The organism is uncultured Roseobacter sp., assembly GCF_947495275.1.
Lineage (GTDB): Bacteria > Pseudomonadota > Alphaproteobacteria > Rhodobacterales > Rhodobacteraceae > Roseobacter.
In genome coordinates, this window is the sequence record NZ_CANLYL010000020.1 from 1 (window position 1) to 44,737 (window position 44,737).

General features: G+C 54.9%; 38 protein-coding genes and 1 pseudogene. 28 read left to right on the plus strand and 11 right to left on the minus strand.

All coding sequences use genetic code 11. From position 1 onward, the window contains the following. Window positions 1-140: 140 nt before the first annotated feature. The gene (locus tag Q0802_RS22680; protein WP_298922200.1) at window positions 141-521 is read right to left on the minus strand and encodes a VOC family protein; all 381 of its coding nucleotides are present in this window, start codon (window positions 519-521) and stop codon (window positions 141-143) included. A gap of 39 nt (window positions 522-560) precedes the next feature. On the opposite strand from Q0802_RS22680, the gene Q0802_RS22685 reads away from it, so the two are divergent. Continuing rightward, window positions 561-1,112: a winged helix-turn-helix transcriptional regulator gene (locus Q0802_RS22685; protein WP_298922201.1), complete on the plus strand. Its 552-nt coding sequence runs from the start codon at window positions 561-563 to the stop codon at window positions 1,110-1,112. A gap of 508 nt (window positions 1,113-1,620) precedes the next feature. Here the strand turns inward: Q0802_RS22685 and Q0802_RS22690 are convergent. From Q0802_RS22690 to Q0802_RS22700, 3 genes are read right to left on the minus strand one after another with little or no spacing between them, the layout of a single operon-like run. Further along, window positions 1,621-3,126 carry a tripartite tricarboxylate transporter permease gene (locus Q0802_RS22690; protein ID WP_298922203.1) on the minus strand — a complete coding sequence of 502 codons (1,506 nt, stop codon included), beginning with the start codon at window positions 3,124-3,126 and terminating at the stop codon, window positions 1,621-1,623. 3 nt (window positions 3,127-3,129) lie between these two features. Continuing rightward, entirely contained in the window at window positions 3,130-3,612 is a 483-nt protein-coding gene (locus Q0802_RS22695) for a tripartite tricarboxylate transporter TctB family protein (protein WP_298922204.1), read from the minus strand. Then, on the minus strand, window positions 3,613-4,575 hold the full coding sequence (locus Q0802_RS22700) for a tripartite tricarboxylate transporter substrate binding protein (protein ID WP_298922205.1): 963 nt from the start codon (window positions 4,573-4,575) through the stop codon (window positions 3,613-3,615). A 124-nt stretch (window positions 4,576-4,699) separates the two neighbouring features. Between Q0802_RS22700 and Q0802_RS22705 the strand changes: the two genes are divergently transcribed. The 5 genes and pseudogenes from Q0802_RS22705 (at window position 4,700) to Q0802_RS22725 (ending at window position 11,433) form a co-directional block, all read left to right on the plus strand. Further along, on the plus strand, window positions 4,700-5,596 hold the full coding sequence (locus tag Q0802_RS22705; RefSeq protein WP_298922206.1) for a LysR family transcriptional regulator: 897 nt from the start codon (window positions 4,700-4,702) through the stop codon (window positions 5,594-5,596). A gap of 115 nt (window positions 5,597-5,711) precedes the next feature. Further along, the gene (locus Q0802_RS22710) at window positions 5,712-6,587 is read left to right on the plus strand and encodes an amidohydrolase family protein (RefSeq protein ID WP_298922207.1); all 876 of its coding nucleotides are present in this window, start codon (window positions 5,712-5,714) and stop codon (window positions 6,585-6,587) included. Continuing rightward, complete coding sequence (locus Q0802_RS22715) at window positions 6,584-9,382, plus strand: FAD-binding and (Fe-S)-binding domain-containing protein (protein ID WP_298922208.1); 2,799 nt, start codon at window positions 6,584-6,586, stop codon at window positions 9,380-9,382. Before Q0802_RS22710 ends, Q0802_RS22715 begins: the two co-directional genes overlap by 4 nt. A gap of 1 nt (window position 9,383) precedes the next feature. Next, a complete protein-coding gene (locus Q0802_RS22720; protein WP_298922209.1) occupies window positions 9,384-9,770 on the plus strand; it encodes a hypothetical protein in 387 nt (128 codons plus the stop codon). Window positions 9,771-10,081: 311 nt separating this feature from the next. Further along, window positions 10,082-11,433: pseudogene (locus tag Q0802_RS22725) on the plus strand (IS3 family transposase). A gap of 713 nt (window positions 11,434-12,146) precedes the next feature. Here the strand turns inward: Q0802_RS22725 and Q0802_RS22730 are convergent. Further along, window positions 12,147-13,349, minus strand: coding sequence for an FCD domain-containing protein (locus tag Q0802_RS22730; protein ID WP_298922210.1), 1,203 nt, complete (start codon window positions 13,347-13,349; stop codon window positions 12,147-12,149). A 218-nt stretch (window positions 13,350-13,567) separates the two neighbouring features. Here Q0802_RS22730 and Q0802_RS22735 point away from each other — a divergent pair, with 218 nt between their 5' ends. From Q0802_RS22735 to Q0802_RS22800, 14 genes are all read left to right on the plus strand, one after another. Continuing rightward, on the plus strand, window positions 13,568-14,434 hold the full coding sequence (locus tag Q0802_RS22735) for a fumarylacetoacetate hydrolase family protein (RefSeq protein ID WP_298922211.1): 867 nt from the start codon (window positions 13,568-13,570) through the stop codon (window positions 14,432-14,434). Beyond that, a complete protein-coding gene (locus Q0802_RS22740; protein ID WP_298922212.1) occupies window positions 14,431-15,192 on the plus strand; it encodes an alpha/beta hydrolase in 762 nt (253 codons plus the stop codon). The genes Q0802_RS22735 and Q0802_RS22740 overlap by 4 nt, the downstream gene beginning before the upstream one ends. Before the next feature lie 36 nt (window positions 15,193-15,228). Continuing rightward, window positions 15,229-16,551, plus strand: coding sequence for an amidohydrolase family protein (locus tag Q0802_RS22745; protein WP_298922213.1), 1,323 nt, complete (start codon window positions 15,229-15,231; stop codon window positions 16,549-16,551). After that, window positions 16,548-17,600 carry a branched-chain amino acid ABC transporter permease gene (locus Q0802_RS22750; RefSeq protein WP_298922214.1) on the plus strand — a complete coding sequence of 351 codons (1,053 nt, stop codon included), beginning with the start codon at window positions 16,548-16,550 and terminating at the stop codon, window positions 17,598-17,600. The genes Q0802_RS22745 and Q0802_RS22750 overlap by 4 nt, the downstream gene beginning before the upstream one ends. After that, on the plus strand, window positions 17,597-18,625 hold the full coding sequence (locus Q0802_RS22755) for a branched-chain amino acid ABC transporter permease (protein ID WP_298922215.1): 1,029 nt from the start codon (window positions 17,597-17,599) through the stop codon (window positions 18,623-18,625). The genes Q0802_RS22750 and Q0802_RS22755 overlap by 4 nt, the downstream gene beginning before the upstream one ends. A 53-nt stretch (window positions 18,626-18,678) precedes the next feature. Beyond that, window positions 18,679-19,920, plus strand: coding sequence for an ABC transporter substrate-binding protein (locus Q0802_RS22760; protein ID WP_298922216.1), 1,242 nt, complete (start codon window positions 18,679-18,681; stop codon window positions 19,918-19,920). A gap of 4 nt (window positions 19,921-19,924) precedes the next feature. Then, complete coding sequence (locus Q0802_RS22765; protein WP_298922217.1) at window positions 19,925-20,719, plus strand: ABC transporter ATP-binding protein; 795 nt, start codon at window positions 19,925-19,927, stop codon at window positions 20,717-20,719. Next, window positions 20,712-22,880, plus strand: coding sequence for an ABC transporter permease (locus tag Q0802_RS22770; RefSeq protein ID WP_298922218.1), 2,169 nt, complete (start codon window positions 20,712-20,714; stop codon window positions 22,878-22,880). Before Q0802_RS22765 ends, Q0802_RS22770 begins: the two co-directional genes overlap by 8 nt. After that, on the plus strand, window positions 22,880-23,716 hold the full coding sequence (locus tag Q0802_RS22775; protein WP_298922219.1) for a phosphoenolpyruvate hydrolase family protein: 837 nt from the start codon (window positions 22,880-22,882) through the stop codon (window positions 23,714-23,716). Before Q0802_RS22770 ends, Q0802_RS22775 begins: the two co-directional genes overlap by 1 nt. A gap of 15 nt (window positions 23,717-23,731) precedes the next feature. Next, window positions 23,732-25,927, plus strand: a complete 2,196-nt coding sequence (locus tag Q0802_RS22780; protein ID WP_298922220.1) for a flotillin family protein — start codon at window positions 23,732-23,734, stop codon at window positions 25,925-25,927. Window positions 25,928-25,929: 2 nt separating this feature from the next. Continuing rightward, window positions 25,930-26,370 (plus strand): SRPBCC family protein, encoded by a 441-nt coding sequence (locus tag Q0802_RS22785; protein WP_298922221.1) that lies wholly within the window; start codon window positions 25,930-25,932, stop codon window positions 26,368-26,370. 59 nt (window positions 26,371-26,429) lie between these two features. Continuing rightward, the gene (locus tag Q0802_RS22790; RefSeq protein ID WP_298922222.1) at window positions 26,430-26,888 is read left to right on the plus strand and encodes a nuclear transport factor 2 family protein; all 459 of its coding nucleotides are present in this window, start codon (window positions 26,430-26,432) and stop codon (window positions 26,886-26,888) included. Between the two features lie 18 nt (window positions 26,889-26,906). After that, the gene (locus tag Q0802_RS22795; RefSeq protein ID WP_298922224.1) at window positions 26,907-28,385 is read left to right on the plus strand and encodes a zinc-binding dehydrogenase; all 1,479 of its coding nucleotides are present in this window, start codon (window positions 26,907-26,909) and stop codon (window positions 28,383-28,385) included. 644 nt (window positions 28,386-29,029) lie between these two features. After that, window positions 29,030-29,596 carry a VPLPA-CTERM sorting domain-containing protein gene (locus Q0802_RS22800; protein WP_298922225.1) on the plus strand — a complete coding sequence of 189 codons (567 nt, stop codon included), beginning with the start codon at window positions 29,030-29,032 and terminating at the stop codon, window positions 29,594-29,596. Between the two features lie 186 nt (window positions 29,597-29,782). Here the strand turns inward: Q0802_RS22800 and Q0802_RS22805 are convergent, their stop codons facing one another. Beyond that, window positions 29,783-30,097 (minus strand): metalloregulator ArsR/SmtB family transcription factor, encoded by a 315-nt coding sequence (locus Q0802_RS22805; RefSeq protein WP_298922226.1) that lies wholly within the window; start codon window positions 30,095-30,097, stop codon window positions 29,783-29,785. Between the two features lie 66 nt (window positions 30,098-30,163). Between Q0802_RS22805 and Q0802_RS22810 the strand changes: the two genes are divergently transcribed. The 4 genes from Q0802_RS22810 to Q0802_RS22825 all read left to right on the plus strand — a co-directional run bounded on the left by Q0802_RS22810 (window position 30,164) and on the right by Q0802_RS22825 (window position 35,683). After that, the gene (locus Q0802_RS22810) at window positions 30,164-31,093 is read left to right on the plus strand and encodes a fatty acid desaturase (protein ID WP_298922227.1); all 930 of its coding nucleotides are present in this window, start codon (window positions 30,164-30,166) and stop codon (window positions 31,091-31,093) included. 595 nt (window positions 31,094-31,688) lie between these two features. Further along, complete coding sequence (locus Q0802_RS22815; protein ID WP_298922228.1) at window positions 31,689-32,426, plus strand: hypothetical protein; 738 nt, start codon at window positions 31,689-31,691, stop codon at window positions 32,424-32,426. Further along, window positions 32,423-34,528 (plus strand): trypsin-like peptidase domain-containing protein, encoded by a 2,106-nt coding sequence (locus tag Q0802_RS22820; protein ID WP_298922229.1) that lies wholly within the window; start codon window positions 32,423-32,425, stop codon window positions 34,526-34,528. Before Q0802_RS22815 ends, Q0802_RS22820 begins: the two co-directional genes overlap by 4 nt. Window positions 34,529-34,990: 462 nt before the next feature. Continuing rightward, entirely contained in the window at window positions 34,991-35,683 is a 693-nt protein-coding gene (locus tag Q0802_RS22825) for a hypothetical protein (RefSeq protein WP_298922230.1), read from the plus strand. Here the strand turns inward: Q0802_RS22825 and Q0802_RS22830 are convergent. Then, window positions 35,673-37,211 (minus strand): winged helix-turn-helix domain-containing protein, encoded by a 1,539-nt coding sequence (locus Q0802_RS22830; protein WP_298922231.1) that lies wholly within the window; start codon window positions 37,209-37,211, stop codon window positions 35,673-35,675. The two genes, Q0802_RS22825 and Q0802_RS22830, sit on opposite strands and share 11 nt — an antisense overlap. Before the next feature lie 148 nt (window positions 37,212-37,359). Between Q0802_RS22830 and Q0802_RS22835 the strand changes: the two genes are divergently transcribed. From Q0802_RS22835 to Q0802_RS22845, 3 genes are all read left to right on the plus strand, one after another. Then, a complete protein-coding gene (locus Q0802_RS22835) occupies window positions 37,360-38,298 on the plus strand; it encodes a homocysteine S-methyltransferase family protein (protein ID WP_298922232.1) in 939 nt (312 codons plus the stop codon). Window positions 38,299-38,395: 97 nt separating this feature from the next. Beyond that, window positions 38,396-39,064, plus strand: coding sequence for a hypothetical protein (locus Q0802_RS22840; protein WP_298922233.1), 669 nt, complete (start codon window positions 38,396-38,398; stop codon window positions 39,062-39,064). Window positions 39,065-39,142: 78 nt separating this feature from the next. Beyond that, window positions 39,143-39,751 carry a GNAT family N-acetyltransferase gene (locus tag Q0802_RS22845; RefSeq protein WP_298922234.1) on the plus strand — a complete coding sequence of 203 codons (609 nt, stop codon included), beginning with the start codon at window positions 39,143-39,145 and terminating at the stop codon, window positions 39,749-39,751. Window positions 39,752-39,922: 171 nt separating this feature from the next. Here the strand turns inward: Q0802_RS22845 and Q0802_RS22850 are convergent, their stop codons facing one another. Next, complete coding sequence (locus tag Q0802_RS22850) at window positions 39,923-40,273, minus strand: helix-turn-helix transcriptional regulator (RefSeq protein ID WP_298922235.1); 351 nt, start codon at window positions 40,271-40,273, stop codon at window positions 39,923-39,925. A gap of 263 nt (window positions 40,274-40,536) precedes the next feature. Between Q0802_RS22850 and Q0802_RS22855 the strand changes: the two genes are divergently transcribed. Continuing rightward, a complete protein-coding gene (locus Q0802_RS22855) occupies window positions 40,537-41,313 on the plus strand; it encodes a methyltransferase domain-containing protein (protein WP_298922236.1) in 777 nt (258 codons plus the stop codon). Between the two features lie 151 nt (window positions 41,314-41,464). Here Q0802_RS22855 and Q0802_RS22860 read toward each other — a convergent pair whose 3' ends face one another. The 3 genes from Q0802_RS22860 to Q0802_RS22870 form a co-directional block, all read right to left on the minus strand. Continuing rightward, window positions 41,465-42,424: a PDR/VanB family oxidoreductase gene (locus Q0802_RS22860; protein ID WP_298922237.1), complete on the minus strand. Its 960-nt coding sequence runs from the start codon at window positions 42,422-42,424 to the stop codon at window positions 41,465-41,467. 12 nt (window positions 42,425-42,436) lie between these two features. Then, complete coding sequence (locus Q0802_RS22865; protein WP_298922238.1) at window positions 42,437-43,276, minus strand: 3-methyl-2-oxobutanoate hydroxymethyltransferase; 840 nt, start codon at window positions 43,274-43,276, stop codon at window positions 42,437-42,439. 188 nt (window positions 43,277-43,464) lie between these two features. Further along, window positions 43,465-44,310 carry a sterol desaturase family protein gene (locus Q0802_RS22870; protein ID WP_298922239.1) on the minus strand — a complete coding sequence of 282 codons (846 nt, stop codon included), beginning with the start codon at window positions 44,308-44,310 and terminating at the stop codon, window positions 43,465-43,467. Window positions 44,311-44,737 lie beyond the last annotated feature (427 nt).

The window sequence follows — 44,737 nt, forward strand, 5'->3', positions numbered from 1 at the left end:
CAGTAGGCCGGATACATATGAGCGACTTCCGAGAACGTGCGAAGAAATCAATTGCGAACAGCAGCCGGTACATACATTTGGGCCGCCTATCCAATTGACGCACCGCATGGCGAATGGCGCGGCTAGCTGGGGCGCACGTATTATTCTGCTCCGCCGGTCAAGTCTTCGGCAAGCATCATCGCGTTGCCATCGGGATCATAGAAAGTCGCTGTCTTAACCATGCCTTCGACGACATCCGTTTCGCCATCGAATTTAACGTTGGCCTGTTCCAGTTTTTGCCTTGCCGTGTCTAGATCAGCAATGCCGAAGACGGGAACGCAGTTACCGGGAGCCGGCTTGGTATGCTCCCCCAATCCAATGGTCACCCCTGTTGTGTTAGTCTGAAGTTCCGACCAGCCCGCGTCATCTGCATGGTAGATTGTTTCAAATCCGATCATATCTTCATACCATTTAGCGCTTGCATGACGATCTTTGACTGAAAGCGAAATGGTTATGGTTTCTTCCAACGAAATTAGCGACATAGTCTTTCCTTGTGATTTAAAGTATACTAACTATACATTATGGACATTGAATTGTTTGTCAACACCACCTCAAGGGCTTGGGCTGTCCCCATTTTGGCGAAGCTACACGCGGGCATCGCCGGGCGACAAGCACCACTGTTGGCTGCCACCGGAGCGACAAGGACCGCTTTCGCGCAAAGCATGGATCACCTTATCTCAATAGGGCTATTGGAACGAAACCCGGGCTATGGGCACCCGCTGCGTCCAGAGTTTCGACTGACAGAGCTTGGTGCTTCTGCAGCGGCCATCGCCAACAAAATTCAACGTGTAACGGCTGATGAAGAACAGGATTTGCTTCGTCGCTCATGGACTTTGCCGGTCTTGACGGCAATCCACGAGCCCAGCCACTTCAATGACATCAAGCGAAACCTGCGAACGATTACGGATCGCGCCTTGTCACAGTCGCTGAAAACAATGGAAAGTAGACGATGGGTGCAGCGCAATGTTGACGAAGCTGCTCGCCCCCCAAGATCTATATACCGGGCCGTGAACACTGGCGGATTGATAAGCAGTGTCGCTGCCAGTGAAGTTAGTTTTGTCCGCAATCTGTAAATTCAGGCTGACTCCGATTTTGTAACTGCGGCGGATGGCAGGTTCAACGGACCGCAATGCAGCATCTGACGCCCCGATTGGATGTTGGCTAGTGGGCCGTCCCCACCAAAGATTACTGGTTTAGACGACCAGATGCTGCGAGGCCTCCGCGAGCCCATCCTGTAATTCCGATTTTCCCGCTGCAAGCGCACACAGCACAGATTTTGCCACGTGTGCATCATCTTGAGTAGGGCAATGCGGCTTAAAGAGCGGCCATTTGGGCCGGGCGCAGCGAGATTTCCTCAGGCTATGAACGAGAAGCGTACAAAGAGGCCTTTGGCAACTGTAGTCATGGCTTGCTCTGCATTTTCTCACATATGCAGAAAACAGAGCGCGACAATTCACAGCCCGTTTGAATGGTCACCCTGGGATCGACCAATATCGTACCCCAAGTACAGGCGACGCCATGGATCACATACTTGGTCGCACAATTGAATTCCCAGTTCACGCAGCCAAACCAAAGCAAGACTTACAATTCGTCTTGTTTTGCCTCACGCCGCAGCGACCGAATACGGAAGACCACAGCGCCAATGCCAAGCAACAGGATACCCAATGCAACAGGTCTCGTCACGAAGATCATAAGGCCATTGTCTGACAACAGAAGCGACTGACGAAAGGCTTCCTCAGCTCCCCCGGCCAGCACGAAGGAAATCACAAAGGCTGCAGGATTGAAATCGAGTTTTTTCATAAGCCAACCGGTAAATCCAGCGGTGACCATGACCCAGACATCAAACAGGCTTCCACGAGATGCATAGGCGGCTACGAAAGCTGTCAGGAAGACCAGAGGGTAAAGGACTCGGGTCGGAATCTTGATGATCAGTCGACCAACTGCAGCCGCACCAAAATACCCAATCAGACCATAACAGGCGATCCCAAGCAGACCTGCTGCAAAGAGGCTGTAGACGAGCTCTTTGGAGGTCACGAACAGGGTTGGCCCCACTTGAATACCGTGAATCAGGAATACGCCAACAAGGATCGCACCAATGGTGGAGCCCGGAATGCCCAGGGTCAAAAGTGGGGCCATAGATGGACCCGAGACAGCATTATTCGCGGCCTCAGGCGCAGCGATCCCTTCTAGTGCACCTTTGCCCCACTCGTCTGGGTGTTTCGCTCGGCGTTTGCCTTCTCCATAGGCCACAAAAGCGGCAATGGCCGATCCGAGGCCCGGCAGGATACCGATAAACGAGCCAATGAAAGATGAGCGGATCACATGCGGCACACAGGGGCGGTATTCGGCCCAACTTAGGCGGTTCCGGGCTCTTGCTTCTTCGCTGGAAGGCGCATCGTATTGTATCGTCTTAGCATTCTTGTTTTCCAGTTGCGAAAACACCTCCGCCAAAACAAAAATCCCGATCATAAGAGGAACTAATCCGATGCCACCCAAAAGGTCAAAACTACCGAAGGTAAAGCGTTCGTCAGCCGTAATAGGATCGGTTCCAATCATTTTGATCAATACCCCAAGCGCCGCGCTGGCAAGACCCTTAACCACGGATTTTCCAATTACAGAACCAATGACAACAAAGGCGGCAAAGTAGATTGCAAATAACTCAGGCGGCCCCAACATCAATGCAATCGCGGCAATCACGCCTACGCCGATAATAAGTAGAATTTCACCAATGTAGTCACCGATGACGGATGACACTGTCGCCACCCGCATCGCCTTGGACGACATTCCTTTTTGGGCCAGCGGATAGCCGTCAATCTGCGTCGCTGCCGAAGCCGCAGTGCCTGGAGTATTGAACAAGATGGCGGCGATGGAGCCACCATAGCGGCCGGATTTGCCGATCACATATAGGAATGCCAACGCTGAAAGCGGGTCCATGTAGAACGTCACTGGAAGCAACATTGCTATGGCAGCAGAAGCGGTCAGACCTGGAATTGCCCCCACAATCATGCCCACGACAGCGGCCAGTACGACCCAGCCAATCAAGGCAGGACTAGTAAGGACCGTCGCCAGCCCAGCAAAGATTTCCATAGCTTAACTTCCTTGCAAAATGTCTAGCAAATCGAACCATTCCCCAAAGGGCGGAAAAACCCCGAGGAGTTCAAAGAAAATGAGGTGATAGATCGCCGGGCAAAGGATGGCCGCAGCCATTAGCCCCGGCGGATTGCGAATGCCAAAGAGCAACATGGCCAACGGCGCAATCAAACCTGTCGCAATCAAATAACCAAGCTTGCTGACCAACCAAACATATCCGATTGCTATTGCAAGAAGACTTGCGATTTCACCGGGAATATCTGTGAGGCGCAGAGGGGAGGTGTCTTGCCTGCGCAGGCCACTTAGCAATTCCAGAATACCGCAGACCAGGATCGCACCTGACGCAATATAAGGGAAAATCCGAGCACCGCCGATGCCACCTTCGGCACCTTGCGGTATCAACGACGCATAGTACCCGGCCGCAAGGCCGAGTACGGTCAGCACAGCGCCGACAATCACAGAGCGATGGAACGAGCCAGTCACTTAGTTGCTCGCAGCTTTGAGGGCGTCGATGACAGGCTTGGCAGTTTCGCCCATTGCCATCAGGTTTGCCTTGGCGTCAGCACCGGCCAGATATGCGGAAACTGTGCCTTTGGCTTCAACGGTCTCGGAAAACTCTGGTGCGGCAGCGATGTCAGCCATGGCCGCTTCCATCCCCGTTACGATCTCTGCATCCACACCATTTGGCGCGAACAGGATGATCGGAGAGGAAATGACAGGGATATTAAAACCCTGCTCTGCTGCAGTAGGGACATCTGGGAACAGCGGGTCGCGCTCATCGGCGAAGATCGCCAAAACACGCAATTCAGCTTCAAAGCCACGGGACTGCTGAATGCCGAGGATGCCGAAGTCCACCTGAGAGCCCAGGATCGCCGCGCGAGACTTCGCACCGCCTTTAAAGGGCACGTCGGTTGCTTCCAGATCTTGATTGTTCAGGAAGGTTTGACCGGCAACTTGGAACACTCCGCCACGCCCGTTGTGACCCCATTTCAGGTTGCCACCTTTGGCCGCTTCAACCAGATCAGCCAATGTTTGGAAAGGGCTGGCGGCTGGTACAACGATGGCACCTTTCAGGTTGCCGACCTGTGCGACGGTTTGGAAGCTTTCAAATGGGTTCACCGCAGCTTCTTTGAACATAGAGCCCAGCAGGAAGGAACCAGAGGATGTCAACAGGACGGTGTTGCCGTCTGGACGCGCCTTGGAAGCCTCGATTGCACCGGTCAAACCGCCTGCGCCCGGCTTGTTCACCACAACGACTGGAACAGGCAAGCGGCTTTCAGCGGCATTGGCTACTGCACGGGCGTAAAGATCAACGCCGCCACCGGCGTTGTATGGCACGATGATGTTCAACGGTCGGCGTGGGTTCCACTCCGCCGCAGCAGTGGTGCCGGTCATTGCAGCTAATGCACCAGCACCTGCTGCGATTAGAAAACTACGTCTTTGCATGATATCCTCCCAGAGATTTCACCACACCACAGCCTCAGGCAGCAGTGTCTCAAGCCTGTTTTTACTTTACCTATTGTGTTCAGAAAAATAGAATTATCGAAATCACTGTTCAGGATTTTGAAAGATGAACCTCAAAAGTCTACGCGCTTTCCTGCATGTTATGGACGAAGGTGCGCTTGTACACGCTTCCCGTCGGATGAACCTATCGCAACCTGCTGTCAGTCGGTTGGTCAACCTGCTGGAAGAAGAGGTTGGTGTAAAACTTTTCTATCGAGACCAAAAAACACTGATGCCGACACCAGAAGCTGATCTGTTTTACCCCGAAGCACAGCGCATCGTTGCTTCGCTGAATGATCTGCCCGATCTGTTTCGCCAATTTCGCAGTAGTGCGCTTGTCCCGCTGAGAATAGTCAGCCAATTGCGCCCAGCTAATGGTCTTGTCATTCCCGCATTGGAAAGATTCACGCATCGATATCCAGACGTACGCACGACCCTAGACTTTCATGGTCGTCGCGAACTCGGCAGAAGGGTGCAAAGGGACAAGTTTGATTTAGGGTTCTTTGTGACACCCATGCAGATTACTGCAATGGATTTGCTGCGCAAATTTGACACCGAGCTTCAGGTTCTTTTGCCCAGATCCCATCCCCTTGCTGGACGAGAAACACTCACATCAGATGATCTAATCGGAGAGCGCTATATTGCCTTACAGCGTGGTTTGATGGCGCGTGATGCAATTGATCGCGTTTTGAGCGAAGAAGGATTCAAACTGGAAGCGTTTCACGAAGTGAACAGCACCAATACTGCGTTACGACTCGTTGCAAGCGGCTGTGGTTTCACGTTCAGCGACGCAACCGTGCTTGATCCTATGTACCGACGCAGCACCGTGCTTGTGCCTTGGAAGCCAAGCGTTCAAATCGCGTTGGGTCTATTTGCCCCGAAGAACCAACCCCAACATGCGGCCACCGAAAATTTCCTAGCGTGTATCGAAGAGCTATGGGGGGAAATTGTGAAGACGAGATAATTTTGTATTCGTTTTTTCTAATTGATGTTTGAATAATTCGAATTTTCGAATGACGTGATGCACTCTATGCTTGATGAACAATACTATTTCCTGCTTCTTCATCAGGCCCAAACCCGTGGCAATCCAATCTCCTCCGCTTTGCGCACCCGCTGATCCGGCGCCTAACGCATCCTCCTGCATCGTTCCTTCCGGTGCCTGCGATTGCCACGCTCATGTATTTGCGCTGCCTTCGGATTTGGTTTCGGCCCGCCTTTACACTCCGCCGCCGGCATCACTTGCTGACTACCAGAAAATGCTGTCGGTACTGGGCATTGAGCGTGCCGTAATCGTACAGCCAAGTGTCTACGGCACCGACAATCGTACCACATTAGAGGCGGTCGCTGAGGTCGGTGACGCCTTTCGCGCAGTGGTTGTCGTCGATCCATCGGTCGCTGTTGCCGAACTTAAAGAGATGCATGCCCAAGGCGCGCGTGGGGCGCGGGTGAATGCTTTGTTTTCGGGCTCATCCGAACGCGCGGTTCTATTGGAGATTGGCCAAAAACTCGCACAGGTCGGCTGGCACATGCAGATGTTGGTTGATGTTTCGAGTTTTGAAGACCTTGAGGGTTTTGTCGATACGCTTGCCGTTCCGGTGGTGTTTGATCACATCGGGCATGTGCAAGCGGCCAAAGGTTTGAATGATCCGGGTTTCACCGCTTTGTTGCGTTTGATGGAAAGCGGCAAGGTCTGGACCAAGTTGTCGGGCAGTTACCGCATGACGGGCCAGGATCATCCGCCCTACACAGATGTCGCGCCCTTTGCTCGGGCTTTGGTGGCGGCGAACCCAGAGCAGTGCGTCTGGGCCTCTGATTGGCCCCATCCGCAAATACCTGTGTCGATGCCCAATGATGGGGCGCTTCTGGACATGCTTGTTGACTGGGTGCCTGATACGGCGACACGCAAGCGTATTCTTGTCGATAACCCAGCGCAGCTTTACGGATTTGAGGCATGAGCTCGCTTAAGGCTTTCATAGACACACTACGTCGTGATGGGTTTGGCGGCGACATTGGGGACGATCTGGCCACGCGCCTGGTTGGGGCCACGGATAACTCAATCTATCGGGTAGAACCCGATGCTATCCTCTATCCAAGGACCGCTGAAGACATCGCTGTGATCGCCCAGCTGGCGCAAACGCATGAAATCGCCCTGACCGCGCGCGGGGGTGGCACTGGCACAAATGGACAGAGCCTCAATCAAGGCGTGATTGTCGACTGCTCTCGGCATATGACCGACATTGTCTCTTTTGATCAGGACAAACTCGAAGCCGTTGTGCAGCCAGGTGTGGTGCTGGATCAGCTCAACAGCTTTCTCGCGCAGCATGGGTGCTTTTTTCCACCGACGGTATCGACCTCCTCCCGCGCGACCATTGGCGGAATGTTCGCAACGGATGCCAGTGGCAAAGGTTCACGGCGCTATGGGCGGACGTCAGATTGGGTGCTGGATGCTGATCTTGTTCTGGCTGACGGCAATGCAACAACGGCACGTGGCTTTGCTGAGAACGGGCAATTGGAAACCCTCCTGCAGGATCATGCCACCCAGATTAATGCGGCCTTTCCTCCCCTCAATCGGGGATTAACCGGCTATAACCTGGGGGAAGCGCTTACAGATGATGGGCTGAACCCTATCAAACTTCTGGCGGGGTCTGAGGGCACGCTGGCGCTTACAACCCAAATTACGCTGCGCGTGGAGCGCGTGCCCGGTCACAAAGGGCTCACCGTCTTGGCCTATCGCGATGCGCTGTCTGCTATGGATCACGTGCCGGCGCTTATTGCAGCAGATCCGGTCGCTATTGAGTTTCTGGACGATAAAATCATTGAACTCGCCGCAAAGACCCCAATGTGGTCCGAACTCAAAGATGTGTTTGGCGCATTTGGGGAGGCGCGCGGCTTCTTGTTTGTGGAGTTTGCCGCCGACAATCTGACCGAAATTACCACAGGTCGTGCGACACTCGCGGAGATTTTGAAAGACGCCCCTGAGAGTTTCGTTGGGCAGCAGGATGCGGATGATGCAGCCCAGATGGCTGCGCTTTGGTCTATGCGTAAACGCTCTGTTGGCCTGCTCGGTGCTTTGGAAGGACAGCGCATTGGTGTGCCCTTTGTCGAAGACGCGGCTGTACCTCCTGAAAACTTGTCCGCCTTTGTGCGCGGGTTCAGAACCATCTTGGACAAGGCGGGAGTTGATTATGGCATGTTTGGTCATGCTGATGTGGGCTGTGTCCACGTGCGCCCAACTCTGGATATGCTATCTGCAGAAGATCAGGCCAAGATCCGCGAGATTTCCGACGCTGTCTTTGTGCTAGCCCGCGACATGGGCGGGCTGATCTTTGGTGAACATGGCAAAGGTTTGCGTGGAGAGTATCTGGCCGCGCATCTGCCATCAGACCTGCTGGCCGTGATGGAGCAGATCAAAACGGCCTATGACCCAGAGGGACGTTTGAATCCAGGCAAGCTCTATGCCCCTAGGGGTGAAGTTAACCGCCTGGACGAAGTGCCGTTCCGCGGTGCGCGTGACGCAGAAATCGACCGCGCCCGATTTGCACCCTTCGCAAAATCCATCGGGTGCAACGGAAACGGGGCCTGTTTTAACTGGGCCCCTGATGATCCTATGTGCCCTTCATACAAGGCAACCGGGGAAAAACGTCTTTCGCCGAAGGGACGCGCGACTTTGTTACGGGAATGGACCCACGCCGAAAGCACTGGTGGCGATAGAGAAGCCATTGGTCAGGCGGTGCTTAACAGCCTCAACGATTGCCTGTCTTGCCGATCCTGCACCAGCCAGTGTCCGGTGGCCGTTGATATCCCGGAGATGAAATCCGACTTTCTCGCGCAATGGTATCGCAACAAGCGCCGTCCGGTACGGGATCATCTGGTACGACGCATGGAGCGTCTGTCCATGGCGGCATACCGGGTGCCCCATTTGTCAAATCTCGCAATGCAAAACCCAGTGTCAGGATACCTGTCAGAGCACGTTTTTGGTCTCAGCACCCTGCCGGCATTTGCCACACCGTCCATAGAAGCCTCGCTTCAATCGCGCGGCGTCGACATAGTCGGCAGAACAGCCGCAGCAACTGCGGACGTTGTCCTGCTGGTCGATAGTTTCACAGGACTGTTTGATACAGAACCTTTGCTGTCGGCAGCTGACCTTCTGCGCACTACAGGCTTCACAGTGCAAGCCACCGAAGTCTTGCCAACTGGCAAAGCCGCACATGTTCGAGGGTATTTGGAAGATTTTGAAAAGGTGCAGGAAAACACCAATGAACGCCTGGATCAGCTGACCGCAAATGGTGCGCCTTTGATCAGTGTTGAACCGGCTGTGCATAACCTGTTGCTGAAAGACCATGGGCGCAAAGACGTGTTGAGCCTTGATCAGTTCTTGGATGGGCATCTATCTGAGATGAACCGCGCACAGCCGCCCACAGGTGACTATCGCCTGTTTCTGCATTGTACCGAAAAAACGGCCGACCCACAAACTGGCCCACGTTGGCAACGTATCTTCGCAGGTCTCGGTCTGTCCCTGGAAATCGTAAAAACCGGCTGTTGCGGGATGGCGGGTTTATTTGGTCATGAGACTGAACACCAACAGATGTCTAAAGATATCTTTGATCTGTCTTGGCGCGATGCTTTGCAAGACAAAGCGGGTAAAGCGATGGCGACAGGTTTCTCCTGTCGTTCGCAGGCCAAGCGCTTTGCAGGTATAAAACTGCCCCATCCAGCCCGCATTCTCGCCGACCACCTACAAGGAGCTTAAGATGACCGAAGCGCCCGAATTGGATGCCGCACTTGCCGTAATGCAGGCTCATCTTGACGCCCTGAATGCCCGTGACGAGGAAGCCATCGCCCTAACCCTACATTTCCCGCACTACCGGTTAAGCGGCGGCAAAATGCGCATCTGGGATAGGCCGGGTGTGTATTTCGAAGATTTCCGGAAACGTGCTGGCGAAGAATGGGGCTACACCAAATGGGGAGAACTCTCTCCCCTTCAGATCAGTTCGGAAAAAGTGCACCTGTCTGTCCAAGTGGATCGCTACCGCGCAGACGGTTTGCCTTTGACATCCTTCAAATCGCTCTGGGTCATTGCGCGGATCGATGACGTATGGGCCGCACAGCTCCGGTCATCTTTTGCCTCGGACCTTTAAGCTTGAGATAACGAGGAGATAACCTCATTCGATGACACGAAAGTGAGGTCTCGGTCTGGGTGAAATCAACACCCGCGAATGACCGATCTGGTGATGTTGGCCGCAACGCGGCAAAAAGCGCGCCGCATCTGCGAGCATATGCTGTGTTAGCAATAGCCGCAGTGCACAAGTCCGGTTTGTCCGCGTTGGAGCCGATCATGAATCCGAAATGCTGCGCTATGCACTGTAGCCCGTCACGGCCTTTGAGACAGACGGGTTAGTTTTGCTAAGGGAGTGTCTTTCGCTCATCGTAGTCCTTGAAAGGATACGAGATGAGAACGAAGACAGGGCCGAACGGTTCGGCAGACAGACACGTCAAAGAGATCAAGCGTAAGACGCGCCGGAAATTCTGGGCAGAAGAGAAGACCCGCATTGTTTTAGATGGTTTGCGTGGGGAGAGCTTGATCTCAGAGCTGTGCCGCCGTGAGGGGATCGCGGAGAGCGTATACTACAATTGGTCGAAAGATTTCATGGAGGCTGGGAAGAAGCGGCTGGCTGGCAATACTGTTCGTCAGGTGACGTCCAGCGAAGTCACCAGTTTGAAAGCTGAAGCGCGTGATTTGAAGGAAGTTGTCGCGGAGCAGACGCTTGAGTTGCGCCTTCTCAAAAAAAGCATGCTCGGGGATGGGGACGATCCGGAATGAGGTATCCTGCATCAGAAAAGCTGGAGATCGTCAGGCTGGTCGAGGGATCGCATTTGTCAGTTAAACGCACTTTGGAAAAGTTGGGCGTGTCGCGCCCGACTTTTTATCGATGGTATGATCGGTTTTTGCAGCGCGGCGAAGCTGGCTTGGAAGACCGCAAGCCGTATCCTGGTCGTGTTTGTAACCGCATTCCTGACGGTGTCCGGCAGGCCTTGCTGTAGCTGGCATTGGCTCGGCCAGAGTTGAGCCCGAGAGAACTGGCTGTCACGTTCGCCGATGAACGCAGCTGCTTCGTCTCGGAATCCAGTGTTTGCAGGCTTCTGCGATCTCATGATCTGATCACCAGCCCAAACCTTATCGTTATGAAAGCGGCTGATGAGTTCCGTGACAAAACGACGGCGCCCAACCAGTTGTGGCAGACGGATTTTACCTATCTCAAGGTCATTGGCTGGGGCTGGTTCTATCTGTTGACTGTCCTAGACGACTACAGCCGCTACATCATCACGTGGAAGCTTTGCACTGGAATGGCGGCGTCAGATGTTCAGGACACGTTGAGTCAGGCTTTGGATGAAACGGGGGCTTGAATAGGTAAACGTGGTTCACCGTCCACGTCTGCTGTCAGACAATGGCCCATGCTACATATCCGTGAAACTGGCAGAATATCTGGAAGATAAAGGCATGTCGCACACCCGAGGCGCGCCTTATCATCCGCAAATTCAAGACAAGATTGAACGATGGCACCAAACGCAAAAAAAAACCGCATCTTGCTGGAAAATCACTTCCTGCCAGGTGATCTCGAAACGCACATCGCAGCCTTCGTTGGGCACTACAATCATCAGCGCTATCATGAGAGCCTGAAGAACCTGACACTTGCCGACGTCCACACAGGCCGCGGACAAACAATCCTACTTGAACGGGAAAGGACAAAACGGAAGACCATGAAGCTAAGGCGCTTGCAGCACGCTAAATCCGCTGCTTAACTGAAACCAGATGATCGATGACTCCACAAAGTCAAAACGCCATCTGTCTCAAACCAATTGATGACGGACAGCGCAGATCAATGCGCCAATCTGGTACTCGATCTACCCCGCTTAGTGCGGACGGTTCATCATGCGGCAAATCTCTTCAAAGCCTATGGCGCGGCTTGGATATTTGTTGACGAAGTAAGACTTGCTTTCCGATAACCGTATGACCTCGCATTGGGTGTAAAAGCGCCCGCTGGCAAAGCCCTGTAACGCCTCTGCAACGATGGAGGTTTCCGACTCATCGCGCACGAGCAGCTCGCCGTTCTAAAAAATCGAAGATTTTTCCGTTTGCACACCGTTGGCAGGGAGGCACTGTGTCCTCCCGTGCACCCTCTGGTCAATGGTTATATCAGGGATGTCAGCCCTAAGCAGAGCCTCGTTTTGGCCGGTTAAGTCGACAAGCGGGACAAACTCGCCTTGTGCAATCGCGGCCATTGCCCCCGCAGTACCCATCCGCACCTGCGGCGGTAGCTTTTTGGCGGCTTTGTGATTTCCCCAAAACCGGTCGTTCCATCACGCGTGATCAGCCCAATCGCGAAATGAACTTGCCCGGCGGACTGGCGCCACATTGGAGGATCGGGACTACGCCGCCGTTCACTTTGGTTGGATCGGTGTTTGCACTCAGAAAATCATCTCTGTCAGCCGAAAGCGGGCTTTACAGCAATCCCTTAGAATAAATTTTTCTGGATTGCCAAAAGATGCTGATGCATCTCTTCAGCGGCCAGGATCGGGTCGCGGTTGGCAATGGCCTGATAGATTGCGCTGTGTTGATCGCAGTAGACAAGACGGCGTTCTGGGGTGAGCGTTCGGCGTTTCATGTCGAGCCAGTTCTTGCGTAAACGTATCGCCTGAAAGATGTCATGAAGCGCAGTCAAAAAATCATTGCGCGTGCTTTCGAAAATGCGTTTGTGGAATTCTCCGTCCCAGGCTTCAAAAGCTTCTGTCTCCAGCGACGACGTGGCCAGTTCATGCGCATTGCGAATGGCAACCAGATCAGATCTTCGAGCGTTGGCAGCTGAAACGGAAGCTGCCTTTGGTTCTACAATAAGACGGACATTCATCACATCTGCCGGGCTACTTCCTGCGATACGTTCCATCACATCGAGCAATTCTTCAGCGTCATCGCTTGTTTCGTCGGCGTGAGCCACAGTGTCTGCGGCATCTATCGCCTCCGCGTGACGCGCCTCACCATGCCCACCAAACAGGTTGCGGCTGCGCACCGACAGGTGCAATTTCATTGCCTCCGTCGCGGCCTCCGCATCACGCGCCATCAGCGCTTTCAGGATCTCCTCGTGCTGTGCGATTGTTTCAAGCCGACGCGCTTCGCTGAAGCCGCTCCGCCTGATTGCGATTACCGGTTTGCGCCGACGCGCAATGACCAGCAGTTCATTCAGTTCTTTGAGAAACTCGTTGCGCGCCGACCTGAAGATCAACTCGTGAAAAACAGCATCCAGCGCCTCGAATTCGACCACCCGGCGTTCGTCGACCGTACGCATGTGAACGTCGCGCAGGGCTTCTAATTTCCCTTCGCTGGCGTTTTGTGCAGCGGTTGCCGCGGCATGTGGCTCGATGATCAACCTCATATTCATGATATCAAACGGGCTGATTTCTGTAAGCCGATCAACGATTGCCGAAAGGTCCGTGACACCAGTGACAAACGTTTCATTGATCACGGTTTCACGGCCCACGTGCCGAGTAAGAATACCTTCTTGTTCGAGCGTAGACAGCGCTCGTCTAATGGTGTTGCGCGCGACTCCATAGTGATCCGAAAGAGCCCGTTCATTCGGCAAAACACGGGTCTTTTGCCATTCCGGTCCTGCAATCCTCTCACGCAGGGACTTGGTAATTTCGACTGCCTTGATTCTCGCCATTGTTTCTTCTTTGCGTGAAACCTTTGCCAATATTGGTATAATATATGACTGTGGAGAGGAATAGAAAATCGACCGATTCCTGACGTATATCATCTGTTTTCCCTTAAATTAACGGGTTTTGTGCTCGAAAATTATTTTCTTGCCGTATTGGGAGCGCTTGGCTAGTTTCGACAATGTGAACCAATATACGTATAGGTTCATATTGCGGGGGTGGCATCATGAAGCTGGCGACATTCAAAATCGGTGGAGAGCGCCATATCGGTCGAGTCGATCTGGACCAGATGTGTGTCTATCCGTTTGATGTGAGCCTGTATGAAGCGTCGAGAGGGGTGACCGCCCTCATTGGTCGCGCTCAAATGCCGCGAGAAAAGGAGCCGCTGGACCTTGCCCGGATCAGGCTGGAAGCGCCGGTGCCGCGTCCGGCGCGCAACATTTTCTGCGTGGGTAAAAATTACCACGCGCATGCCAAGGAATTTGCCCAAAGTGGATTCGATTCCTCGGCAGCAAGCGGCGACATCCCCGAGCATCCGATCATCTTTTCAAAGGTGCCCGAATGTGTCGTTGGCCCGGAGGACGCTGTCGTAATCGACAAATCGGTTTCCGAAGCGATTGATTACGAAGCCGAACTCGCTGTCATCATGGGTGTTGGTGGCCGAGGGATTTCAGCCTCCGACGCAATGGATCACATCTGGGGATACACAATTGTCAACGACGTCACCGCGCGCGATCTGCAGGGCCGTCATAGCCAGTGGCTGATTGGCAAGTCGCAGGACACATTCTGCCCGATGGGGCCGTGGGTTGTCACAACCGACGACGTTGATTTTTCGAAGATGGTCGTGCGCTGCACTGTCAATGGCGAACTGCGGCAGAGCGCACCGGTCGCCGATCTCATATTCGACATACCAACGCTTATCTCCACCCTGTCTGCCGGACTGACACTCAACCCCGGCGATATCATCGCAACGGGCACACCGGTTGGCGTGGGCATCGGCTTCTCGCCACCGAAGTACCTTGTTCCGGGTGATGTTGTGCGGGTCGAGATCGACCAGATCGGATATTTGCAGAATGAAATGGTCGCGAAGTGAGCCTTGTTGTCGAAGATACCGGAGACGGGTTTCCAATTGTGCTGTTGCACGGATTGGGCGGCACGTCGAACACGTGGCAGCCGCTGATGAGGGCTCTTGGCAACATGCGGGCCATCCGGCCCGATATGCCCGGTTCCGGGCGCTCTGCGTTGGGATCACAGCGTCTCAGCATCGCGGTAATGGTCGAGGCGGTGACACAGTGGTTGACCGACAGGGGAATTGAGACGTTTCACCTTGTCGGCCATTCGATGGGCACCATTGTGTGTCAGCACATCGCGGCACGTTTTCCAGATCGGGTAAAGGGGCTGATCCTCTATGGGGCCCTGACAGAACCACCGCAAGCAGCCCGTGAAGGCCTGTTACTTCGCGCGACGCATGCGCGGAAAGAAGGTCTGGCAGGAATTGCAGATCAGATCGTCCAGAACACGCTCGCGCCATCTACCCACAGGGAAAATCCCGCAGCTGTCGCATTTGTCCGTGAAAGCGTTTTGAGGCAGACAGGTGATGGCTACGCAGCCAATTGCGAGGCACTTTCGCTGGCAGAAGCGGCCGATTGGCGTAAGATCACAGCATCGACACTGCTGGTCACAGGCGAAAGCGATCCTGTTGCTCCCGTTAGTATGGGGCGGTTGCTCAGCGAAAAAATCAGCGGAGCGAAGCTGGAGATCCTACCCGGGTGCGGTCACTGGACTCCATTGGAAAAACCCGAACAGAGCGCTGTTCTGCTAAGAGGCTTCTTGGCAGAGCACCCACAATAGATGACTGCGCGGCATTGCGCGAGATAAGAGGTCAATATGGCAGATAGTGATTGGAACAGTGGCGCCGACACCTCCGGAGAAATCGTATTTACAAATGTGCGCATCCTCGATGCGACGGGTGAATATCCCTACTCTGGTGAAGTCACCGTAAAGGGAAACCGCATTTCGCGCGTGAGCAGAGGTGGTTCACGTTTTGGTGGCGGTCAATATGGCGGTGCCACTGTTATTGACGGGATGGGTGCCACACTGATGCCCGGCATGATCGACGCACACCTGCATCTGAGTTGGAACAATGCGCCGGGCATTGATCCGATCCAGATGATGGAGCTTGAAGAGCATATGCTGGTCACCATGGAGATGGCCAAGTTGGTTCTGGACGCCGGGTTTACTTCAGGTCGCGGTGCGGCGGCAGCAAAACCAAGGTTGGATGTCGTCGCAAAGCGCTTCATCAACGAGGGGCGCTATCCGGGGCCACGGTATCTTGCTGCCGGTCCTGAGATCACGACCGTAGGTGGTCTGGGGGATGCAGCGCCCAGTCATATTCCTCATGAGGGCTTGAATCTGGGACTTGTTGTATCGGGGCCCGAAGAGGTCCGCCGGACGGTGCGTCAATTGATCAAGATCGGTGTGGACAGCATCAAGCTCAATCTGTCCGGTGAAGCCATCACGGGCATGGGCGCCGAAGAAACGCCCATGTCCGAAGAAGAAGTCGCCATGGCCTGCGCCGAGGCCCGGTGCCGAAACAAGGTGATCAGCGCCCATGCCCGGTCCAGTGGATCGGTCAAACAGTGCATTCGTCATGGTATTCAGAACATCTATCACGCCAGCTTTGCCGATGAAGAAAGCCTCGACATGCTTGAAGCCGTCAAGGACAAGCATTTTGTTGCGCCCGGTATTGCCTGGTTGATCAACACCGCGCGTCATGCTGAGGAATGGGGCATCGTACCCGGATCGCCGCTTTCGATGGAATACGAACGCGAGCTGGAGATGTGTGTCGACACCATGAAAAAGATGCACAAACGGGGCATCCGGGTCTGCATCGGTGGTGACTATGGCTTTGCCTGGACCCCACAGGGCACCAATGCCAAGGACGTGCAGACCTTTGTCGACATGCTTGGTTTCTCTCCAATGGAGGCGATACAGGCCGCGACCAAATATGGCGGCGAGATCATGTGCATGGAACATGAACTTGGCATGATCAAAGAGGGATATCTGGCCGATTTGCTGCTTGTTGACGGGGATCCGATTTCGGATGTGAGCATCCTTCAAGAGCAGAAACGTCTTCTCGCTATCATGAAAGATGGCAAATTCCACAAGGCACCCAAAACCGGCGAACAACGGCGGCGCCTGACCGCATGAATGACTTGCGCCCCCCTGACGACACGCTGAACAACGCGCCCGCGCTGACAAAGCGCCAAGTTTGGATCGGCATTGCAGTCATTCTGGCGCTGTTGCTCGCGTGGCTTGTTTTCACGCCTGTCTGGCCTGAGTGGGTCAAGGATATTCTGATCTCCAAGAAGGCCTTTGTCAGTTCCATTCTGAATGGCCTGACGCTGGCGGGACTTTATTTCCTTGTCGCAAGTGGCTTTACCCTCGTGTTTGGGCTTATGCGCAATGTCAATCTGGCGCATGGCTCACTCTATCTGCTGGGCGCCTATGTAGGATACGAGATCGCGGATCTCACAGGCTACTGGCTGCTAGGCGTTGCCGGGGCCTTTGTGATCGTGGGGCTGCTTGGGATTGTCTTGCAGGTTGTGGTGTTTCGTCGACTTGAAGGCGATGATCTGCGCCAGACACTTGTTACCATCGGGATTTCCATCGTTGCTGCAGATTTGATGTTGGCGATCTGGGCCGGCGGAACCTACCAGATTCTTGTGCCCGATTGGCTGTCAGGCACGCTTGAACTGCCAATTATCTCAGCAGTCAGGTCGAATGGATCTATCGTATACATCAAGTACCCGCTCTTTCGTATTCTGGTTTTGCTTGCCGCGATTGCCATTGGGATTGCGCTGTGGCTGATGTTGAACCGCACACGGGTCGGCATGATGATCCGTGCAGGCGTTGATGATCGTGAGATGCTCTCGGCCTCAGGTATCAACGTCCATGCTGTTTTCGCCATTGTATTTGCGGTCGGCGCCGGTCTTGCAGGATTGGCAGGCGTGATTGGCGGCTCCGCACTTTCAGTCTCGCCAGGAGAGGACGTGCGGTATCTGCTGGCCTCACTGGTGGTGGTGATCGTCGGCGGCATGGGCTCAATCAGCGGGGCGGCAATTGGAGCCCTCCTCATCGGGTTGGCTGAACAACTGGGCCTCGTTTATTTCCCGACCTACGGGATCGTTGTCACGTTCTTGATCATGGTAGTCACGTTGGCAATCAGACCACAGGGCATCATGGGTTCGACATCGTGACTACAGAACCGTTCCCCGATCAGGCGCCCGCGCGCAACGATCTTATCGCGCGCATCGGCGCGGGGCACTTGGCGTTGGCGGCCGTTTTGCTCGTCTTTCCCTTTGTGGCTTCCGACTTTTTCACGACGCAAATCGGTGCCTATTCGTTGATTTTCGGAATGCTGGGCCTCTCTTTGATGTGGCTGGCGGGGTATGGCGGCATGGTCAGCCTCGCTCAGATCACCATCGCCGGGATCGCGGGCTATACTGTCGCCATTTTCGGCGAAAACAGCGCGGATGTGCATGGGTTCGGCTGGCCCTGGTGGGTGCTTGTGCCGTTTGCAGTCCTCATCGCAGCCTTGGCATCTGCGCTGGTGGGCTGGGTTTCAGTGCGGACCAGCGGCATCTACACGATCATGATCACGCTCGCGGTTGCTACTGCGATGTTCTACTTCGCTCAGCAGAACTACACATTGTTCAACGGCTTTCCCGGATTTGCGGGTGTAAAAGCGCCTGTCGTTTTCGGGATCGACTGGCGCGACCCAATGCCTTTCTACTTTCTCAGTCTTGGGGTCGCGATCCTTTGCTACCTTGCGGTGCTCTATGCCTCAAAGTCCACTTTCGGGCTGACCTTGCAGGCAACCCGCGACAACCAGCGCCGGATGCGCGCCCTCGGATACGACGTAACCATGCACAAGGTGTTTGCATGGTTTCTGGCTGGCATTATCGCCGGGCTGGCTGGCATTCTTCTGGTTTGGTTCAACGGGCGCATTTCGCCGGGCACAATCAATGTAGGTGCTGCAATCAACGTACTCATCATCACGGTCATTGGCGGTCTACGTCACCCGATTGGTCCGTTCCTTGGCGCGGTCGTGGTGATCCTTATGCAGACCTTTGCCATCGATATAGTCGGGGCTGAACGGTTCAATACCCTGATCGGATTACTCTTTCTGGTGATCGTCTTTGTATCACCTGACGGCATTCTGGGACTTTGGGAAAAAGCAAAAGCCCACCTCGCGCCCGGATCACTCAGGTCTGACATCTGAATATTGCAGGCCAAAAAATGACACGACGACTCAAGAAACCAAGGGAGGTTCAAATGAGACTGCACAGAAGAACACTAATGGCTGCGACGCTGGCCACTTTCACGCTGCCGGGATTGGCAATGGCGCAGGATGACACAATCAAGATAGGTCTTCTGGCCACATTCGAAGGCGCTTTCACGGTGCTGGGTGAGGACAGTGAACGCGGCGCGATGGTCGCGCTCAGCGAGGCTGGCGGCATGGCCGGTGGTAAAAAGATCGAGGTCATCAAGGGGTCATCCGACGCCTCACCCGATTCTGCCGTGCGTGCGGCGCGAAAACTCGTCGAACAAGACGGCGTTTCAATACTCGTTGGTCCCCTTTCGGGGGACGAAGGGATAGCGGTTAAAAACTATGCCCTGTCGCAACCCGATGTGACTTTCATCAATGGATCATCCGCTGCACAGGACACGACCTTCCGTGACCCTGCGCCCAACTTTTTCCGGTTCTCGACCGATGGGGCCCAATGGATGGCGGGGCTTGGCACCTATGCGTACAACGAAAAGGGCTACCAAAACGTGGCTGTCGTTGCAGAGGACTACTCCTTTCCATACACGCAGGTCTTTGGTTTCATGGCTGAATTCTGCCAGGCGGGTGGCAAGGTGACGTCGAAATCCTGGGTGCCGATTGGCAACAAAGATTATTCGTCCGTTATCGCGGCTATCCCGGATGACGTTGACGCGATTTATGTGGCTCTTGGTGGGGCCGATGCCGTCAACTTCTTGTCGCAATTTCAGCAGGCCGGAGGCGAAGCGCCATTGATTGGCGGGTCCATTACAGTCGACCAGACCGTTTTGACCTCAAAAGGTCGCTTGAAAGATGTTCTGATCGGCACGCCCGCTGCAGGTCCAATTGCAGACACCAACGATGCGCCTGAGTGGGTCGCCTTTGTCGAAGCCTACAAAGAGACGGATGGCGCTTTCCCGTCGCCATCGCTCTTTGCACATGCCTACTATATCGGCATGAAAGCCGCCATCCTTGCGCTGAACGAGGTGGATGGTGACATGAGCAATCCAGCCGCCTACCGTGCGGCGCTGAGCGCTCTGAGCTTCGAGACACCCACCGGGATGGTATCGCTGGATGAGAACCGCAATGCGATCGCCGACATGTATCTGACTGAGGTAACCGAAGATGCCGACGGAAATCTGGTCAACAAGTTGATCCAGGTGACATCGCAGGTGAATCAGACCCTTGGAATCGACAAGGAAGAATTCATGGCATTGGGTGCGGTAAGCCGCGAAAACCCAAGCTGCGAATAACGCGATGGCCAAGCAGGACACCAATCTGGCGGCATCTCGGCTAGAGGGGACCGGCGCATGTGCGTTGGAGCTTTCTGGTGTAGCACGTCATTTTGGTGCCCTTATCGCGTTATCGGACATCAACATGAGGATCGCGGCTGGTGAACGGCGCGCGGTCCTCGGCTCCAATGGCGCGGGCAAGACAACATTGTTCAACGCCATTACCGGCGACTTTGAATGCACGTCTGGCCGCATTCAGTTCTTTGGTGAGGACATCACCGAAATCCCTGCACACGAGCGTATTCGCCGCGGCCTGCGCCGGACTTACCAGATTTCACAGCTATTCGACGGGCTCAGCGTGCTTGAGTCCGTTTTCCTTGCCTGTCGCGGTGTATCGCGCCGACGATTTTCGTTGCTGCGTCCGATGGATCGGGATGCGAATATGGCACAGGCACATTCAATCCTGCACGCCGTCCATCTTGAAGATGACCGCGATTTGCTGGTTTCGACTCTCAGTCATGGACGTAAGCGCCAGCTTGAGATTGCCCTGGCGTTGGCCGGAGCACCCCGATTTATCCTGTTTGATGAACCCGCTGCCGGACTTTCCCCCACGGAACGACGGGATCTTGTGGCGATCCTGAACGCATTGCCGGATCATGTCGGATATATCATCATTGAGCACGATCTGGACGTTGCGCTGCGTGTGTCAAAATATGTGTCAATGATGCACAACGGACGCGTCTTCAAAGAAGGGACACCAGAAGAGATCGAAAACGACGCCGAGGTGCAGGCAATCTATCTGGGGGGTGGTCATGGCTGAGCGCCCGATGCTTCAGGTTGATGATTTGCAGGTCTATTATGGCGAAAGCCATGCCCTGCAGGGTGTAAGCTTTGCTCTGGGCTCTGGAGTATTGTCCATTGTGGGTCGCAATGGCATGGGCAAGACGACGCTGTGCAACACGATCACCGGGCTGACGAAGGCACGCTCCGGTTCGATCCGGATCGCCGGGCGCGACATAACAAAACTTGATCCGCACGAAATCCACCGTCTTGGCGTGGGCTATGTGCCCCAGGGTCGGCGGGTCTGGCCCAGCCTGACCGTGGATGAACATCTGCGGTTGGCAGCAGGCACGGCCCGCGATTCCTCATGGACGCCGGATCGCGTATATCAGACGTTTCCGCGACTGGCGGAAAGGCGCAGCAACGGAGGCGCACAGCTGTCGGGCGGCGAGCAGCAGATGCTGGCCATCAGCCGCGCTCTTTTGTCTGATCCCAAGCTACTGGTCATGGATGAGCCCACCGAAGGATTGGCCCCGGTGATTGTGGATCAGGTGCGCGACATGCTGGTCACCTTGGGGGCCGAAGGCGAAATGGCGATCCTTGTGATTGAACAGAATATCGGTGTCGCCACATCCGTGTCTGATCAGGTCGGCATCATGGTCAATGGCAAGATCAGCCGGATGATGGCGTCAGCGGCGCTTTCTGCCGACACCGATATGCAGCAGCGCCTGTTGGGTGTGGGCCGTCAGGCCGAAGACGAAGCGATTGAGCCTACACCAGAAGACGCCGCAACCGCGCAGGCGCAACTGGACCATGTGTACCGCGTGACCCGAGAAGATGGCGCTGCCCACTACCCGGTTGCCCAGATGCCTAACCGCTGGAATGTGCAGGCACCCATCGCGCCTTTGGCACAGAAGGTGACTCCTGAGCCCGAGGAAGATGTGTTCCACATTCCTTTTGCAGAGCGCGTGGGTCGCACCGTTCTGGTAGCTGGCACCTTTGACACCAAGGCCCGCGAACTGGGTTTCATTGCTGCAAAGCTGCGCAAAAAGGGCGTGCCCGTGCGTACCGTTGATCTTTCCACCTCGGGCAAACCCAGTCGGGCAGATGTTCCAGCGATGCAGGTCGCCAGCATGGCACGGGGAGGTACGGGGGCCGTCATGACCGGAGAACGCGGCGCTTCTGTGCGCGCCATGGCCGATGCGTTTGCAAAATGGATCAGTCGGGAACGCGGCATAGGCGGCATCATTTCTGCGGGCGGTTCTGGTGGAACATCGTTGGCGACAGCAGGCATGCGGGCGTTGCCGTTTGGAATTCCGAAATTGATGGTGTCGACCGTCGCATCGGGCGAGGTTGCGCAATATGTCGGCGCATCGGACATCCAGATGTTCCATTCGGTTGCCGACGTGCAAGGGCTAAACAGCATTACAGAGGTTGTTCTTGGTAACGCAGCCCATGCCATGGCGGGCATGGTCGCAGGCCTGCCGTCCGCTGCCGCGCGCGCAGCAGAGCGCAAACTGATGCGTCCTGCAATCGGTTTGACAATGTTTGGCGTGACAACACCGCTGGTGCAGGCAGTGGGCCAGGCCCTGGGAAAAGACTACGACTGCCTGACCTTTCACGCCACGGGCATTGGGGGGCGCGCGATGGAGGGTTTGGTCGACAGCGGCGATATCTCTGCCGTTCTCGACCTGACAACAACGGAACTGGCTGACATGCTCGTTGGGGGTGTCTTCCCCGCCGATGATGACCGATTTGGCGCTGTGATCCGCACGCGTGTACCCTATGTTGGATCCGTTGGGGCTCTTGATATGGTAAATTTTGGACCACGCGAACGCGTACCGGAGAAATTCAGCAACCGCAAATTCGTGATTCACAACGCAGCTGTTACCCTGATGCGGACAACAATTGAGGAAAGCCGACAGTGCGGTAACTGGATCGGTGAGCGCCTAAATCAGATGGACGGTCCAGTCCGGTTCTTGTTGCCCGAAGGTGGTGTGTCGGCCCTTGATGCACCGGGCCAGCCGTTTGAAGACGAAGCCGCGCGCGCCGCACTGTTCGACGCTATTGAGGCGCGGGTCACTCAAACAGGTCAGCGGCAGGTATTGCGCGCTCCCGCACATATCAACCACCCTGATTTCACACATGCGGTGTTGGACGCATTCCACGCCATCGCACCGACGCTACAAAGGAGAGCATGATGGCAGCGCCAGGCAGGGCAACACTCATCAGTAGGTTCAACGAGATGAAGTCGCAGGGAAGCCCTATCGTGGGCGGTGGCGCGGGCACAGGGTTATCCGCCAAATGCGAAGAAGAAGGCGGGATCGATCTGATCGTCATCTACAACTCGGGCCGTTACCGCATGGCCGGGCGCGGCTCGCTTGCGGGGATGATGGCTTACGGCAACGCCAACCAGATCGTGATGGAAATGGCTTCCGAGGTGCTGCCGGTGGTCAAAAACGTACCGGTACTGGCTGGCGTGAACGGAACCGACCCGTTTTGCATGTTTGACAGTTTTCTCGACGATCTGACGCGTGTGGGTTTTGCCGGGGTTCAGAATTTTCCAACCGTCGGCCTGATCGACGGTACTTTTCGCGAAAATCTTGAAGCAACGGGCATGTCTTATCAGCTCGAAGTTGACATGATCGCCATGGCGCATCGCAAGGGGATGTTTACCACGCCCTACGTCTTTAGCGAAGACGATGCCCGGGCCATGACCAAGGCAGGCGCGGACATTGTCGTCTGTCATCTGGGTTTGACGACGGGCGGGTCTATTGGGGCAGGTACGGCCCTGACGCTTGAAGACTGTCCAGAGATCGTGGATCGCTGGGCAAGCGCAGCGATGGAGGTGCGCGAAGACGTGATCGTGCTTGTGCACGGCGGCCCAGTAGCTGAACCTCAAGATGCCGAATATGTGCTGCGCCACACCAAACATTGCCATGGGTTCTATGGAGCCTCTTCAATGGAGCGGCTGCCAACAGAACGGGCGCTGACAGAACAGACGCGCAAGTTCAAATCCATCAGTTTCAAAGCTTAGAAGGGAAATCGGATCATGAGTTCCAGCACATTCGGACAGCTTCTTTTATGGATCATCATAACCGTCATTGTCATCGCCGTTGCAGTCTATGTGCTGCGCTGGCTCTATCGCCGCTCGACAAAGGAAATTGCTTTTGTCCGAACGGGTTTCCTTGGCGAAAAAGTGATTGTCAACGGGGGCGCCTTTGTCATTCCGGTCCTGCATGAACTGACGCCCGTGAACATGAACGTGCTGCGCATCGCGGTCGAGCGTTTGGAAAACAAGGCATTGATCACAAAAAATCGCATGCGCATTGATCTGAGTGCCGAGTTCTTTGTGCGTGTCGGTGCCAGCAATGAGATGGTGGCAGCGGCGGCGCAAACTCTGGGGCGACGCACGTTGCGAGACGGCGGTCTGCACGAACTGCTTGAGGGCAAATTCGCAGGCGCATTACGCACCGTTGCAGCACAAATGACATTGGAAGAACTGCACGAGAACCGACACGAATACGCCGCAAAGGTGCGCGATCTGGCTTCTGAATCTCTGGCCGCCAATGGGATTGAGCTTGAGAGTGTCGCAATCGTTGATCTGGACCAGACCGGACTTGAGTTTTTTGACCCGTCCAACAGCTTTGACGCAGAAGGTTTGACCCAGCTCACCGAGACCATTGAAAACCGTCGTAAATTGCGGAACGAAATTGAGCAACGCGCGCTGGTGGACATCCGCAACCAGAACCTCGAGACGCAACGCAAAGTGCTCGAAATTGATCGTGACACCGAATATGCGCAGCTTGAACAAGAGCGCGAAGTTGAAGTGCGGCGGGCCGCACAGCGCACGGAATTGGCGCGCGAACGGGCCTTGCGCGAACAAGAAGCCGAGCAAGCGCGCATGGAATCAAATGAGGCCGTCGAAGTCTCACGTTTGATGCAAGAACGTCGCTTGACCCAAGAACGCATCGAAAAGGAAAAAGAGGCCCAGAAGCTTGAACTGTCCCGGCGACGTGCGTTGGACGAGGCAGAGTTGAAGACCCGCGAATTAACCGAAAAAGAGAACATCGCGCTGGAACTGTCTCTGGAGCAGGCGCGGATTGAACGTGAACAGGCACAGGACACCCTGGCCATAGCACGCAAGAAAGCCCTCGAACTGGCTGAGCAAGACCGCCAGATCGCATTGGCCAAAAAAGCGCTTGAATTGACTGAGGCAGAAGGAGAGCGGAAGCGCGCGCAGATCGTTGCGGATCAGGGCACCGAGGCCGAGAAAGTGGCGCAAGCGCGTGCTCTGGACGAGGTGCGTATTGCCCGTGAAAAACACCTGGAAGCCTTGCAAATCGCCAAACGGCAGGCCTTTGAGGAAGCCGAAATCGCGTCCGGCGAGGAAGTTGAGCGCGCAAGGGTTACGGCTGAACGCGGCGTTGAAGAAGCCCGGATGCTGAAGGCCAAAGAACTGCGCCAGATTGAAGTTCAGGGCGATCTCGAAGTGGAGATGGCGCGCGAGGAAAAGGCAATTGCGCTGGCAAAGAAAAGCCAGGAGCGGTCAAGTGCGATTGCCGCAGCCGAAGCGGTCCGTGGCAAAGCGATCCAAGCCGAGGAACAAGCATTTACACTGCGCGAGAAGGAAATTGCGGAACGCCGCAAGGTGATCGACATGATCGCTGCGCACCGCGAGGCTGAGCGGAACGCCCTGGAAATAACCGCTAAGGCGGAAGCAGAAATGGCGGCGGCGAAGTCTTTGGCAGAGGCGCAAAAAATCGCTGCCACCGCTTCGGCGGAAGCGGAAAAGACCCTCGCTCTGTCCGCGGCCGAACGCTACAGCGTTGATTCCAAAGGGGCCAAACAGATGAACGAGGCGGAGAATGTGTTGTCCGAAGATGCACGCGCCGGTCGGTTGCGCGCTGCCTTGCTTGACCGGCTCGAAGGGATTGTTCGCGAAAGCGTGAGACCCATGGAGAAGATCGATGGCATCAAGATATTGCACGTTGATGGTATCAATGCCGGGGGATCAGGCGGCAATAAAAACGTTACGGATGAGGTCATAGATTCTGCGCTTCGGTACCGCGTTCAAGCGCCGATGATCGACAATCTGATGAAAGAAATTGGTATCGAAGGTGACAGCATGGGGCGCATGACTGATGTGCTGCGAGACGCAAAGGACATCGCGAAACTGTCCGAGAGCGGCGAGAAATCCGGAAAGTCTGACGATACCGCTGATCGACGTGACAGAGACGACGACTGACCATGGCAACAGTATTTGTCTCAACTGTTCTGAACGCCCCTCCCGCCGCAGTTTGGCGTATCGTGCGAGATTTCAACGGACTGCCGGACTGGACGCCCTTCGTTGTCGAGAGCCGCATTGAGGGCAATTTACCTGCGGACAAAGTAGGCTGTGTCCGCATCTTCAAACTGGCCGATGGCGGCGTCATCAAGGAAAAGCTTCTTGGCCTGTCCGATTACGACTTCAAATGTACCTACGCGATCCTCGAAAGCCCGATGGCAGTCACTGAGTATGTCGCAACACTCGCATTAGCGCCGGTGACCGATGGCAATAGGTGCTTTGCCAGCTGGGAGGCAACGTTCGAATGCCGCCCCGAAGATGAAAAAGAATTGATCGCCCATATCGGCGACAACGTGTTTCAGAGTGCATTCACGGCTCTGAAAAAGCGACTGGATGGACGGTGATGGCAATCAGGCCCACCCAGCCGCTCGGCTTCAACCCCTCGTAAGGAGGAGAAACTAAGATGACTAAAACACTTTTCACCGTTGTTGCAATCCTATGTGCGACCCAAGTTGTCGCCCAGGAAAGGGAACTGCCCGATCTGGTCAGGCAAGCCACACCTGATGCTGTGGTGCAGGAACACCTCGATGCGCTTAATTTATGTGACTGGGATCGACTTATGGCACAGTATCCTGCGGATGCAGAAATTCATCTGGCCGGAGGTACGATCATTTCAGGGCGCAAGGATATCGGCGATCTTTTCGCTGGCTTCTGCCAGTCCGTTGCGGATGGCGGCCTGATGGGCATCACATTTGCAAGTGAACACGTTTTCCCCGTCGGCAATACGCTGAATGTGCAATGGGTGGCCCGGGCGGATTTTCTGGCCGAAGAATACCGCGGTTCGGATGCCTACGTCACACGCGATGGTCTGATGGCGGCCATGGTGACAACCTTTGATGGCGCCGCATTGAAGATGAAGTAAAAGAATAGCAGGCGCACGATGGTCACAATACGCGAAAGCACTGTCATTGATGCGCCTGCTATTGATGTTTGGCGGCTCCTGCGCGATTTCAATGCCCATGAACGCTGGCATCCGGCAATAGCGACCAGCTTTATCGAAGGCGGAGGCGCACCTGATGTCGTCGGCGCTGTGCGCAATTTTCGACTGACCGATGGTGGTCTGCTGCGCGAGCAACTCATCGACGCCTCGGATCTTGACATGAGGCTCAGCTATTGCCTGCTCGAGGCCCCTGTGCCGTTACACAACTATGTGGCCCACATGCGCTTGCGCCGGGTCACGGACGGTGACGCATGTTTTGTCGAATGGTGGAGCCGGTTTGACCCACCAGCTGCAGAAATCACCAAGATGACAGAGCTTGTTCGCGACGGCGTCTACCGAGCAGGGTTCAGGGCCTTGCAAGATTGGTTTGGCGGCGGTCCTCAAAATGCGCCTGCCGTTCCCAGCGTACTCTCAACCATGCCAGGGCCTCTTCCTGCCTCTTCGTTGGATGAAAAAGGGACTGGCATTTTCGTGCAAGCCTTTGGTGGCCCGGAAAATCTCGTTGAACGGCCTATTGAAATTCCCCGTCCCGGTCCGCGCGAAGTGTTGTTGTCCCAGACCTACGTGGGTGTAAATTTCATTGATATCCATACCCGGACCGGACATTTCAATTTGATTCAGCCTCCGTCCATTCCAGGTATGGAAGCCGTGGGCAAAGTCGCGTTGCTGGGGGCCGAAGTTCAAGGGTTGAGCCTCGGAGATCGTGTTGGCTATGCCTGCGCGCCGCCAGGGGCCTATTGCAGCCACAGGATCATGCCTTCAGAGGCCCTAGTTACCCTGCCAGACACCTTGTCAGATGCTCAGGCTGCCGCCAGCCTGTTGCGCGGTGTAACAACAAACATCCTGACGACAGATGTCCATCGTCTTAAGGTCGACGAAACCGTGATTGTTCATGCGGCGGCCGGTGGGCTTGGTCAACTGCTTGTTCAGGTCTGCGTTGCGCGCGGGGCTCATGTCATCGCGACTGCTGGCAGCGCGCAGGGTCGCGATATGGCGCTGGCGCTGGGTGCGGCAGCTGCGGTGGACTATCGAAGCTCTGATTGCATCGGGGAAATCATGGATTTGACACGCGGCAGGGGAGCTGACGTTGTCTTTGACGGGGTTGGCGCTGAAACTTTCGAGACGTCCTTAACCGTCGTTGCTATCAGAGGTCACGTAATCAGTTTTGGTGAAGCTTCGGGCGATATTGGCTCTTGGGATATCGGTAGCTTTTCGTCGAAATCCCTGCGGATTTCTCGCCCGAACTACGGACATTTTGCAGACAGCTTCGTTGAAAACGCGCGCTCTTTCTTCGATATGGTTGCTGCGGGTGATGTTCGTATTCCAAACCCCAAAACCTATCCTTTGAGCGACGCGAAGCAGGCCCATGATGATCTCGAAAACAACCGGTATTCGGGTGCCAGCGTTTTGGAAGTATAATCTTTGCCCGAAGCACCGATATTCGGTGTCTAAGTAGGTGCTAAAAAGGTGTTTTGAGTGTAAGGGTCCGGGGAGATCAGGATAAGATGTGGAGTTCCCGCTCTGGTCGACCGTTTGGGGCCTCACCAAAGGCGGCAGCGCTTTTTACGCTGTGAATGTTTGCTATTATCTTTTCGGAACAAGTTACCAACTAGGTGCCACGAATTTGCTCTTTCCGCTCTCACTACTCCATCATCCCGCTTAATCAACTCAGCTTCTAGGCCAAGATTTTGGTTGGTAAAAGTGAGTCAGTCCACGATCTGTGCACTGACGCCTTCGATTTCGCTGCATCTTTGACGAACTGTCGCTCGCCAGCCTCCTACATTTCGCCTCGGCAGCAATTCTCGTGCTGCATGCGCGTGCAGCACGATTTGAAGACGTTTGTTGCGGGTTCACATCCGACATCCGACGATTTCGGTCAGATGACCAGTTGCAGCCCGGAGGAGACATTCAATCCAAGGACTGCTCTAACGGGTGTCGGGACGAAGCCGACCTTGAATGGACTCAATGATTTAAAGAAGCTAAGCTCACCCAATTGGATAATTTTAATTTTTTTTGAACCGTCGCGCGGGTCTCTCACGTTTTAGAACAGAAGGAATACTCATTTGAGACTATTGAAACTCGCAAGTGCAGCTTGCATCGCATTCGTAACGGCTACATCAAGTTTCGCTGCAACTTTGGATTTCGGCTTTTCATTTTCGGATGGGTTCGTGGATGTTTTCGGAACAATTTCTGGTCTATCCGACGAAACCAACGATCAAGCCGCCACCGCGATCACGGTGTCTTCCGTCGCATTTGGGTTGGATACAGTACAGTTCCTAACTGTCCCTACCAGCGTAACAAATAACGCGTTTTCGGTTGCTGATGGCCAGATCACGTCCGCAAGTTTTTCAGCCAATGTGGTTAACAGCACACCACTACCAGGCAGGCTTTCTTTGACACTTGGGTTCGGCCCCACCGAGATTGAACGCTTCGGTGCGCTGCAGGCAACTGACGTAGCCGGTTCACTACTTTTCAGTGCAATTGAAAATGGTGGTGATGGACCATTCGATTCTGCCCCCCCACAGCTGCCAACTGTTCCATTGCCAGCCGGTGGAATTTTACTCATCAGTGGTTTGTTTGGTCTTGGTGCCTATCGAAAGGCAGCAACAAGGCGAGCCACCAAACTTTAGGTATGACGGTTATGGTCGGTTTGGGCTCTGAACCGTCATCTGACGATTTCTGTCAGATGACCAGTTGCAGCCCGGAGGAGACATTCAATCCAAGGACTGCTCTAACGGGTGTGCGGGACAAAGCACCATTTCGCTGCGGCTGCGCGAAGGTCCGCTTTCTCTCATGGTCAGTGGCGCACGTCCTGTTTAGTCCTTGTCTTTCTCGGCACGCCTTTCGGCCTTCAATGCTCGGCTGGGCGGGCAAACCTCTTGCATGAACTTTGCAAGTGTGCCGCCCAGATTGTCCGCCTTTATACCGTAGTTCACAAACTGACCTTCCCGCTTTTTCCAGATCAAATCCGCGGACTCCAAGACTGACAAGTGCTTGGAAATGGCCGGTTGCGACATATCAAACCGCTCCGCAACGGCGCCTGCCGTTAAGGGGCCTTCGGACAGGTAAGCCAGTATCCTTCTACGCGTTGTAGAAGCCAAAGCTTCGAATACCTTGTCGGGACTTGACATGAATTCACCTTTTAACTTATTAGTTATATATCTATTATTGTAAATGTTATAGCCGGGGTATTCAAGATGCGCTTGCATTCAACAGAACGTGTAACGCCCAATCGTCAAACTGACGCGATACAAGGCACCATTCGTTGGGATGCGGCAAAGTCGATTTGGTTCTTTTTCATGCTCACGGGTGGTGCCCTTGCGATCATCTGGACGCCGAGCTGGGGTGGGTTCTTTGTCTTTCTGGCAACAACAGCGATCACGGTTTGTGCCGGACATTCCGTAGGCATGCATAGGCTCCTCATCCATAAAGCTTTCGAGACCCCCAAGCGGCTGGAATACATACTGGTCTGGCTTGGTACACTGGTTGGGATGGCAGGACCGTTCGGAATGATCCGTGAACATGACATGAGGGACTGGCATCAACGCCAAACCGTTGGTCCTCCGCATCCAAGCCATGGTGCGGGTTTCTGGAAGGACGCATGGTGGCAAATGCACTGTCGGTTCGATCTGCACCATCCACCCAAATTTGAAATCGAACCAGAGATTGCAAATGACCGCGTCTATCAGTGGATTGAACGACATTGGATGGCACAACAAATTGTCGTGGCCGTCCCACTATTCCTGATCGGTGGCGTTGAGTTTGTCTTTTGGGGAGTTTGCTTGCGCGTAGTAGTTTCTTTGAGCGGACACTGGATGGTTGGGCATTTTGCGCATAGAGGCGGACATCAAGGATGGACCGTCGAAGGCCTGCCAGTTCAGGGGTACAACCTACCTGGTCTCGGATTACTCACCTTCGGCGAAAACTGGCACTCCAATCACCACGCGTTCCCGCACTCGGCCAGACTTGGCATCAATAAGGGACAATTGGACCCGGGCTACTGGTTCATTAAATGTCTCGCGGCTATAGGTTTGGCTCACAGAATCCTCGAACCGGAAGACTTACCCCAACGCGACGGCCTCAGGAGGTTAGCGCCCGAACAAGTAGGAGTTCCGCAGACATCATAACTTTGGCAGCATGCCTGTTCCGATGTTTCCAAGAGGCAAAGCGGACTTTGGTACACAGCGCAGCATCAGTCACAATGGATTGGAAGCGGTCGCTAAACGTGTCTGTCATCAACGTTAGTCAAGAGACAGTAACCGCTTTATCATGCATGAACACGCAGATGCAGTGCCATTCGCAGCGAAGCATCAACAGCGTTGCGGCGCCAAAACCACTTCCGGTATGAAGCAGCCGCTTGACCTCTCTTGCAGCTAATGACGCACTCAAATTCGCTATGGAAGCAAAGCTGCGACCGTTGGCCGAAGCGCTTGGACACGCACCAGAAAATAACTGACGACCGGGCGGGGCAAAACCGTAGCATCTACATGGTATCGGCTCGGTGTTTGTAAACTGGAGGTTATGTGGCGCTTGTTTTCTCTTCCGGCAAGCCACCACCGAGACTTGAGATTGGAAGTGGACGATCCGACGCAATTAACACCATTGGCCGACATGTGGCCTGCTGTTCCACGCGATGCGCCACTTCTCCGATTACACTCGCCTGTTGGTATTGGAGAAAGGCATGCTATGCTCGCGTTCGTTGCATATCTGCCGGGAGGACATATGACGGGGACACCTACGCAAACCGAAGACCACCCGGAAGAACCAAACAGATCATCGACGTTTCCCGACCTTTTTGCCGGTGGCGGTATCGGACTGCTCCTGGGAACCGCTTTGAGTTTGTCTCTGACGCCGGTGATCGCAGGTTTCATCAGCGCCATTACATCCCTGCTGGCGGTGCTTCTTGGCCTCGACGGCAGTTCCTCCGGCAAACGTATGCTGCGTGTTAATGCTTTGCGCATTGGTGCATTTGGCTGTGCGACCGTGATTGGACTTGGTCTCGGGCTCTATGTCCGTACAAGCGAACCGTTAAGGCAATCGCCCGCCGAACTGGTCCAGCTGTGGGAAAAGGCTTTGCCAAATAACCTGACACTTGCCCACCAGATGGCGCTATACGAACGCAACGCGCTTCAACCTTCGAGCTGGGCCTATGTTGAAGGTGAAGCAGGCACCGAAGCGACCATCGATGTGGCAAGGCAAAAACAGATAGCCTCGGTGTTGCAGTCTTCCGAGACGACCTCAGCCGATTTCAACTGTGAAGACCTCAACCCCAATGCGCTCGGCGCCAATATGGGCGAGACGATCGCAAAATACGAGACGGACGAGGCGCCTGAAATTGTGCGATCCATAGGGGCAGGTCTTGTAACGCTTGCCGATAGCGACAAGATCAAAGCACTTGAAATCGCATATGATTTCGTCTGCCTCGTTCAGGATCGAGGCGAATTGTTTCCGGCAAAATGAGACCTTCTACACCCTATATCGCGATTTGGCGCCTGATATTGATCTTTGGTCTGATCGCAAATCCTGCGTTCAGCGAGGCTGATCGTGAAAGCGCCCGGTCGGTGGTGAAGATCACTTGCAAAACCGGTGAGAACCAGTTGATGAAGGCCACCGGCTTCGTTTGGCCCGAACCGGGATACGTTGTAACGGCGTTGCATGCTGTCGCCGGGTGTCTGGATGTGACGGTTTTTAGCGAAAGTGCCAAGACACGAACGGGTATAAAGTCGCTCGAAAGTGTTGATCTTGAGGCGGATCTTGCGCTGCTGCGTCTTGAGGATGACCTCGGGCTTCAACCGGTACCTTTTGTAGCGACCGCGCCGGCACTTCGGGATCGTCACTCGATTTGGGGGTACCCCGCTTACGCCGAATACATGGAAAACCGCAGTGTCGATTTTTCAAGAGGGCTAAGTGATATATTGCTGAGCCTGGGAAGCGCGTTTTCATCCGAAGAACTCAAGTCACTGTTCCGATCTCAGGACTACCCGACGCGCCGGACGCAAATTTTCAGGGTCACAAGCAACACACAGCCGGGGCATTCCGGCGCGCCGATCCTTGATGCAGAAGGCAAGTTGGTGGCAATCCACAATGGCGGGCTCAAGGGCGGCTGGCTCGGAATGAACTGGTCGATCCCTGCCCACGTCTATCTGCCCGGCTTACCGAAGTCTCAGGATGCGCCTCCGACTGAGGTTTCGCAGTGGGCCGCGCTTCAAAGCGCCGTCACGGTCGACGAGCAGGAAACGGTTGTGATGTCCAGCGAGGACCCCGCCGATGTTGCCGTTCGCGCTGATGCCAAGACCGGTTGGCATTATTTTGGATGGGTGTCTCTTGCAGTCATCGAAGAAAACTACGCGCTGTCAGGAAACACAAATTTCCAAAAGAGTTTTGACATCATCCGCACGGTTCATGACGGTGAACATGACTTTGAGAACCTCGGTTTCGAGATTTGGAAGTTTGGCAACAGCGCGGCAACTGTTGCCGTTCCAAGCGGCGTTCAAGCGGATGTTGGCCTCGAGGAAATTCAGTTCAGCAGCAAAGACGAGCTTTTCGAACTAGAGGTTGGCATCAAGCAGGCAGACTCGTTCGAAATTGCTTTTCAGGAGGGCGTAAAACCTTTCTTCAACGACTTTCAGTCTTACTTCGACTGGGACACCTCTCTTGAGCGTGAGGCATTGGCATTGGACGCTGATCTGGAATATGCGTTTCTCGAAACTTACTGCATCTCGGGCTATGACCGAGAATATGACACAGACGCCCAGACGGATTTAATGCTGGCAGCGAACGGTGCGCTGTTTTTCGGTGCGGCGCTGACAAGCTATGATGCTGTCGACTGTGAAGAGCGGCAGAATGTGTTTCTCGAGTTGATGCGGATCGGCTTTGATGAGCTGACAGGCATCGAGGGTCCGCCCGGCGCTTATATCGATGCCATTGACCTGGCCGCCTTGCCAAGCGAATTGACGCTTGTAAGGCGCGTTCCTCTGAAAGAGGTCGCCCGCGATTTCGTGGACAAAGGTGATTTCGGTTGGAAGCAAGATGTTTTCACAATCAAGGAGTTGCTGGGAGAGAGTGCTTACGGGCACGTGAGTTTTGATGTGTACGAGGACACTGTGACGGGGGCTACCGTGGCGGTGCCCACGGGCATGGAGCTGAAATGGAATGACGATCTGGAAATGCTCGAAGTGTTTAGCGACAGTCGGCACAGCCGCTTGAACATCGCTTTGACGCGTGCCAACTCGTTCGATGCAGCCCGCACCAACGAATTTCAGGATTTTTCCTCCGAAATTTATGATCTGGCAAATTGGGCGGGCAGCGGATCCCCCGAAGATTGTGAGAACGCCTACGTGGATTTCGATGCACAGAAGGCTGAATGCGGGCTCTATCTGCAGGCTGAAAAAGATGGCAGATTTGCTGACATCTATCTTGCCATGTCGGTTGCCGGGGACGTCTTTCTGGGAAGCTCTGTTCTGATTTTGGATCGAGAGGATGATCTTTCCGCCAAACAACGCGCAGAGCATCGTATCATGCGGATTGCAGCCGAACACCTGTCAGATTTCGCGCTGCATTGATACGCCAGTGCGATTTGACAAGGTGCCGACGGCACTCGGAAAAAACGTTGGTTTGACGACTTGGGGCAATCCCTGTTAGCGATTTTACCCTGATGCGCAGATAAAATACCTTTTCTATCCAAGAGACCTTTAATGAACCGTTTTGCCAGCATGAGCGTTTTGTCGTTCGGAGCGGTGGTCATCAACACCGTCCCGGTCTGGATCGGCGCATTGGGAGATTACCCTGCGCTTGGCGATGGGCTTGCGGGTGCGTTTGCAAGCCTTGTTCTGCTTTCCGCATCCATAACTTGTGCAGGCGTCGGCGCTTTAAAACCTTCGTTGGCAGCCCGCTACATGGTAGCCCCTGCGCTGGCGCTGCTCACCTTCGGGCAGATGCTCCCTGCGGTTGTTCTGGCCGCAATATGCGTTGGCTTGGGCGCGGCACTCGGAGCACTGACCCGAGCGGCCCTGAGGGCGATTGCTTTGTCCGACAACGGCTTGCAAACGATAAGCTTTGCCATATCGCTCGGTCTGGCGGCATCACTGGTGTTCTACCTGCTGCTTCCTGCTCTTGGCGTGTCGCCCTTATTGCTTTTGCTGATCCTGTCGCTGCCGCTTTTGCTTTTGCGCTTTGCGTCAATTGAAGCTGACGCGCCGGATTATCACCGTTCATACCCCGTCGGCCCTCCGATCAGGTTTATCGGATTTTTTGTTATGATGGGCGCATATTGGACTTTTCTCGATCTTTTCGGCGTACGCTTCAACGATGAGAACGCGGTGAATTTATGGCTTCTGGCGAGCCTGGTGTCGGGAGCGTGTGGCTCATTTCTTGCGGCAAAGTTGAAAAATTCATGGCATGCAAACGCGCAGGCGCTGGCGCTTGTGGTTGCTGCTGCGACAGGTGCTGCGAGCTATGTCGCACCCGATTTGTTGATTTTCGGAATGACGATTCTCGCAAATGGATTTGCACTCTTTTTGTTTTTCCCACTTTATCTGCTCAGAGCGGGCGAACAGATGCCTCAGGCTATGGCTGGCTACTTGGTGGGCTTCTCGGCTGGGGGTCTTGCAGGTGCTCTGCTGGTTGAAATTGGGGGGTATCAAACTCTCGCAGCGGCGATCCTTACCTCTGGATTGCTCAGCGTAATAAGGCGTCCGAACCGTTCTCTTAGACAATAACCAGACCTGCGGCGCGCCAATGCGTGAGCGCGGATTGTACCAAATCCTGATTTGCTTCCCACATCTGCAACTCTTCAAGAACGCGTTCTTCAAAACCGGGGAAGACGGAGCGGAGCACGGTGACCTCGGTCTTGGCCTCATCGATACGCCCAACCGCTGACTGCAGCCAAACCACATGCGCGTGGTACCAGTAAAAGCCGGGCATTGGGACTTTCTGGACCTCTAGCAGCGCGGCTTCGAACATCTCCAGCCGTGCATAGCGCCATGTCTTGGCAAAGTGATACCAACCCGGATGCTCGGGGCTGATTTCCATAGCCTGGTCCAAAAGGCGGATCGCATCGTCCTCCCGCCCGAGAAAAGCGTAACAGTGGCCAACCTCCGAAAGCACGTCGGAATTACCGGGGTTAAGCGCCAATGCCGTTTCCGCAGCCTGATCAAAGCCCGCGATGTCCAGCGCAAAGAGCCGGCACATCGCCAGAGCAACCTGCCCGAATGCGTTGCGGCCGTCGGCCTGAACGGCCTTTTCCGCCGCCATCGTCGCGAGGGGCAAAGCGTCCACACCGGGACGTTCATTGACGTGATACCGATGTTCTTCCAAAAGCAAAACGGCGTAGGCGGCCCAGCCGTTTGCAGATTTTGGATCATGCTTCAGAGCGCTTGGAAACGCCGCGCGCAACTCAAGATGTAGTTGCGGATCGTAGGTGCGGTAAAAACGTCGAAATTCCGAGACAAGTCGAAACATGTCCCAGCTTTCATGTTGCATCTGGTCCCGGGCAGTTTGCGCCGCGACCTGCGCGACAGGGCCGTGCGGACCCGCAAGGCGTCCCGCGCAGATTTGCGAAATCTGGTCCTGGACCTCGCACAAAGAATCCACATTCGCTTCCCGGTCAAACTGCTCTGCAACAACCACCGCACCTGTATCTGCCGACGTCAATTGCACGGACACCCGAATGCGCGTCTCCGTTATCCGAACGCTTCCTTCGACGACAAAGGCCGCCCCATATTTTTTGTAAATATCGCCAGGGTGCAGCCGTGCTGCCTGAACCACATCGGATGTCATGCGGGACAAAACCTTCAGGTCGCGAAAGCATGACAGGCCCATGATGATTTCATCCGTGAGGCCCTCGCAAACATATTGCACGTCCGGATCGCGGCTGATGTTGCGAAAAGGAAGCACCAGTACACAAGGCAAGGCACTGGCGGGTGTCGCAGGCGCATGGTTTCGCTGGACTTCGGAGGCCAGCCGGAAACCAACACCATGGACGGTCTCGATGATGCGCTGAGCTGATCCGGTATCGCCGACGGCGCGGCGGGCTTCCTTGATGGCCGTCGATAGCGTCGCATCCGTCACAATCCGACCATCCCAAACCTTGTCAATCAACTGATCCTTACTCACGACATCGCCGTTCGCATCTACAAGCGCCCGCAGGATGCCCAGAGATTGCCGCGTCAGTTTTTTGGTGGCACCGTTTTCGCGCACGGTCATGCTGGCAAAGTCAATCTCAGCGTCAGCAATGCGTATTTTCATGCTGTCTCCATCGCTTTTGCGGGTTTCGAAAGCGGCACCTCAGAACTTCTCAGATTATTCTCAGGTCTGCCTCAAGCACTGCCCCCACATACCCCATACCTCTTTGCCACGACACACGAATGTATGGAAGCCAGGGAAGGTACAGACCATGAAATACCGCAATGCTTTGCCGCAGCTGACCGGCACACCGATGATCACCGATGGTGGGTTGGAAACGACACTTATTTTCAATGAGGGGCTAGACCTGCCACTGTTTGCCGCCTTCACGGCCTTGGAAAGTGACACGGGCATGGCGGCGATCGACGCTTACATGCGGCGCTACGCCGAGATCGCAGTACATGCGCGGCGCGGCTTTGTCATGGACACACCCACATGGCGGGCCAGTGCGCGCTGGGCGGCAGAGCTTGACATCACGCAGGAGATGCTGCGCGCGGTGCATCAGGAAACGGTTTGCAACCTCAGCCATCTGCGGGACGCGCTGGAGGTGCCTGAGATCAGCCCCTTCGTCATCAACGGCGTTATCGGCCCGCAGGACGACGGGTATCATCCAACCCAGGTGCTTACGGAGGATCAGGCAGAAGCTTATCACAGTGTTCAGATTGGCTGGTTTGACGAATTTGGTGCAGACATGGTCTCCGCCATCACGATGACCTACATCGCAGAGGCGATCGGCATTACACGTGCAGCGAAGGCAAGAAATATCCCCGTTGCCATCGCCTTCACCGTTGAAACCGACGGCAACCTGCCTTCCGGCGAGCGCTTGAAGGATGCGATCTGCGCGGTCGATCAAGCGACGGACGGATATCCCGCGTATTTTATGATCAACTGCGCCCATCCAGACCATTTTGCACATGTCCTGACCGGTGACTGGACGGGGCGGATCATGGGGCTGCGAGCCAATGCTTCACGTCTCAGCCATGAAGCACTTGATGGCGCCGAAACGCTCGACGATGGCGATCCGGCTGAGCTCGGCGCGCTTTACGCCGGGCTGTCACACCTGTTGCCCAATCTCACGGTGGTGGGGGGATGCTGTGGGACCGATCACCGTCATGTCGCCGCGATTTGCGCAGCAACCCAAGGAGCCTGATCTCTCAAACCCAACCGACGCGCGCGACCCGCGCCCAACAGCCGGGTAGGGGGGTCGCCTGCGCGCCCGGCAAACTTCAAATCCAGAGGAAACTTCAATGTTCAAACCCACTCTTTGCACCCTTGCACTTCTTGCAACATCCGGGTTCGCCGCAGCGCAAGGCGCGCCGATGTCCTTCGACGTCGCAGAAGATCACACGCGCATCTTCATGGCCGCCCAGCCCCTGCATGAAAACGGGATGCCCGCACATGGCAACGCTTTCCTGAGCCAGGGCTACATCTACCCCGCCGGAACATTGCAAGACGGCGTACCGGGTGTTCTCAAAGACGGCAGCCCGGCTTTCCCCGATCTGGTGCTGGGCACCTGGACCTGCGACGGCTATTTCGTCGGCGAAGCAGGCAATGCGACTTCTGGCGCCTGGGTTATTTCCCGTCAGGTTTTCGCCTTTGCTCGCGGTGATCAGATCATCACGCAGGGCACGGAAATTGCTGATCTCGGCGAGGAGAACCTGCGCCCGATCACCGGAGCCACTGGCGATTATGCGGCGATCGAAGGGGGGCTTGTGCAGACCACACTCGGGTTCAACGAGTATATGGCCCTCAATGCCACATTCGAATTCGAAACGCCCGTCAAAGATCACGCACATGATTCCAAGGACAAGGCCAGTGACGCCCCAGGCAGAGCGGCATCCGACGCAGAAGATATCGAATGGGATTCGGGTTTTCCGGTAGGTCCTCTGGAACCGAACAGCAACGCATCGTTCTGACGCCCGATAGCGCCCGCGCTCGATGCGCGGGCGGAGCACGCCGACACCACACACCTTTTGAAAGATACGAGCCGATCCATGAGAGATGCAACCAACCTTCACTTGCGGCCCGCCCGATCTGGCGACGCCAAAAATCTTGCGAAACTTATCGACATTGCCGGGGAAGGCATCCCCAACTGGCTTTGGTCGCAATCTGTTGCAGTGGGGCAATCGCCCCTAGACGTGGGCATTGAACGCGCCCGGCGGCAGTCTGGCGGGTTTTCCTACCGGAACGCGATCCTTGCCAAGGCGTTTGATCAGGTCGCGGGCATGGTGCTTACATATCCGATAGAAATAATGCCTCAGGAAAGCCCCGATGACCTCCCGGATCCCATCGCGCCTTTTGTCGAACTGGAAAAACAATCCGTCGGCAGCTGGTTCGTGAATGCTCTGGCCGTGTTTCCCGAATTCCGCGGGCTTGGCATAGGGACCGCGTTGATGGAAGAGGTCGAACATGCTGCACATCGACGTGGATATGATCGCCTGAGCATCCAGGTCTACGAGCAGAACGTTGGGGCCGTGCGCCTTTATGAGCACCTCGGATATATTGCGATCAGCCAGGCGCGCGTGCGCTGCCATCCGTGCCAACCTTATTACTCAGGCGACGTGCTCTTGCTTGAAAAACAGGTCGGACAAACAGTGTTTTGACCCACTTGGCAGCTTCGCCAAACGCCTGCTTACACCTGCAATCAACGTCAACCGAGAGCAATCTGACGCCAGTATTGGGGTTTTGGCTCTGCGCACGGCCTCGGCTTCTAAGCTCTCTGGCTTTGCTTGGCAGGGTGTGTTGCCGGTTCAATGGCTTCAGAAAGGGTTCAGTTACCTTTTCGGCATGTCGGAAAGCTCAGCATCCAGGAGATTTTTTGACAACTCTCCCAACACCTCGACAATCTTCGTGGCATCCGATTTGTAGAACACCCAGTTCTTGATCTTTTTGGATGTCACTAGGTTGGCAGCAGCCAGCACTTGCATGTGTTCTATGACGGCCGGTTGGCTAAGGTTGATTTTCTTGGTGATGAAGCCGACGCAAACGCCATCTTTCACAAGGTCGCCATCGCGTTTTGGTGGGAAATGATTGGTGGGGTCCGCAAGCCACCTGACAATGGTCAACCGCCTCGGAGTCGAAAGTGCACGCAAGACGATCGCCGATGGCTCGATTTCATCACGCATATGGATATTATCCTATATGGGAGAGTTCCTACGCCTTAAATGCCTTAAATGCCTGCAGGGCAAAGGTTGGAATATGGCGCACGGTATTGGCCACGTAGTTTGTTTCAGGAGGGATCAGTTTCCTCGACGCGACAGCAGCGCGTGTCGAAGCGAAATTGGAAACCGCCTCGACCTAACTACCAGCAGCCACATTTTTCGAGGTTATGATTTTAAATGTCGGGGGGCGCCAGTTTTGATATCTCTAGGCGCATTGGAGGTACCAATTGCTGAAGTTTGATGGAGAAACGACGAAATTACTCGATATTGCTTATCAAGGTGGCGACGTAACGCGCCGCCGCCGCAAAGCCTTTGATGCGCTTCATCTTCGCGAAGGTGATACAGTTGTTGATATCGGTTGCGGAAATGGATTTCTGACCGAAGAAATCGCGCGGGCTGTTGGGAAGACCGGACACGTCATTGGAGTTGATCCCAGCGATCATATGCGCGCGCGGGCCTCAATTCGCAGCGCCGCATATCCGTGTGCGCAAATCAAAGATGGTTTAGCTGATGCGCTACCGCTGCGAGACGGTGAGGCAGATAAAGCTGTCGCAGTGCAAGTGCTTGAATATCTCCCCGATATCCCCTCGGCCATTCGCGAAGCTCACCGTATTTTGCGCGTTGGTGGCAGGTTTGTTGCGGTAGATACCGGGTGCAAGACGCTTGACTGGTTTTCCCAGGACGAGGAACGCATGCAGCGCGTTCAGACGGCCTGGGATCATCACTATACGGAACCTCGGGTGGCAGGACTTTGGCCTCGGCTGACGCAAGACAACGGTTTTGCGGCCATAGAAGTCAAACCTTTCACGTTCTGCGATGTGACGATGCGGCCCGATGGCCTCGCGTTCATGTTGATGCACTTGATGTCACGCTACGCAGCTGAAAATGGCCATATGCCGGAGGCTGAGACAAAAGCCTGGTTTGACGAGCAAGTGGAGCTCGCAAGTCAGGGACGGTTCTTCTTTTCGCTTACCTATTATCAGATGAGCGCCATCAAGATGTAGCTGGGCTTCGGTCTGGTTCCAGCCATGAGCGAGGTTCTCCAGGCGGGAGATGTCATTGACACGGCTGCCGCGTAGCAAGGTTTCAGTGAGGGGTCGCATCTTGAACTCGAAGCGCTGTTCCACCGCCGCAAATGTAGCTCAGAGGTGTTTTTCAAAGGTTCAACACGATGCTTTCGCCCCGTGCACGAGAAACGCAAAGGCACATCTGGTTACCGGACGCCCGCTGCCTTTCGGTCAAAAAACTGTCGCGGTGGTCGGGTGTGCCGTCGACAATATCAGTCACGCAAGTACCGCACACACCTTGTTCGCAGGAGAAAGCAGCATCGATTCCGTTCGCATCAAGCACGTCGAGAATGGTTTCATCCGCCGCGACTTCCAATGTGACACCTGTTCGGGCGAGTTTAACGGTAAATGGCGAGGTCGGAGCGCCCGAAATGGCCGGATTGGCGGCAAAGCGTTCGAGGTTGATCGCATCTGTAGGCCAGTTTTCCATTGCGCAGATTTCGGCAGTATCCATGAAGGGAGCGGGACCACATATGTAGACCTGTCCATGGGGGACCGGTCGGGACAGCAGTTTGCGCAGCGCAGCACTCGTCGCTGGAACGTCCAGACCTTCATGGAAGGTCACGTGTTGCTTGTATTTGCCGTTCTCTAACCGGTCTCTGAAGGCGGTATGATCGCATCCGCGTGAAAAGTAATGTAACGCAAAGGAGCGCCCCAAAACGCTCAGACGGTCCGCCATCGCGATAATTGGCGTGATGCCGATGCCGGCAGCCAAAAGAAGTGCGTGATTTGCGGTTTCGTCAAGCGGGAAGGAATTGCGGGGCGCGCCGACCTCCAGGATGTCTCCTTCGCGCACTGTCATATGCATAAGGTCTGACCCGCCGCGTGATGGCTCCCCCTTTTTGACCGCAATCGTGAAATGCCGACGGTCTACCGGATCCCCGCAGAGCGAATACTGCCGGATGATCCCTTCGCCGCAATGCACATCTATATGCGCCCCCGGTCTGTAGGCAGGGAGTTTGAAAAGCCCTTTCTTCGCCAAAAGGAAGGATTTTATGCCCGTAGCCTCCTGACTAATCTTTGCCACTTTGACATTGATCAGCGCCATTCTGCGTGCTCCTTACTGATGAAGAGGGCGAAGTTTTTGCAGGCCTTCTTTCACTTTTTCCAGCTCCTCCGGTGGCATGGCGATAGATGTCGTGGCGTCCGGAAACGACCCATCCAGGACAGCGGCGCGATACCCTGCCAAAGCACGGGCGCGCTCTGCCCTCAGCGCTTTGCGGATCGAACCCACATCGCCAAAGGCCCTGGCGTGGCGCGGTGGGTCTTCGGTGTCACCTGAAAGATCCGACATGTAGGACCGGATGATGTCGCCTGATGATCCAGCTCCGATGGTGACAAGGATCAGCTTGGAGTGCTTCTTGATTTCTGCCAGCGCCTCTTCGGCAACACATTCGACTTCCGCACAATAGGCACCGGCCTCTTCCAACCGGCGAAAATCGTCCAGCAGGCCAAGCGCCTCTTGCGCTGTTTTGCCGATGGTGCGCAGACCACCGAACTGCGTGGCGCGCGCGGGGAACAGTCCGGTATGGCCTTGCACGCTGATCCCTTCGCGGGCAATCCGTTCGACCGTGGACAGACCGCGCGGTGAATAAATCGCATCTGCTCCCTTGACCATCGCGTCAATCGCGCCGCCCAAGGCTTCATCTTCGGTGACATGCTGGCGCATGTATTGTGCGGCGGTGACGAAGATATTGGGCGCTGCGGCGCGGATCGGCTCAACCTGGTCACAGTCAACCGTCAGCGTGTCGATCTGCTGTTCTGCGGCGACGGCGGCTTCTTCAGCGTCGAATGCCGTGACCTGCGTCAGCCGTTTTCCGGCAGCTTTGTGCTTGAACAGGCAGTCCACGGTCAGGTGACGCTGGGCGTACTGACCGCCGTATGTGTAGATGCTTTTCATTCTAAGTTTCCATCGGCTTACTTGCGTGCAAAGATCAGTTTTTTCCGAGCCCGGATGCGTTTTGTCGCTTCAGGCGTACCGTCGTGAAAGCTGCCGAACCAGCGGTCCAAGGGCATCTCCTCAGATCCGTAATTGCATTCAAAATATCGGTGATGCAGCTGGTGGTGGAAGGACCCTGCTTTCATTGCTTATTTGTCTCTGACCAGCAATTTCTCAAAGCCGGCGTGCGAAAAGACAGCTCCCAAACTCAGTGAAAACATATGGAAGAGAACGTGAACCGGGTGCGATGGCAGGACGAAATGAATTAGAATCCCTGAGAAATAGAAGAGGCTCTCGACCGGGTGCATGGCCAAACCTGACCAGGGACCGACATTTACGTTTCGGTGATGCAAGTGATGCACATTTTTGAACAGCCATGGAAAATGGATCAACCGATGGATCCAGTAGAAATGGAACGACTGCCAAAACCGGATGACAAAGAAAAATGCAACAAACCAGATTGGAGATTGGGCAAAGCTATCCAGCGTTCGCACCCATCCGTTTGCAGCGACGTAACAGTATAGAATGACCCATGCGGTCCAGCAGATGGTTGCCGAGGCGAGGGTCCAAAAAATATTGTCCCAAACCTGTGTGCCAAAGGTGAAACGAGAGCTTTTCTCCATCGGGCGCACATCGAACTTCAACCGCGTTTCCTGCCCGGCGAGAATATAAAGGTACGTATGCAGTGCCGTTGCAAAAATGAGAATCGCGCCGAAGTTGATTGTTGCGATCCTTACGACCCAACCTGCGTCCAGGGCGTGCATCTCTGCCATGTCGGGCCAGAGGAAATAGAAAACGACGAGGGCGCAGATCAGATGGTTAACCGGGGGCGTTAACGTCGCCCATGTGTTCAGAAGCCAGACAACGGCGGCCTTTGGTTTGGGTGGAACGTCAAACACCGGGGACATCGCGATGGGCAACGCGGGATGGAAGTTCCACTCCTTCGATTTCCCCGCGGGTGCATGGGCGGGTTTGTCTCTTTCAATTTGGGCCATGTCCGGTTTGCGTGCAGCTGGAAGTTTTAAATGAGTTTCGAAAAGCAAAACTATAATTTTACAAAACAGGATTCTTGAAAGCTCGTCAAGCGATGGTGTCATGTTCGAGATGCAGTCAATGAACCCAGAGTGAAGAATCATCGATCTTGCCGGTCGCAGGAAACTCAATTCGGCAAAACTCCAGGCGAAAAGCCGAAAATATCGGCTAACGTCATTCTGAACTCTGTGAATTTTGGCGCGGGATCGCTTGATCCGCCTGCGTTTACACAAGGGGTAAAAAAATAGATTGACGTCAGCAGAGGCCTCCTAATAGTTTCGTTTTATAAATATTGTGTCTCGCATAATGAAATACGGGATGTGATCAACGGGAGAATGAGATGATCAAGAAGACAACATGCGCCTTTGTTGCGGGTGCGGTAATGGCGCT

What these genes read in the sequence shown, in the direction of transcription:
- Q0802_RS22775 (WP_298922219.1), top strand. Translation starts at nt 22,880, where the DNA reads ATGGCAGCGCCAGGCAGGGCAACACTCATCAGTAGGTTCAACGAGATG.
- Q0802_RS22685 (WP_298922201.1), top strand. Translation starts at nt 561, where the DNA reads ATGGACATTGAATTGTTTGTCAACACCACCTCAAGGGCTTGGGCTGTC.
- Q0802_RS22795 (WP_298922224.1), top strand. Translation starts at nt 26,907, where the DNA reads ATGGTCACAATACGCGAAAGCACTGTCATTGATGCGCCTGCTATTGAT.
- Q0802_RS22750 (WP_298922214.1), top strand. Translation starts at nt 16,548, where the DNA reads ATGAATGACTTGCGCCCCCCTGACGACACGCTGAACAACGCGCCCGCG.
- Q0802_RS22690 (WP_298922203.1), bottom strand. Translation starts at nt 3,126, where the DNA reads ATGGAAATCTTTGCTGGGCTGGCGACGGTCCTTACTAGTCCTGCCTTG.
- Q0802_RS22820 (WP_298922229.1), top strand. Translation starts at nt 32,423, where the DNA reads ATGAGACCTTCTACACCCTATATCGCGATTTGGCGCCTGATATTGATC.
- Q0802_RS22715 (WP_298922208.1), top strand. Translation starts at nt 6,584, where the DNA reads ATGAGCTCGCTTAAGGCTTTCATAGACACACTACGTCGTGATGGGTTT.
- Q0802_RS22815 (WP_298922228.1), top strand. Translation starts at nt 31,689, where the DNA reads ATGACGGGGACACCTACGCAAACCGAAGACCACCCGGAAGAACCAAAC.
- Q0802_RS22780 (WP_298922220.1), top strand. Translation starts at nt 23,732, where the DNA reads ATGAGTTCCAGCACATTCGGACAGCTTCTTTTATGGATCATCATAACC.
- Q0802_RS22730 (WP_298922210.1), bottom strand. Translation starts at nt 13,349, where the DNA reads ATGGCGAGAATCAAGGCAGTCGAAATTACCAAGTCCCTGCGTGAGAGG.
- Q0802_RS22845 (WP_298922234.1), top strand. Translation starts at nt 39,143, where the DNA reads ATGAGAGATGCAACCAACCTTCACTTGCGGCCCGCCCGATCTGGCGAC.
- Q0802_RS22870 (WP_298922239.1), bottom strand. Translation starts at nt 44,310, where the DNA reads ATGGCCCAAATTGAAAGAGACAAACCCGCCCATGCACCCGCGGGGAAA.
- Q0802_RS22785 (WP_298922221.1), top strand. Translation starts at nt 25,930, where the DNA reads ATGGCAACAGTATTTGTCTCAACTGTTCTGAACGCCCCTCCCGCCGCA.
- Q0802_RS22790 (WP_298922222.1), top strand. Translation starts at nt 26,430, where the DNA reads ATGACTAAAACACTTTTCACCGTTGTTGCAATCCTATGTGCGACCCAA.
- Q0802_RS22805 (WP_298922226.1), bottom strand. Translation starts at nt 30,097, where the DNA reads ATGTCAAGTCCCGACAAGGTATTCGAAGCTTTGGCTTCTACAACGCGT.
- Q0802_RS22765 (WP_298922217.1), top strand. Translation starts at nt 19,925, where the DNA reads ATGGCCAAGCAGGACACCAATCTGGCGGCATCTCGGCTAGAGGGGACC.
- Q0802_RS22770 (WP_298922218.1), top strand. Translation starts at nt 20,712, where the DNA reads ATGGCTGAGCGCCCGATGCTTCAGGTTGATGATTTGCAGGTCTATTAT.
- Q0802_RS22810 (WP_298922227.1), top strand. Translation starts at nt 30,164, where the DNA reads ATGCGCTTGCATTCAACAGAACGTGTAACGCCCAATCGTCAAACTGAC.
- Q0802_RS22830 (WP_298922231.1), bottom strand. Translation starts at nt 37,211, where the DNA reads ATGAAAATACGCATTGCTGACGCTGAGATTGACTTTGCCAGCATGACC.
- Q0802_RS22745 (WP_298922213.1), top strand. Translation starts at nt 15,229, where the DNA reads ATGGCAGATAGTGATTGGAACAGTGGCGCCGACACCTCCGGAGAAATC.
- Q0802_RS22760 (WP_298922216.1), top strand. Translation starts at nt 18,679, where the DNA reads ATGAGACTGCACAGAAGAACACTAATGGCTGCGACGCTGGCCACTTTC.
- Q0802_RS22705 (WP_298922206.1), top strand. Translation starts at nt 4,700, where the DNA reads ATGAACCTCAAAAGTCTACGCGCTTTCCTGCATGTTATGGACGAAGGT.
- Q0802_RS22720 (WP_298922209.1), top strand. Translation starts at nt 9,384, where the DNA reads ATGACCGAAGCGCCCGAATTGGATGCCGCACTTGCCGTAATGCAGGCT.
- Q0802_RS22735 (WP_298922211.1), top strand. Translation starts at nt 13,568, where the DNA reads ATGAAGCTGGCGACATTCAAAATCGGTGGAGAGCGCCATATCGGTCGA.
- Q0802_RS22835 (WP_298922232.1), top strand. Translation starts at nt 37,360, where the DNA reads ATGAAATACCGCAATGCTTTGCCGCAGCTGACCGGCACACCGATGATC.
- Q0802_RS22865 (WP_298922238.1), bottom strand. Translation starts at nt 43,276, where the DNA reads ATGAAAAGCATCTACACATACGGCGGTCAGTACGCCCAGCGTCACCTG.
- Q0802_RS22840 (WP_298922233.1), top strand. Translation starts at nt 38,396, where the DNA reads ATGTTCAAACCCACTCTTTGCACCCTTGCACTTCTTGCAACATCCGGG.
- Q0802_RS22680 (WP_298922200.1), bottom strand. Translation starts at nt 521, where the DNA reads ATGTCGCTAATTTCGTTGGAAGAAACCATAACCATTTCGCTTTCAGTC.
- Q0802_RS22860 (WP_298922237.1), bottom strand. Translation starts at nt 42,424, where the DNA reads ATGGCGCTGATCAATGTCAAAGTGGCAAAGATTAGTCAGGAGGCTACG.
- Q0802_RS22850 (WP_298922235.1), bottom strand. Translation starts at nt 40,273, where the DNA reads ATGCGTGATGAAATCGAGCCATCGGCGATCGTCTTGCGTGCACTTTCG.
- Q0802_RS22700 (WP_298922205.1), bottom strand. Translation starts at nt 4,575, where the DNA reads ATGCAAAGACGTAGTTTTCTAATCGCAGCAGGTGCTGGTGCATTAGCT.